Raw genomic sequence first — 54,804 nt, forward strand, 5'->3', positions numbered from 1 at the left:
GACCACGGCGTGTCGGCCAGGAACCGCTTGCCCACCAGTCGCTGCAACTGCTGCGTAGCGTCGGCCGTCGCATCGGGATGGCCGCGCGTGTCCTTGATCTTGCGAACGGCCGTCGCATAGTCGGCCAGGATGGTCGCGGCAAGGCGCGCGACCTCGTTGGCGATCAGCGTGAGGCGCCCGCGCCCTTCCTGCAGCCGGCGGTCGAAAGCCGCCTTGTCCGCCGGCAGCGGGTCGGCCAGGAAGGCACGGTCGAGGGCCACGTCGACGATCTGCTGCCGCAGTTCCTCCTGCGTGCCCAGCGGCATGAAGGCCACGGCCATCTTCTGCAGGTCGGGAATGTTCTTCTCGAGGTACTTGAGCGCGTCGCGGATCTGCAGCGCCACGAGGCGCCGCAAACCCACGCGGTGTTTCGCGGCCGCGACTTCGGGCTCGTCGAACACCTCGAGCGTGACCGCGTCGCCCTGGTCCACCAGCGCCGGAAAGCCGACGAGCGTGGTGGCGCCCTTGCGCACTTCCATCAGTTCGGGAAGCTCGCCGAAGTCCCAGGCGGTGTGGCGCTGGGCGCCGTCCACTGCCGGCGCCCTGGCTTCCGCCCGCGCGTGCGGGACGTTCGCAGGCGGGCTCTCCGAACGACGGGCGCCCCCGCCCTGCCCTCCCGCAGAGGGGGAGGCTTGAGACGGCACCTTCAGTCCCGCCAGCGCCTGGAACGCCCCGCGTGCCTTCGCACCGAGCTCCGCCTTCAAGGCGCCGAGGTTGCGACCCATGCCGAGCTGGCGGCCGTGCTCGTCGACCACGCGGAAGTTCATGAACAGGTGCGGCGGCAGCATGTCGGCCTTGAAGTCCGTCCGCTTGACGTCCAGCGAGGTCTGGTCGCGCACCAGCTTCAGCAGCGTGTCGGTGAGCGAACCGGTCGCGAATCGCTCGGGCACCGTGAGGTCCGCGGCCATGCGCGCGGCCGACTCGGGCAACGGCACGAACCGCGAACGCGGCTTCTGCGGCAGGCTCTTGAGCAGGGCCTGGATCTTGTCCTTCAGCATGCCGGGCACCAGCCACTCGGCGCGGTCCTCGGCCACCTGGTTCAAGGCGAACAGCGGCACGGTGACGGTGACGCCGTCCTTCGCGTCACCGGGCTCGTGCAGGTACGTCGCCGCGCAGTCGATGCCGCCCAGGCGGATCGCCTTCGGGAAGGCATCGGTGGTGATGCCGGCGGCCTCGTGCCGCATCAGCTCGTCGCGCGTCAGGCGCAGCAGCTCGGGGTTCTTGCGGCTCTCGGTGCGGTACCAGCCCTCGAAGGTGTGGCCGTTGTAGACGCTGGTGGGAATCTGCTGGTCGTAGAAGGCGAAGATCAGTTCTTCGTCGACCAGCACGTCCTGCCGGCGCGACTTGTGTTCCAGCTCCTCGACCTGCCTGACCAGCTTCTGGTTGGCGGCGAGGAACGGCAGCCGCGTGTCCCACTGGCCGGCCACAAGGCCCTCGCGGATGAAGATCTCGCGCGCGCCGTGCTGGTCGACCTTGGCGAACGGCACGCGGCGGCCGCTGTAGACGACCAGGCCATACAGCGTGGCGCGCTCCAGCGCCACCACCTCGGCCGCCTTCTTCTCCCAGTGCGGATCGAGCAGCTGCTTGCGCAGAAGATGGCCGGCGACCTCCTCGATCCACTGCGGCTCGATGTTGGCGATGCCGCGGCCGAACAGGCGCGTGGTCTCCACCAGCTCCGCGCAGACGATCCAGCGCCCGGGCCTTTTCTTCAGGTGCGCACCCGGGTGGCGGAAGAACTTGATGCCGCGCGCGCCCAGGTACTCCGAGTTGCCCGAGCCTTGGGGCCGGGCGCCCGTGGCGGGATTCGGGCCGCTCTCCTCGAGCTTCCAGCCGATGTTGCCCAGCAGGCCGGCCAGCATCGACTTGTGCAGCGCCTCGTACCCGGCGGGCTGCTCGTTGAGCCGCCACTTGTGCTCGGCCACCACCGTGTGCAGCTGGCTGTGGATGTCGCGCCACTCGCGCACGCGCCGGACGTTGATGAAGTTCGAGCGAAGGAGGGATTCGTACTGGCGGTTGGAGAGCTTGTGCGCCGGCGCTCCCGGCGTGGCTTCACCGCCCCGCGCCGCATGGATCCAGTCCCACAGCCGGATGTAGCCCGAGAACTCGCTCTTCTCGTCGTCGAATTTGGCGTGCTGCTGGTCGGCCTGGGCCTGCAGCTCCAGCGGGCGGTCGCGCACGTCCTGCACCGACAGCGCCGACGCGATTACCAGCACCTCGGCCAGCGCGCCGCGCGTGCGCGCCTCCAGGATCATGCGGGCCACGCGCGGATCGAGCGGCAACTTCGCCAGCTCGCGGCCGACGTCGGTGAGCTCGTTGGCATCGTCCACCGCACCGAGTTCGCCCAGCAGCTGGTAGCCGTCGGCAATCGCCCGCCGCTGCGGTGCCTCGATGAAGGGAAACTCCTCCACGTTGCCCAGGTGCAGCGACTTCATGCGCAGGATCACGCCTGCCAGCGACGAGCGCAGGATTTCCGGATCGGTGAAGCGCGGGCGCGCGAGGAAGTCCTTCTCCTCGTACAGCCGGATGCAGATGCCGTTGGCCACGCGGCCGCAGCGGCCGGCGCGCTGGTTGGCGGCGGCCTGGCTGATCGGCTCGACCAGCAGCTGCTCCACCTTGCTGCGGAAGCTGTAGCGCTTCACGCGCGCGGTGCCGGCGTCGATCACGTAGCGGATGCCGGGAACGGTGAGCGAGGTCTCGGCCACGTTGGTGGCCAGCACGATGCGGCGGCCGCCATGCGGCTCGAAGATGCGATCCTGCTCCTGCTGCGACAGGCGCGAGAACAGCGGCAGCACCTCGGCGCCGCGCGTCACCGCCCGGTGCGACAGGTGCGATCGCAGGTGGTCCGCCGCTTCGCGGATCTCGCGCTCGCCGGGCAGGAAGACGAGGATGTCGCCGCCGGCATTGCCCTGCCAGAGTTCGTCGACCGCATCGGCGATGGCTTCGTTCAGGCCTCGCTCGCGCGTCTCCTCGAACGGCCGGTAGCGCTGCTCCACCGGGTACATGCGCCCCGAGACGTAGATGACCGGCGCCTTGCCCTTCGTCGACGAGAAATGCTCGGCGAACCGCTCGGCATCGATGGTGGCCGACGTGACGACCACCTTCAGGTCGGGCCGGCGCGGCAGGATCTCGCGCAGGTAGCCCAGCAGGAAGTCGATGTTGAGGCTGCGCTCGTGGGCCTCGTCGATGATCAGCGTGTCGTACGCCTGCAGCAGCGGATCGGTCTGGGTCTCCGCGAGCAGGATGCCGTCGGTCATCAGCTTGACCGAGGCGTCGCGCGAAAGGCGATCCTGGAACCGCACCTTGTAGCCCACCACCTCGCCGAGCGGGGTCTCGAGTTCCTCGGCGATGCGCTTGGCGACGCTCGAGGCGGCGATGCGGCGCGGCTGCGTGTGGCCGATCAGGCGTGGCTTCTCGCCCGGCTTCGCGTTGAGCTTGCCGCGTCCCATCGACAGCGCGATCTTGGGCAGCTGCGTGGTCTTGCCGGAGCCTGTCTCGCCGCAGACGATGACCACCTGGTGGTCGGCCATGGCCTGCGCGATCTCCTCGCGCTTGGCGGAGACGGGCAGCGATTCGGGAAAGGTGATGCGCAGGGCGGACAAGGCGGACGGAACAGCGAAGCGGCCCGGTGCGGGGGCCGCGATGGCAAGCCGGCCAGGGTGGCCGCGCCGAACCCGCGATTATCCGATGCCGGCGGCCTACCGCGCGCCGGCTGCCGCCAGCGGCAGCTCGGTGATCTGCCGGCTGGTCTCGTCGTACCAGGCGACCCGGCTCACGTAGCTCCACGCGGTGCGTGACATGGCGCGGGCGCCGGCCACGGCCACCGGCGGACGCATGTCCGGCATCGCGATCAACACACCGACGCCGATGTCGGCCACCCACTCGGTGCGGCGGTCCTCCAGCTCCTTCATGTCGCGGCTGGTGCCCAGCGAGACCGGCCGCGCGAGCCGTTGCGCGAGCAGGTGGGCCAGGTCGCCCATCTGGTGCCCGCCGCTCGGGTTGCGCAGCAGCAGCAGGAAGGCGTCCTCGCCCAGGCGCCCCAGTTCCGCGCCGGGCGGCACGAGGCGGCGCAAGCGGCTGGCGCAGATGAACAAGGCGTGGTTGTAGGCCGAGCGGCCATGCAGCTGCTCCAGCGCCATCAGGTTGGCGATGGACACCACGACCACGCCCAGCGGCCGGTCGCGCGCGGCCTGCAGGAAGGCGTCGCCGACCATCGCATCCGTTTCAACCCGCGAGCGCAGGCGAGTGACCGGGTCGAAGGTGGGACCGTGCTTCATCGCGTCACGCAGCGCGATCAGGAACGAGTACCGCATCCACAGCGCACCGGCGATGGTGGTGACATAGGCAATGGCGGCGAGCGCCGTGGCGGCGTGCAACGGCCAGTCGACCTGCTCGGGCTCGAAGGCGTAGCGCGTGAGGCCGGCCACCGTGACCGACATGCACAGCAGCCCGCCCAGCGCCGCCCAGCCGAACTGGGCCCCGCGCAGGGCGCTGCCGAACGAGGCCGCTAGGCAGATCGCGACGACCACGGCCTCCATGCCGGTGCTGAGGGCGAGCGCGCCGGTCGGCGGCAGCGCCCAGCCGGCCACCAGCACGGTGACGAGCAGCGCGGCCATCACGGCATTGGCGTGCGCCGCGCGACGCGGGTCGCGCAACTCGCCCACCGTCCACAGCAGGAAGAGGCCCAGCACGGCCGCGCACACGGCCGCCATGTGGGCCTGCAGGCGCATCAGCACCTCGGGATCGGCGACCGGCACCCAGCCGAGGAAGACCAGCACGTAGAGCCCGGACATCAGCGCCGAGAGCGAACCGGTCGCGGCCACTCGCCGGGCCGAGCGCGAGAAGGCGATCAGCGCCACGACGAGCAGCAGGCTGACGGTGCCGAAGAACGCGCCCCAGAAGGCGACAGCCACGGTGTGCATGCGAGCCTCCTGCTTGTTCTTCGCCCCTCGTGAACGAGGCTCGCCAACCCCATGCCGGCGAGTACTTGTACCTTACACTGTTCCGTTGCCGACGCCATCACCGCGCGTCCCCTGCCGTTGTCCTTCCGCCACCCGCGATGTCCACCGTTTTCAACTTCACCTTCGTCCCCTGGTTCCGCTCGGTGGCGCCCTACATCCACACGCACCGGGGCAAGACCTTCGTCGTGGCCGTGGCCGGCGAGGCGGTCGCGGCCGGCAAGCTGCAGGCCATCGCGCAGGACCTGGCCCTGATCCAGAGCATGGGCGTGAAGGTGGTGCTGGTGCACGGCTTCCGTCCGCAGGTGAACGAGCAGCTCAAGGCCAAGGGCCATCCGGCGCGCTATTCGCACGGCATGCGCATCACCGACGAAGTGGCGCTGGACTGCGCGCAGGAGGCTGCGGGCCAGCTGCGCTACGAGATCGAGGCGGCCTTCAGCATGGGCCTGCCGAACACGCCGATGGCAGGGTCGACGATCCGCGTCATCTCGGGCAACTTCATCACCGCGCGCCCCGTGGGCATCGTCGACGGCGTCGACTTCCGCCACTCGGGCCTGGTGCGCAAGGTCGACGTCGCGGGCATCCGCCGCACCCTGGACCACGGCGCGATGGTGCTGGTCTCGCCCTTCGGTTTCTCCCCCACCGGCGAGGCCTTCAATCTCACGATGGAGGAGGTGGCGACCAGCGTCGCGATCGCCTTGCAGGCGGACAAGCTGGTGTTCCTGACGGAGATCCCCGGCATCCGCGTCGACCCCTCCGCGCCCGAGTCCGACGACAACCCGATCGACACCGAGCTGCCGCTGGACACCGCCGAGAAGCTGCTGGCCGCGCTGCCCAACCCGCAGCAGCCCACCGACACCGCCTTCTACCTGCAGCACTGCGTGAAGGCCTGCAAGGGCGGCGTGGAGCGCAGCCACATCATCCCGTTCGCCACCGACGGCGCGCTGCTGCTGGAGATCTACGTGCACGACGGCATCGGCACGATGGTCATCGACGAGAAGCTGGAGAGCCTGCGCGAGGCGACCGCGGAGGACATCGGCGGCATCCTGCAGCTGATCGAACCGTTCGAGCGCGATGGCACGCTGGTGCGCCGCGAGCGCAACGAGATCGAGCGCGACATCGCCAACTACTCGATCATCGAGCACGACGGCGTGATCTTCGCGTGCGCCGCGCTGTACCCGTATCCCGAGGCGCGCACCGGCGAGATGGCGGCGCTCACGGTGTCGCCGCAAAGCCAGGGCCAGGGCGACGGCGAGAAGATCCTCAAGCGCGTCGAACAGCGGGCCAAGGCCATGGGCCTGGACAGCATCTTCGTGCTGACCACGCGCACCATGCACTGGTTCCTCAAGCGCGGGTTCGTGCAGGTCGAACCCGACTGGCTGCCGGACGCGCGCAAGCGCAAGTACAACTGGGACCGCAAGAGCATGGTCTTCGTCAAGAAGCTCGCCTGAGGCCCGCATGCCCGCGCCCTTCCGCCTGCTGCACCTGGACCACGTGGTCCTGCGCGTGCGTGATCGCGAGGCGGTGCAACGGTTCTACTGCGACGTGCTGGGCTGCACCGTGGACAAGGTGCAGGAAGACCTGGGGCTCTGGCAGCTGCGCGCGGGCACGTCGCTCATCGACCTCGTGCCGGTCGACGGCAAGCTGGGCCGTGAAGGCGGCGCGCCGCCGGGGCAGCAAGGCCGCAACCTCGACCACCTGTGCCTGCGCGTGGACCCCTTCGATGCCGACGCGATCCGCGCCCACCTGCGCGCGCACGGCATCCAGGCCGGCGAACCGGCCTCGCGCTACGGGGCCGACGGCCAGGGCCCGTCGCTGTACGTCACCGATCCCGAAGGCAACGTGGTCGAGCTGAAGGGGCCGCCCTTCCCGCCCGGCGCCGAACTGCCGCGCTAGACATCGCCGGCAGCCGCCGTAGGCTGTCGGCATGGACACGCCCATCCCCTCCTCCACCGAGGTGCGCGTCGCGACCGGCGCGGTCCACCTCACCGGCGACCTCGTGGTGCCGCCCGACGCGCGCGGCATCGTGGTGTTCGCCCACGGCAGCGGCAGCGGTCGCCACAGCAGCCGCAATCGCGCGGTGGCCCGTGAACTGCAGGACGCGGGCCTCGCCACGCTGCTGCTGGACCTGCTGACGCCCGAGGAGGACACGGTGGACCGTCGCACGCGCCACCTGCGCTTCGACATCCCTCTCCTCAGCCGGCGCATGGAGGACACCACGGCCTGGGTCGCACGCCAGCCCGCGCTGCAGCAGCTGCCGATCGGCTATTTCGGCGCCAGCACCGGCAGCGCCGCGGCCCTGATCGCCGCGGCCCACCTGGGCTCGCGCATCAGCGCGGTGGTGTCGCGCGGCGGGCGGCCGGACCTGGTCGGGCCGGCGGTGCTGGAAGCGGTGAACGCGCCGACGCTGCTGATCGTGGGCGGCGCCGACGCCTCGGTGATCTCGCTGAACACGCAGGCGTATGACCGCCTGCGCGCGATCCGCGAACTGGTGCTGGTGCACGGCGCCACCCATTTGTTCGAAGAGCCCGGCGCGCTGGAGGACGTGGCGCGCCTGGCCCGCGACTGGTTCACGAAGCACCTGGTGCGCCAGGCGCAACCGGCATGACCCGCGACCTGCCTTTCCGCGACCGGCGGCATGCCGGGCAGGTGCTCGCGCAACGCCTGCAGCACTGGCGCGACCGGCCCGGCCTCCTGGTGCTGGCGCTGCCGCGCGGCGGCGTCCCGGTGGGCGACGAAGTCGCACGCGCGCTGGACGCGCCGCTGGACGTGCTGGTGGTGCGCAAGCTGGGCGCGCCCTGGCATCCCGAGTTCGCGATCGGTGCGCTGGCCAGCGGCGGCGTGCGCGTGCTGCAACCCGAGGCCGACACGCTGCCCGATGCCGTCCTGGAGCGCATCGTGCGCCGCGAGCAGGCGGAACTGGAGCGCCGCGAACGGCTGTATCGCGGCGAGCGGCCGCCGGTGTCCGTGCAGGGGCGCTCGGTGCTGCTGGTCGACGACGGCCTGGCGACGGGCGCGACGATGCAGGCGGCGGCCGAAGCCGTGCGGGTGCAAAAGCCCGCGGCGCTGTGCGTCGCCGTGCCGGTGGGCGCGGCCGACAGCTGCCGCGCGCTGACGGAGCTGGCCGATGAAGTGGTGTGCGCGGAGACGCCCGAGCCGTTCCGGGCCGTGAGCCTGTGGTACCGCGACTTCCCGCAGACAAGCGACGACGAGGTGCGCAGCCTGCTGGCTGCCGCGGCGCAGCGCGCTGCCGACGGCGCGCTGCATTGAAGGCGCGGGTCTACGCGCGGGCGTGCGAGGTGCGCCGCGCGGGCGACGCCAGCTGCCGCAGCAGCAGGCCCAGGAACACGAGGGCCACGACCACGAAGGCCACGAACGACCAGTTGGCGATGGAGCCGCCGAGGAAGGTCCAGTCGACCTTCGTGCAGTCGCCGCTGCCGCGGAAGATCATCGGCACGGCGCGCTTGAGCGGGAAGGTCTCGATCATCCCGTAGAAGTCGCGGCCGCACGTGGCCATCTCGGGCGGATACCACTGCAGCCAGCTCTGGCGCGCGGCCACGAAGGCGCCGAAGCCGGCGGCCACGAGGCCGAGCAGGCTGCCCGTGATCCAGGCGCCGCGGTTGCGGAAGATCGCGGCGATGCCCGCGGACAGGCCGACCAGGATCAGCGCGTAGCGCTGCACGATGCACATCGGGCAAGGCTCGAGGCCCACCACGTGCTGCAGGTAGAGCGCGAAGGCCAGGCCCGCGACGCAGGCGGCCGCGATCAGGCCCAGGGTGCGGCGCGGGACCGCGAACAACCAGTCGAACACGATTTCCTCCTGCTCTCCAGGAACGGCTCAGGCCGATCCCTCCACGAACACCCGGGCTCGGCGTGGCGTCACCACCAGCGTCTCGCCCTCCTTGAACCCCATGTCCCTGAATTGTTGCGCAGGAATCTGGGCTTCGATGACCTGCTCAGTCGCAGGGCTGGTGGATTGGGTGTCCTCGGCCGGCAGAAGTTCCAGCCGCGCGATCGGGCCGACCACGATGGCGCGCGACAACTGCACCACGATGCCCTGCGCGCCGGGCGAGTAGCGCTGCACGTCCAGGTCGTGCGGGCGCACGTAGGCGAACGCCTTGGCGTTCTGCACGTCGGCGTGCTCGGGCGAGTCCAGCTGGATGCCCTCGAGATGCACCTCGCCCTGGTGCGCGCGCCCATGGAACATGTTGACGTCGCCCAGGAAGCCGTACACGAACGGGCTGGCCGGGTGGTCCCACACGTCCTGCGGCGAGCCGACCTGCTCGATGCGGCCGGCGTTCATCAGCACCACGCGGTCGGCCACCTCCAGCGCCTCTTCCTGGTCGTGCGTCACGAAGATGCTGGTGACGTGCAGCTCGTCGTGCAGGCGGCGCAGCCAGCGGCGCAGTTCCTTGCGCACCTTCGCGTCGAGGGCGCCGAACGGCTCGTCGAGCAACAAAACCTTGGGTTCGACAGCAAGCGCACGTGCCAGTGCGATGCGCTGGCGCTGCCCGCCCGACAGCTGCGCCGGGAACCGATCGGCCAGCCAATCCAGCTGCACCAGCCCGAGCAGTTCGTGCACCTTGGCCTTGATCTGCGCCTCGCTCGGTCGCTGGCCGCGCGGCTTGACGCGCAGGCCGAAGGCGACGTTCTCGAACACGGTCATGTGCCGGAACAGCGCGTAGTGCTGGAACACGAAGCCCACCTGCCGCTCGCGCACGTGCACGTCGGTGGTGTCCTCGCCGGCGAACAGGATGTTGCCCTGGTCGGCCGTCTCCAGGCCCGCGATGATGCGCAGCAGCGTGGTCTTGCCGCAGCCCGAGGGACCCAGCAGCGCGACCAGCTCGCCGGAGTCGATGTCGAGCGAGACATTGCGCAGCGCTTGGAAGTCGCCGAACTGCTTGCTGACGTTGCGGATTTCGATGCTCATGAGAAGACCTCAAATGCGGGGGAGGAACGCAAGAGTCGCAAAAAGAGACGCGAAGACGCGAAAGAAATCCTTGATGGATTCTTCGGCCCCTTTTGCGTCTTTCGCGATCATTTCGCGTCTTTCGCGTTCGGCTGTTCCAGCGGCGCTCATACAACCACCGGACGCTCCGGCGGCAGCTCGGCGATGGCTTTCATCAGGCGCTCCTGGCGCCATTCGGCCACGCTCTTGATTGCCAGCGTCACCAGGGCCAGCAGCGCCAGCAGCGAGGCGATCGAGAACGCCGCCACCGACTGGTATTCGTTGTAGAGGATCTCGACGTGCAGCGGCATGGTGTTGGTCTGGCCACGGATATGCCCGGACACCACCGACACCGCGCCGAACTCGCCCATCGCCCGCGCGTTGCACAGGATCACGCCGTAGATCAGGCCCCACTTGATGTTGGGCAGCGTCACGTGCCAGAAGGTCTGCCAGCCCGTCGCGCCCAGCACGATCGCAGCCTGCTCCTCCTCGTTGCCCTGCGCCTGCATCAGCGGGATCAGCTCGCGGGCGATGAAGGGGAACGTGACGAACACGGTGGCCAGCACGATGCCGGGCACGGCGAAGATGATCTTGATGTTGTGCTCCGCCAGCCAAGGACCCAGCCAGCCCTGCGCGCCGAACACCAGCACGTAGATCAGTCCCGACACCACCGGCGACACCGAGAACGGCAGGTCGACCAGCGTGGTGAGGAACGCCTTGCCGCGGAACTCGTACTTGGCGATGCACCACGCGGCCGCGACGCCGAACACCAGGTTCAGGGGCACTGCGATGGCCGCGGTCAGCAGCGTCAGGCGGATGGCCGACCAGGCGTCGGGCTCCTTCAAGGCTTCCAGGTACGCGCCCAGGCCCTTGCGCAGCGCCTCGGTGAACACGGCGGCGAGCGGCAGCACCAGGAACAGCAGCAGGAACGCCAGCGCGATCCCGGTGAGCGTCCAGCGGACCCACCGCGCCTCAGTCGTGGTGACCCGCTTGGTGGCGAGGTTGCTCATGCGCCCGACCTCTTGCGCTGCCACGCCTGCAGCGCGTTGATCACCAGCAGCAGGATGAACGACAGCACCAGCATCACCGTGGCCACGGCGGTCGCGCCGGCGTAGTCGTACTGCTCCAGCTTGCCGATGATGATGAGGGGCGTGATCTCCGAGACCATGGGCATGTTGCCGGCGATGAAGATCACCGAGCCGTATTCGCCCACCGCCCGCGCGAACGCCATCGCGAAGCCGGTCAGCAGCGCGGGCAGGATCGAGGGCAGGATCACGTGACGGAAGGTCTGCCAGCGCGTGGCGCCGAGCGACATCGCGGCCTCCTCCAGTTCGCGCTCGGTGTCCTCCAGCACCGGCTGCACGGTGCGCACCACGAACGGCAGGCCGATGAAGATCAGCGCGATCACCACGCCGTTGGGATTGAAGGCCAGCTTGATGCCCAGCGGCTCCAGGTACTGGCCGATCCAGCCGTTGCCCGCCAGCAGCGCGGTCAGCGAGATGCCGGCCACCGCCGTGGGCAGCGCGAACGGCAGGTCCACCAGCGCATCGACGAACTTCTTGCCGACGAAGTCGTAGCGCACCAGCACCCAGGCGACGAGCAGCCCGAACACCACGTTGACGATCGCTGCGATGAAGGATGCGCCGAACGTGAGCCGGTACGACGCCATCACGCGCGGCGACGTGACCGCGGCCACGAACTGGTCCCAGCTGAGCGTGAAGGTCTTGAGCACCAGCGCCGACAGCGGGATGAGGACGATCAGGCCCAGGTACAGCAGCGTGTACCCGAGCGTGAGGTTGAAGCCCGGCAGCACCTTGCGGTTGCCGCCGCGGCCCGGGTTGCCTTGCGCGGGCAATGGTGCCGGGATCGCCCCGGCGGATGCGGACATCGGGTTACTTGACGGTGTAGATCTTGTCGAACTGGCCGCCGTCGTTGAAGTGCACCTTCTGTGCCTGGCTCAGCGAGCCGAACATCTCTTGCACCGAGAACAGCTTGATCGGCTTGAAGGTCTTCTCGTACTTGGCGAGGATCTTGGGATTGCTCGGGCGGATGGAGTGCTTGGCCGCGATCTCCTGCGCCTCGTCGGTGTACAGGAAGTCGAGGTAGGCCTTGGCCAGGTCGGCGTCGTGCTTCTTGGCCACGGTGCGCTCGACGATCGCGACCGGGTTCTCGGCAATGATGCTGCTCGAGGGGTACACCACGTCCACCTTGCCGGCGCCGAACTCCTTGTTGACCGACTCGACCTCCGACTCGAAGGTGATCAGCACGTCGCCGGTGTTGCGCTGCAGGAAGGCCGTGGTGGCGTCGCGGCCGCCGCGGGCCAGCACCGGAACGTTCTTGTACATCTTCGACAGGAACTCGCGCGCCTGGTCGTCGCTGCCGCCCTTCTTCTTCACCGCGCCCCACGCGGCCAGGTAGGCATAGCGGCCGTTGCCGCCGGTCTTGGGGTTCACCACGATCACCTGCACGCCCGGCTTGACCAGGTCGTCCCAGTCCTTGATGCCCTTCGGGTTGCCCTCGCGCACCAGGAACAGCATGGTGGACGTGGTGGGGGCCGCGTTGTTCGGGAAGCGCTTGGCCCAGTCCTTGGCGACGATGCCCTTGTCGGCGAGGAACTCGATGTCGGTGGTCGTGTTCATGGTCACGACATCGGCGTCGAGGCCATCGGCAACCGCGCGGGCCTGCGCGCTGGAACCGGCATGCGACTGCTCCACGCGCACGTCCTTGCCGGTGGCCTTCTTGTACGCCGGCACGAAGGCGGCGTTGATGTCCTTGTAGAACTCACGCGCGACGTCGTACGACACATTGAGCAGCGACTGCTGCTGGGCCGAGGCGAAGGTGCTGGCGGCCACGAGGGCGCCGGCCAGGAAGGTCTTGAGCTTGGTGTGCATGGTGTGGATGTCGTTCGTGGCTGCCTGCCCCTGCAGCCCGGAATAAGGGAACCCGGGATTGTCCCAGTTCAGTTATGAGTGATCAACGAATCTTCGGTTGTTTGTTTATCCGGTCACCGCATATGGGCAAACGACAGGCCGTCGATCAGAGGAGCGCCCTTGCCTGACGGGCCGCCTCCTGCAGCAGGGGCAGCGTGTCACGCAGCAGCGTGGGCGCCTGCAGCCGAGCCGGCTGGGTCACCACGTTGAGCGCGGCCACGACGCGGCCGTCCATGTTCCTCAGCGGCACGGCGAGCGCATGGACGCCCAGCTCGTGCTCCTCGCTGGCCACGCACCAGTCCTGCTGGCGCACGGTGTCGACGATGGAACGCAGCGCCTTGGGTTCGATCGTCGTGTGGGCCGTCAGCCGCGGCAGCGTCTTCCCTCGTAGCCAGGCTGCGAACTCGGCGCGAGTCTTGGCAGCCAGCAGCACGCGGCCCGTCGAGGTGGCATGGGCCGGCAGCCTGGCGCCGAGGTGCAGGCCATAGGCCAGCAGCCGCGTGGGACCGCTGCGGGCAATGATCACCACCTGGTCGCCGTCGAGCACCACGGCGGAGAAGGCCTCGCCCGAGTGGGCCGCGAGCCGGTCGAGCGTCGGCTGCACGGCACGTGGCAGTCGGGACGAAGCGAGATAGCTGCCCGAGAAGCGCAGCACCTTGGGCGCCAGCCAGTACCAGCTACCGTCGGTCTCCAGGTACCCCAGGTGCGCCAGCGTGAGCAGGTGCCGGCGCGCGGCCGCCCGGGTGAGCCCGGCGCGCTGCGCGGCCAGGGTTGCATTGAGGCGCTGGCGCTCCGTGTCGAAGCTCTCCAGCACGGCCAGGCCCTTGGCCATGCCTTCGATGTAGTCGGCGCGAGCGATCATGGATTCGACTGCTGCGCGATCATCGCGCAAGCTGGCCAATGATCGCACACGGCACATGGGGCGGCCCTGCTCTCCTCCACCCGCCCGCCTATGCTCGGCGGAGCATTCCAGGAGACATCCATGCGCACCCAGGTCGCCATCATCGGCGCCGGCCCGTCCGGCCTCCTGCTGGGCCAGCTGCTGCACAAGGCCGGCATCGACAACGTGATCCTCGAGCGGCAGAGCGGCGCCTACGTGCTGGGCCGCATCCGCGCCGGCATCCTCGAGCAGGGCACGGTGGACCTGATGGACGAGGCCGGCGTCGGCGGGCGCCTGCATCGCGACAGCATCGTCCACCACGCGATCGAGCTGGTGTTCCAGGGCGAGCGCCATCCGATCGACGTGAGCGGCCTCACGGGGGGCAAGGTGGTCACGGCGTACGGCCAGACCGAGATGACGCATGACCTGATGGACGCACGCGCGGCCGAGGGACTCACGACCGTCTACGAGGCGCGCGATGTCAGCCTGCACGACTTCGATGGCACCGCCCCCGTCGTGCGCTACACGCACGGCGGCCAGTCGCACGAGCTGCAGTGCGACTTCATCGCCGGGTGCGACGGCTTCCACGGCGTCTCGCGCGCCACCGTGAAGGACAAGGTCACCGAGTACGAGAAGGTCTATCCGTTCGGCTGGCTGGGCGTGCTGGCCGACGTGCCGCCGGTCTCGCCGCATGCGATCGTGTACGGCAACAGCGAACGCGGCTTCTCGCTCTGCTCGATGCGCAGCCTCACCCGCAGCCGCTACTACGTGCAGTGTCCCGTCGACGACAAGGTGGAGGCCTGGAGCGACCAGCGCTTCTGGGACGAGCTGCGCCGCCGCGTCGACCCGGAGCTGGCCGAGCGCATCGTCACCGGCCCGTCGATCGAGAAGAGCATCGCGCCGCTGCGCAGCTTCGTGGCCGAACCGCTTCGATTCGGCCGGCTCTTCCTCGCCGGCGACGCGGCCCACATCGTGCCGCCCACGGGGGCCAAGGGACTGAACCTCGCGGCCAGCGACGTGAAGTACCTGTCGTCGGCCTTCATCGAGCACTACCGCGAGCGCAGCGCTGCGGGCCTGGACCACTACTCGGAGCGCGCGCTGCGGCGCGTGTGGAAGGCCGAGCGCTTCTCCTGGTGGCTCACGTCGCTGATGCACCGCTTCCCCGACACCGGCGCCTTCGGCCAGCGGCTGCAGGATGCCGAGCTCGATTACCTGGTGAAGTCGCGCGCCGCGTCGACCGTCCTGGCGGAGAACTACGTCGGGTTGCCGCTGTAGCCTGACACACCCGAGGTCGCGCACGACAATGGCGCCATGACTGCTCCGCTTCGCGCGCTCGACCAGGTCCGCATCCTCAGCCTCGCTCTCAACCTGCCCGGCCCGGCGGCGCTGATGCGGTGCCGGCAGATGGGTGCGTCCTGCACCAAGCTCGAACCGCCCGCGGGCGACCCCATGCGGCACTACAACCCCGCGGCGTACGCGCAGCTGCACGAGGGCGTCACCGTGCGCACGGTGGATCTCAAGAGCGATGCCGGCCAGGCCGCGCTGCACGAGGAGCTCACGCGCACCGACGTGCTCATGACCTCCTTCCGGCCCTTGGCGCTGCGCAAGCTCGGCCTCGACTGGCCGCAGCTTCAAGCCCGGCACCCGTCGCTGTCGCAGGTCGCGATCGTCGGCGGTTCGGGCGCCGCGGCCGAAGTGCCCGGCCACGACCTCACCTACCTCGCCGAGCATGGCCTGGTCACGGGCACCGAGCTGCCGGCCACCCTCTTCGCCGACATGGCCGGCTCGCTGATGGCCAGCGAGGCTGTGCTGCAGGCGGCCTTGTTGCGCGCCGGCGATCCGCGCGCCGCGGGCCGCTACGTCGAGATCGCCCTGGCCGACGCAGCCGGCTATCTCGCCCTGCCGCGCCGCTGGGGCCTGACGCAACCGACCGGATCGGTCGGCGGCGCACATGCCGGCTACCGCGTGTATCCCTGCAAGGATGGCCGCGTGGCGGTCGCCGCCCTGGAGCCGCACTTCGCCGCGGCCCTGTGTGCCGCCGCCGGGCTCGAACGCCGCGGGATGGCGGCCATGTTCGAGCCTTCCACCCGCGAGGCGATCGCGCAGTTCCTGCGGTCACGCACCCGCGCCGAACTCGACGCACTGGCAGCGGAGAAGGACATTCCGCTGCAGACACTGGCGGACTGAGCGCGAGGTTCGCGCGCAACGCGCCTCTCCGCGGGCCCCGAGGCTGGCGTCTCCATCTCAGGCGCGCTGCACGGGAAAGAGCAGGTGCACCGCCGTGCCCCGACCGGGCCGGCTGTCGATCTCCACGTCGCCGCCCAGCTGGCGCATCAGGCCGTAGACCTGGGCCAGGTCCAGGCCGGTGCCGCTCTCGCCCTTGGTGGTGAAGAACGGCTCCAGCGCGCGGCGCCGGACGTCGTCGGGCATGCCCGGGCCGTCGTCCTCTACCGTGAGGTCCAGGAATTCCACGGTAGCCGCCGGGCGCCACCAGCCGCGTGCACCAGTGCGTGCAATGAGCGAGGTGCGCACGACGACAGTGCCTTGGTCGCCCATGGCGTGGCGTGCGTTCACCACCAGGTTGATCAGGGCGACTTCAACCTGGCTGCTGTCCGCACGGCAGTGACCGGGGTCACCCAACACCAGCTCCAGCTTCACTCCGGGACCCGCCGCCTGCTCCAGCAGCGGCAGCACGTCGCGCAGCAGCGCATGCAGGTCCAGCTCGACCACCTCCAGCGGCCGCGCCCGCGCGAACGAGAGCAGCTGGCGCGTCATGCTGGCGCCGTTGTCGAGCGCGTGCTGCGCACGGGCGACGGCCAGGGCCACGGTGCCGTCCCTGTCGGCCGCCGCGCGCCGCACGATCTCCAGGTTGCCCGCGACGATGCCCATCATGTTGGCGACGTCGTGCGCGATGCTGCCCGTGAGCTGTCCCAGCGCCTCGAGCTTCTCGCCCTGCAGCTGCCGCTCGCGCAGCCGCTGCTGGCGCTGCTGCTCGCGCAGGAACATCAGCACCGCCACCAGCATGACCGCGAGCAGGAGGGCGAGCCCTGCGGCCGACGTGATCGCGGCCCGGCGCCACGGTGCGAGCACCGCCGACGTCGCATACGACAGGCCGACCACCAGCGGCTGGCCGCTGACCTTTTCATAGCTGAAGATCCGCTCGTACGGCAGCGGCGGGCCGGCCGTGAGGTACACGCCGCGCCGCGCGCTGGGCAGGTGGTCGCGGAACAGCGGGTAGTCCGCGTAGGTCTGGCCGATGCGCGACGGGTCCATGGGATGTTGCGCGATCAGTCGCCCGTCCTCGTGGAACAGCACGATCTGGTGGCCCTCGCCCAGCCCCATGCGCTGGTACAGGTCGGAAAAGGACTGCAGCTGGATCGCCGCCACCGCGATGCCCTTGAAGACACGGCCGTCCCCGATGCGGCGGGTCGCGGCCACGAACCATCCGGTGCCGGAGCGGCTTCGCAGGGGTGACGAGATGGAGGTCACCTGGGACGGGTTGCGCCGGTGCAGGAGGAAGTAGTCGCGATCGGCCAGCGAGACGTCGGGCGTTCCGGGATAGTCGGTGTCGTGCTGGATGAAGCCGTCGGGGCCGATGACGAACAGCGCGCGCACATAGTCCATGCCCTGCAGCCGCTCGCGCATCACCTCGCGCAGCCGCGGGTCGTGCCGCCGCAGCGGCGCCTCGTCGACGCGGCGGGCCACCTCCTGCAGCGCAAGGTCGACCACCTGGAAGGTGCGAGCCGTGTGGGCTTCCATCAGCGCCGTCGTCGCCGAGGCGGCCCGCTCCGCATCCCCGATCTCGCGCTGGCGGTCGGCCCAGAGGTCCGCCGCCACGGCGGTCGCGACCAGCAGCCAGGCCAGCACCGTCAGGCCGAGGGCGACAGCGCTGTGGCGAGGGAAGCGTTCACGCGGCAAACGCCTGATGTCCATCGGGAGTCCTGGCGACGAAGTGTCGCGAGGGCATTGTAAGAACGCCCGATGAGGCAGCTGGCCTGGCGCGGGGAACGGGCCAGGGCCCGTGGCTCGCTACGCAGCGGCGGCAGCCGTCACCCGCCAGCAACAGGTGGCGATGGCGTCGGTGTCGGTGCTGGCGTAGGTGCAGGTGTCGGCGCCGCGGTCGGCGCAGGCGCAGGCGTTGGCGCCGCGGTCGGCGCAGGCGTCGGTGCCGCGGTCGGCGCAGGCGTCGGTGCCGCGGTCGGTGCAGGCGTCGGTGCCGCGGTCGGCGCAGGCGTTGGTGCCGGGGTCGGCGCAGGCGTTGGTGCCGGGGTCGGCGCAGGCGTTGGCGCCGTAGTCGGCGCAGGGGTTGGCGCTGCAGTCGGCGCAGGTGTTGGCGGCGGAGGCGCCGTGGTTGGCGGAGGCGTAGGCGCTGCGGTCGGCCGCGGCGTAGGCGCTGCGGTCGGTCGCGGAGTCGGCGCCGGCGTGGGTGCAACGGTTGGCGCCGGAGTTGGTGCAGGTGTCGCTGCTGGTGTCGGCGCAGGGCTCGGTGCTGGCCCGGAGCTGGTGCCCGACCCGGACCCCGCGGGCGGGGGCGAAGCCGTCGGTGCCGGCGTCGGCGCGGGCGGGACCGTGCCTTTCGTGCCAAAGGCGAAGAATCCGCGCTCGTTGCCCGGCACCACCGCCATCGCGGCCAGCGTGGGCGGGCTGGCGCTGGTGTCGAGCAGCACGACGCCGCTGCCGACCGCGCCGTTGCCCAGGAAACAGTCGCCAGAGAACAGCACCTTGAGATCGAAGACGTTCTTGCCGCCCGGACGCGGAACCGCGCTGCCCGAAACCGTGCAGCCGCTGTCGAGGACCGTGAACCCACCCGAGGCATCGAACGTGAGCGCGCCGTTCAGGACGGCGTCGCCGGCACGGTTGCTCAGCTGGTAGGTTCCGGCGAGTTCGGCAGACGTGGCCGGATGCTCATAGCTGGCGCGGTACGAGAACAGGACGCGGGCGCCGTTGCCGGACGTCGCGTCCAGCGAGCTGCGCGGGATCGCCGTGCCGGTGAAGTGCACCGGGAGCCGCAGGTCGGCCAGCAGGTCGTAGTCGGTGAGGTCGGAACTGAACGAGGTGCCGCTCGCGGTCGTCGTCCCGTGCAGCGCGCCATAGGCGCTCGGACCGGCGTAGTAACCCCAGGTATCGCCGTTGTCGAGGATCGCAACGACTGCCGGCGCCAGCGGCAGCGATCCGGCCCACAAGCCCTCGGCCGGGTTGCCGGCCACCGCGAGCGCGCCACTGCCCGCCGTGGGCGCCCCACCGCCGCCGCCGCCGCAGGCAACCAGAAGCGAAGCCAGCGGGACCGACCACGCCAACGTGATTCTCGACTTCATCCGACCTCCGACGACGCGATGAGGCACGGTACGCCGAGCTGCGGTCCGCTGGGCCAGTGCCTCACAAATCGATGCACACCTCACCACCGCAGGCGGCGCGGTCGCGTCGGTTGCAGGGCCGCGGAGAGCCGGACTAGCGCGGCTTGCGCGGCACGGGCTTGCCGCCCGTCACGCGCGGGGGCAGGCCCGTGTGCTGCGTGAGCAGCTTGCCGCGTTGCGGCTGTCCGCCCGGCGTGGAGTTCTTGCGGCGCGCGCTGGTGTAGCCGCCGTCGGTGGCAGGCTGGAAGGTCGGGATCAGGTGGTGCTTGCCGTTGCCGATCAGGTCGCTGCGCCCCATCGCCTTCAGGGTCTCGCGCAGCAGCGGCCAGTTGTTCGGGTCGTGGTAGCGCAGGAAGGCCTTGTGCAGGCGGCGCCGGCGCTCGCCGCGAACGATGTCCACCGTGTCCTCGGACGTCGCATCGCGCCGCACCTTGCGCAGCGTGTTGCGGCCCGAGTGGTACATCGCGGTCGCGGTGGCCATCGGGCTCGGGTAGAAGGTCTGCACCTGGTCGGCGCGGAAGCCGTTGCGCTTGAGCCAGAGCGCGAGGTTCATCATGTCCTCGTCGCTGGTGCCCGGGTGCGCGGCGATGAAGTACGGGATCAGGTACTGCTTCTTGCCCGCCTCGGCCGAGAACTTCTCGAACATCGCCTTGAAGCGGTCGTAGCTGCCGATGCCCGGCTTCATCATTTTCGTGAGCGGGCCCTGCTCCGTGTGCTCGGGCGCGATCTTCAGGTAGCCGCCCACGTGGTGCTGCACCAGCTCCTTCACGTACTCGGGCGACTGCACCGCCAGGTCGTAGCGCAGGCCGGAGCCGATCAGTATCTTCTTGACCCCCTTGAGCGCGCGGGCGCGCCGGTACATCGCCACCAGGTGCCGATGGTCGGTGTTCAGGTTCTGGCAGATGCCCGGGTACACGCAGCTGGGCTTGCGGCAGGCGGCCTCGATCTCCGGCGACTTGCAGCCGATGCGGTACATGTTGGCCGTGGGGCCGCCCAGGTCGGAGATGACGCCCGTGAAGCCGGCCACCTTGTCGCGGATCTCCTCGATCTCGCGGATCACCGAATCCTCGCTGCGGCTCTGGATGATGCGGCCCTCGTGCTCGGTGATCGAGCAGAAGGTGCAGCCGCCGAAGCAGCCCCGCATGATGTTCACGCTGAAGCGGATCATCTCCCACGCGGGGATCTTGGTCGCGCCGTCGTGCGAGCCGTTCTCGTCGGCGTACGACGGGTGCGGGCTGCGCGCATACGGCAGGCCGAACACATGGTCCATCTCCGCCGTGGTCAACGGAATGGGAGGCGGCGTGATCCACACGTCGCGGTCGCCATGCGCCTGCACCAGCGCCCGCGCGTTGCCGGGATTGGTCTCGAGGTGCAGCACGCGGTTGGCATGCGCGTAAAGCACCGGATCGGACTTCACCTGGTCGTACGACGGCAAGCGGATCACGGTGCGGTCGCGATTGAGCTTGACCCGGGGGTTCGCGACGAATGTCATCGGCTGCACGGCACCTTGCACCGGCGCTCCGCTGCCCTCTTCCTTCGCGCACGTCTCGCCCTGCGCCTTCGCCTGCTCGGAGGTCGTCATGTACGGATTGACGTGCTCCTCGACGCGGCCCGGCTGGTCGACCTCCGTGGAGTCGATCTGCATCCAGCCCTCGGGCGTCTCGCGGCGGATGAAGGCGGTGCCGCGCACGTCGGTGATCTGCTGCACCGACTCCTTGCCCGCGAGCCGGTGCGCGATCTCGACGATGGCGCGCTCGGCGTTTCCGTACAGCAGCAGGTCGGCCTTGCTGTCGACGAGGATCGAGCGGCGCACCTTGTCCGACCAGTAGTCGTAATGCGCGATGCGGCGCAGGCTGCCCTCGATGCCGCCCAGCACGATGGGCACGTCGTTGAACGCCTCGCGGCAGCGCTGCGAATACACGATGGCGGCGCGGTCCGGACGCTTGCCGCCGACGTCGCCCGGGGTGTACGCGTCGTCGCTGCGGATCTTCCGGTCGGCGGTGTACCGGTTGATCATCGAATCCATGTTGCCGGCGGTGACGCCGAAGAACAGGTTGGGCCTGCCCAGCGCCTTGAACGGATCGGCCGACTGCCAGTCCGGCTGCGCGATGATGCCGACGCGGAATCCCTGCGCTTCCAGCACCCGACCGATGACCGCCATGCCGAAGCTCGGGTGGTCGACGTACGCATCGCCGGTCACGACGATGATGTCGCAGCTGTCCCAGCCGAGCTGCTCCATCTCGGCGCGGCTCATGGGCAGGAACGGTGCCGTGCCGAAGCGCGCGGCCCAGTGCCGCCGATAGCTGGTGATCGGCTTGGCAGCGCGCGCGAACAGTGACACGTCGACAGGGGCGTTCATGGGCAAATCCGGGGGAACCCGTGATTGTCCCCGAAGACGCTTGACCGCTCGCGTGCAAGGTCACTTGGCCGTGCCTTCATCACACGGCCGCGCCAGCGGCGTGCCGGGCCTACTGCCGCTTCTTCAACTGGCCACGAATCTCGCCGGCCGGGTTGCGCGTGGTGTGCACGTTGACGTAGTACAGGCCGGCCGCCAGGTCGGCGTACTGCGCCGGCGTGAGTGTCGCCTCGCCCGTGATGGGCTGCGAGTTCATGTCGCCGGTGAACGGCACCACGACGCCGGCATTGGCCGTCGGTGCCGCGGGACCGTGGATGTGGGCCGCCGTCGCCGGCCCCGACAGGCCGCTGTGCGTCACGCGCCAGCGCACCTTGTACGTCCTGGTGTCGACCTGCACTTCGGCCTTGCCGGTGCCGCCGCTGGTGTTGGGCGGCACTTCCTGGGTGCCATTGAGCGTGGCCTCGTAGACGTCGGTGCCGGCGGCCGGCTTGCCCGACATCGACATCGAGCCGCAGCCGGCCGCGAGGACGATCACCGCGCCGGCGAGCGCCGAGCGGACCAGGGTGGAGCGTTGCATCATGGACGGTTCTCCTTCTTGCTGGGCCATGGGACCGACCCATTCTGCGCCGCGGCGTGCTCCACGCCCACCGGTGCTTGCCCGCAAATCGCCCGCCCTGCCTGGCTCTGCTATTTGTCCTTCGGCAAGTTGCCGCGCGCAGCCTCCAGCTCCCACGGACTGTCTTCCACGTTCGGCCCGTCGGGATAGCTCTGCGGTCCCTTCGCGATGCCGGGCCGCGGCCGGCTGCCCGGCACGCCCGCCGGGACTTCGGGCGCCGCCTTGTCGAGCACGTCCTCGCTGCCCGTCGGTGCCTCGTCATTGGTCGCGCCCTCGCCCAAGGTCTTGTGCGTGGGGTCGCCGTCGTGGTTCTCGTTGCCGCCATGGGCCGGGCCACGGCCGATGCTGGTGCCGCTCATGCGTGCTCTCCTGTGCCTGGGGATGCACCCACTCTAGGCGCGGCGGCGGCCGCGGCGCTGTAGGTGCGGGCCGATGGCGACCGACCGACTAGCATTCGTCATGAACTCACCCGCCACCATCGCCGAGCCTGCAGAGGTGCTGCGCTTCTGGACCGAGGCCGGCCCGAAGCGCTGGTTCCGCAAGGACGCCGGGTTCGACGCCGAATTCCGCGCGCGCTTCCTGGCCAGCCACGAGGCGGCGGCACGCGGCGATCTCGCCGCCTGGACGCACGCCGGCGACAGCTGCCTGGCCTTGCTCGTGCTGCTGGACCAGTTCCCTCGCAACGCATTCCGCGACTCCGCGCGCGCATGGTCCACCGACGCCCTCGCCCGTGTGGTGGCCCGGCAGGCACTCGCGCGCGGGCTCGACCGCCAGGCGTCCAGCGACGACCTGCGCAACTTCTTCTACCTGCCCTTCATGCATTCGGAGTGGCTGCCCGACCAGCAGCGCGCGCTCGACCTCACACGCGGGCTCGACGGCGAGCAGCCGCGCTTCGCGCAGGTGCACCACGACATCGTGAAACGGTTCGGACGCTTCCCGCACCGCAACGCGCTGCTGGGCCGGCGCACCACGCACGAGGAGCAGGCGTTCCTCGAGGGCGGCGGGTTCGCGGGCTGATCAGCCGTCCAGCTCCGGGTAGTGGCGGAAGATGCCCTCTTCGTTGAACGGCAACCGCCGCTCGCTCGCGAGGTAGGCCGCCACGCGCCGGTGCGCCGGGATGCGCTCGTGCAGCGCCGACACGAACGGGGCCCGCCTCAACACGCGCCGGGTCGCCTTGGGCAGCGCGTACAGCAGCCCGTCGACCAGCTGGAACAGCGACAGGTCGGCGTAGCTCAGGCGCGCGCCCACCAGGTGCGGCAGCTCCGCGCCGTCGTTCGGCGGATTGCGATCGAGCAGCGTCTCGAACCAGCCGATGAATTTGCCAAGGCGGTTCTTGCGGAAGTCCTCCGCGCGCCGCAAGGCCTCGGCCTTCTGGTCCTCGTAGTACAGGCTGCTTGCGACCGGATGGTGCAGGTCGTGCACTTCGGCCACCATGTCCGCGATCGTCAGCTGCACCTGGTGGATCCACAGCCGGTCCATCTCGCCGGCGGGCACCAGGCCCAGGCGCGGACCCAGGTACAGCAGGATCAGGGCGGTCTGCCCGATCACGCGACGGCCATCGACGATGAAGGGGCAGGCGAACGGCGGACGCGCCAGCACCGGGCTCTCCAGCACGCCCAGCATCGCCGGGATGCCCTGGCCCTGCTCGTGCAGGCCGCGGGCCACGTCCAGGTAGGGCGTGCCGGCCGCCTCCAGCGCGAGCCGGACGAATTCACCGCGGCCCTGGATGCCGGGCCAGTAATGCAGTTCGAGCATGGCGCACCTCCGAGCGGCCGATTGTGGCGGCACCTCGGCGGACCGCGCCGCACCGGAATTCAGTGCGGCATGTCGGCGGCCGCGCGCTGCTCCACGTCGTACGCGCCTTCCAGCCGCAGGCGTTTGATCACGCCATCGAGGCGGCTGGGATCCGTGACCCTCGCGACCAGCACGCTGGCGCCGCGCTCCAGCGCCTCCGTGATGATGTCGACGTGGTGGTAGTCGACGTTGGTCTGCACCAGGTCGGCGAACATGCGGCCGGCCGAACCGAGCACCGAGTCGTTGCCCATGCGCCGGCTGGTGCTCGCGCGCTTGAGGCGCTCGAGGTCGTGCTCGACATGCACGTCATCGCGCGGTTGGCCCGCCTTCACAAGCTGTTCGAGGGCCTGGTCCGCGGCGAAGCGTTTGTCGAAGGCGGCAAGCACGGTGGTCATGGGTCGCTCCTTGTGGTGTTGTCGGTCACGTCATTCATCGTCGATCACGTCGGCTTGCGCCGCCGGGCCGGCGCGGCCTTGCCGCCAGCCACGTCCAGCTGCACCCAGGTGGGCGCGTGGTCGCTGGCATGCGGCTGCCCGCGCACCCAGGTGTCGACGCCGGCCTGCTGCAGCCGCGGCGCCAGCGCCGGATTGAGCAACAGGTGATCGATTCGCAGGCCGGCATTGCGTTCCCAATGCTGGCGAAAGTAGTCCCAGAACGTGAAGACGGGTTCGTCGGGATGCAGGTGCCGCAGCGAATCCGTCCAGCCCTGCGCAAGCAGCCTCTGGTAGCACTCGCGGCTCTCGGGTTGCAGCAGCGCATCCTTCTTCCACGAGCGCGGGTTGTAGATGTCGAAGTCGGTCGGCACCACGTTGAAGTCGCCGGCCAGCAGCACCGGATGGTCGCTCCTGACCAGCGTCGCCGCATGCCGGATCAGCCGCTCGAACCACGCCAGCTTGTAGTCGAACTTGGGCCCGGGCTGCGGGTTGCCGTTGGGGAGGTACAGGCACGCCACCACGATGCCACCGACAGCCGCTTCCAGGTAACGGCTGTGGTCGTCGTCCGCATCGCCCGGCAGTTCGCGGCGCACTTCCAGCGGCGCCTGCCCGCGCGCGAGGATCGCGACGCCGTTCCACGAGCGCTGGCCCTTCCACAGCGCGCTGTAGCCGGCCTCGCGCAGTTCGGCCACGGGAAAGGCGCTGTCCAGTGCCTTCAGCTCCTGCAGGCAGGCCACGTCGGGCTGCTCGCGGTCCAGCCACTCGAGGAGGTTGGGCAGCCGCGTCTTGATGCCGTTGACGTTGAAGGTGGCGATCTTCATGGCTGCGTCGATCATGGCGCGCCGCACCTGGCGCATCCGTAGGACCGCGCCCCAACGCAGGCTCCGTCCTACTGCCGGTGCGCACAGCGGTTCCTACAGTGGTTCGATCGCAAGGAGACCGCATGCAGGACCAGACCAGGGACAGGCAGGACAAGGAGCAGGAGCGCACCGCGCCCGCCGCCGAGGCGGACGTGCTGGGCGAAGCGGCCCGCAACACCGGCACGATGGACGGACTCGCCCCGCAGCGCGACGACAACGCGCAGGCCGAACGTGGCCAGGCGCAGCCCGGCAAGGACGAGAACCAGGCCGGCTTCGTGAAGGATCCGGACAAGAAGTTCTCGCCGTGAGTTCCGCCGCGGCCCAGGCTTCAGCCCTTCACCCGGCTGCGACGAAAGCGCTCCGCGCCCCCGCTGCCGCCGCCATCGGGAAAGTCGTGCGGATCGAGCGGGCTGCGGCGCTTCAGCGGCGCTTCGATGATCGTGCTGGCGCTGCTCTCGCCATGGTCGGGCTTGGCGGGCACGGACGTCGTGGTGTCGGCGTCGCGTCGCAGGCGTTCGAAGTCGGAGTCGGTGGTCTCGGTCGGCATGGAAGGTTGCGGTGAACGTTGAACCCATCCTGCGCCGCGCGGCCTGCAGCCGCAGTAGGCAAGCCATGGCCCCTCGCGTAGGACCGCAGGGCAGGACCTGCCGTGGTCCGGGCGGCATGCTCATGCTGGTCGTGCTCGGCCTCGCCGCTGCCTGGCACGCGAATGCGCAGCCGCCGGCCGATCCGCTCAAGTCCGACGCGTGTGGCCGGGCGCTGGCGGCCCTGCAGGCCGCACGCACGCCCGACAGCGGTCGCACGCCTGGGCAGGTCGAAGGGCTGCGGCGCGAAGCGACGCAGGCCTGCCTGGGCGGCAGCGGTGAAGCCCGCCGGCCCTCGCCCACGGCGCAGGCCCCGATGGTGGTTCCGCCACCCACCGTGGCTCTTCCACGGTCGATCCCGCCCGCTGAAGTCGTCCTGCCTGCCCCGCCGATCGAGCGGCCCGCGGTGATCACGGCCTGCGATGCGGGCGGCTGCTGGGACAGCAACGGCAAACGGCTCAACCGGGCCGGCCCGATCCTGATCGGCCCCGGCGGCGCCTGCGTCACCACCGGCGTGCAGGTGCGCTGCCCGTGAGCCACAGACACGACATGCTGACAACGATTGCCCGAGCAGGCCTACGCCGGGGCCGTGGGCCGCATGGCGCAATGCGGGCTCGAACACGACAAGGAGCAAGCTTTCCATGGGCAACAGGATCGTCACCGAAGCCGACCGCCGCCGCAGCCCGGCGCCCGAGCGCAGTCCCACCTTCACGCCACCACGCGCCTCGATCGGGCAGAAGCTCAGCCAGGAGCGTGGCACCGCCACGCGCAACAAGAAGAACCCCGGCAAGCGGCCGCACCAGGGCGGCTGAGGCCATGACAGGAGACCGCATGCAACTCGACATCTACCGCCGTCCCGAACCCGAGCACAAGCTCTCCTTCATGGCCGTGCCCGCGGGCAAGCCGATCCCGCAGGAAGTGGACAACGTCGACTGGAAGCTGGTGGCCACGGCCACCGAGCTGGACGTGGACAGCCCGAGCCTGCGCGAGTACGCGATCGACAACGCCGCGCACCAGATCCGCGAGAAGGGCTACGCGATCACCAGCGTCACTCACCAGGTCGAGGCGAGCGACTGACCTCGCCGCGGGGCGCAGCGCCGGACGCCGCCCCGCTGTGCTACAAGTGCAGGCCCGCAGCACTGGCGCCGCGGAACGTCCGCGTCGTCCATGCGCATCCGCACCCGCCTCCTGCTGCTCTCGCTTGCCGTGCTGCTGCCCGCCATCGTTGCGGCGGCGCTGGGCATCGGCTTCGTCTACGCCGAGGAGCGCGGTATCAACCAGCGCAACCTGCAGGAGACGTCCCGCGCGATGGCGCTGGCCGTCGACCGCGAGCTCGGCACGCGCGAGATCCTGCTGAAGGCACTGGCCAGCGCGCCCTCGCTGGCTCGTGGTGACCTCGCCACCTTCCACGAGCATGCCCGGGTGATTGCCGAGGAGCGGGAGGCGTCGATCCTGCTGTCCGACGAGAACGGCCGCGTGCTGCTCAACTCGCGGCTGCCGGTCGGCACCGCGCTGCCCGCGCTGCTGCCCACCGCGGTGCAGGAACGCCGCGACGCCGGCCCCGACGTCACCATCGTCAGCAACCTGTACCGGCTGCCGAGGAACCCGGACGTGCCGCCCTCGTTTGCCCTCCAGGTGCCGGTGCCGCACACGGCCCGCCCGCATCTCTATCTCGCGATGACCACGCCGGCCAGCCAGCTGCAGGCGCTGTTCGAGCAGCAGCGGCTGCCGAGCGACTGGCACGCGACCATCGTCGATCGCCAGGGCGTGGTGGTCGCGCGCAGCAGCGACCCGGCCAAATTCGTCGGCACGCACGTGCGCCCCGAGCTGCAGGACAGCATGGCCGCCGGCGAGGGCATGCACCCGGGCATGACGCTCGCCGGCGTGGCGTCGACCGCCTTCTTCAGCCGCGTGCCGCGGTCGAACTGGTCCTTCCTCGTGAGCGTGCCGGACGCCGAACTGCGCCGCACCGGCCTGTGGGCCTCCGCGCTGCTGGGAGGCATGTCGTTGTTGCTGCTGGCCTTGGCGACCCTGGCTGCGCTGGCGGTGGCCCGGCGCACGGCGCAGCCCATGGAGGACCTGCGGCACGACGCGCAGCAGCTCGGCGACGGCGCACCGGTCCAGGCGCGGTCGAGCGGCCTGCTGGAGGTCGATGCCGTGAACGAGGCGCTGGTCGGGGCCAGCGAGCGGCTGCGGCGCGCCAGTGCCGACCTGGAGCACCGCGTGGCCGAGGCGGTGGCCAGCTTCGAGCAGTCACAGCGCGCGCTGCTGCAGGCGCAGAAGCTCGAGGCGCTGGGCCGGCTCACCGGCGGCATCGCGCACGACTTCAACAACGTCCTGCAGACACTGACCACCGGGCTGCATGCGGCGCGCCTCGGTTCGGACGACAAGGTGCGGCGGCTGCTGGCCACCTGCGAGCGCGCCGTGACGCGCGGCAGCGAGCTTGCGCGCCAGCTGATGGTGTTCGGCCGCGTCCAGGAAGTGCGCGTGGAAACCTTCGACCTCGCGCAGCGCCTGCGCGAGGTGCAGCCGTTGCTCACCGGCGCGCTGCCCACGGACATCACCTTCACGCAGGACGTGACGCCCGGCCTCTGGCCGGTGACGGCCGATCCGCTGCAGCTGGAGCTGGCGCTGCTGAACCTCGTGATGAACGCGCGCGACGCGATGCCGCACGGCGGCCGCCTGCGCCTGCGGGCAGGCAACAGCGTGGGCCAGTCGCCGGCGCAGGACCTGCCGCCCGGCGACTACGTGGCCATTTCGCTGCAGGACGAAGGCGAAGGCATGAACGAGGAGGTGCTGGCCCGCGCGCTCGATCCCTTCTTCACGACCAAGAGCGTGGGCCGCGGCTCGGGCCTCGGACTGCCGCAGGCCTACGGCTTCGCCCGCCAGAGCGGCGGCGCGCTGGTGCTTCGCAGCCAGGTCGGCGAAGGCACGACGGTGACGCTGGTCCTGCCGCGCGCGCAGGTCGCACCACAGGAACCGGCGCCGGCCGCACCGTCTGGCGGGCTGCGCGGCGCCGGCTGCGTGCTGCTGGTCGAGGACGATCCGCTGGTGCGCGACACCGTGCGCAGCGGGCTGGAGGTCTCCGGCTTCGAGGTCCAGACCGCCAACGACGCCGACGAGGCGCTGCGGATGCTGGCCGGCGGGCACTGCGTGGACGTCGTGCTGACCGACGTCGTGATGCCCGGCAGCATGAACGGCGTCGATCTCGCGCGGCTGCTGGCGCGCGAGCACCCGCGCCTGCGCGTGGTGATCGCCACCGGCTATTCGGACCGCAGCATCGACATGCCCGGCGTGCGCACGCTTGCCAAGCCCTACGCCCTGCACCAGGCGGTGGCCGCCCTCAACGAAGCGATGGCGGGCTGAGGGCGTCCACGCCGCTACCATTGGCGGCCATGCAGTACACCGTGGCCGTCCGCGCCCTGTGCGAGTTCACCGCCAAGGCCGGTGACCTGGACCTGCGGTTCACCCCCTCCCCCACCGCCCAGGAAGGCATTGCCGGCCACGCGGCGGTCACCGCCTCGCGCGCCGCGGGATACGAGCGCGAGCTGTCGCTCGTTGGCGAGTTCGAAGGCCTGCGCGTGCGCGGCCGGGCCGACGGCTACGACGCGGCGCGCAACCGGCTCGAGGAGATCAAGACGCACCGTGGCGACCTCGCGCGGCAACCGGCCAACCACCGCCACCTGCACTGGGCGCAGGCCCGTGTCTACGGATGGCTGCTGTGCGAGGCCCGCCAGCTGGAGCAGATCACGCTGGCGCTGGTGTACTTCGACATCACGACCCAGAAGGAAACGGTGCTGGAGGAAGTGGCGCAGCGCGAGGACCTGCGCCTCTTCTTCGAGGACCAGTGCCGGCGCTTCCTCGACTGGGCGCGCCAGGAAGCCGCGCACCGCGAGACGCGCGATGCGCAGCTCACGGCCCTCGCCTTCCCGCATCCGTCCTTCCGCGAGGGGCAGCGCGAGCTCGCGGAGGCCGGCTACAAGGCCGCGGCGCAGGGACGCTGCCTGCTGGCGCAGGCGCCCACCGGCATCGGCAAGACGGTGGGCACGCTGTTCCCCGTGCTCAAGGCCTGCCCGGGGCAGAAGATCGACAAGCTGTACTTCCTCGCCGCCAAAACGCCGGGGCGGCAACTGGCGCTCGACGCCCTGCAGGTGATCGGCAAGTCCGCGCCGACGCTCCCCCTGCGCGTGCTGGAATTGATCGCGCGCGACAAGGCCTGCGAGCATCCGGACAAGGCCTGCCACGGCGAGTCGTGCCCGCTGGCGCGCGGCTTCTACGACCGGCTGCCGGCCGCTCGCTCGCAGGCGCTCGCGCAGCGCGCGATGCACGGACCCGCATTGCGCGAGGTCGCGCTCGCCAACCAGGTCTGCCCCTACTACCTCACGCAGGAACTCACGCGCTGGGCCGACGTGGTCGTCGGCGACTACAACTACTTCTTCGACACCAGCGCGCTGCTGCATGCGTTCGCGCTGGACAACGGCTGGCGCGTCGCCACGCTGGTGGACGAGGCGCACAACCTCGTCGAACGCGGGCGGCAGATGTACTCGGCCGAACTGGGCCTTCCGGGCTTGCGGGCCGCGCGCACCGGCGCGCCCGCTCCGGTGCGCCGCGCGCTCGACCGGCTGCGGCGCGCCTGGAGCGAGTTGCTGCCCGAGGGCTCCGCGACCTACGCCGTGCTCGACGAGATCCCGGGCGGCTGGCTCGACGCGCTGCAACGGGCATCGGCCGCCATCGGCGACCACCTGAACGAGGCACCGCTGGAGCCGCCCGGTGCGCTGCAGGAATTCCACTTCGAGGCGCTCGCCATGCTGCGGCTGGCCGAAGCCTTCGGCAGCCACTCGGTGTTCGACGTCACCGTGCGGCCCGGCCGCCATGGACCCGAGGCCCTGCCATGCATCCGCAACCTGGTGCCCGCGCCCTTCCTGAAGCCGCGCTTCGAGGCGGCGCATGCGACGGTGCTGTTCTCCGCCACGCTCAACCCGCCGGGCTATTACCAGGACATGCTGGGGCTGCCCGAGGACACCGTCTGGATCGACGTGGCCTCGCCATTCAGGGCTGAGCAGCTGTCGGTGCGGCTGGTGCGCAGCATCTCCACGCGCTGGGCCGACCGCGATCGGTCGCTGGCGCCGATCGCGGATCTCATCGCGCGCCACTACGCCGCGACGCCGGGCAACTATCTCGCCTTCTTCAGCAGCTTCGACTACCTGCAGAGGGTCGCAACGCTGCTGCGCGAGCGGCATCCGACGCTGCCGGTGTTCGAGCAATCGCCCGGCATGCCCGAGCCGCAGCGGCGCGCCTTCATCGACCGCTTCGAACCCGGCGGCCAGGGCATCGGCTTCGCGGTCCTCGGCGGCAGCTTCGGCGAAGGCATCGACCTGCCGGGCGATCGGCTGGTGGGCGCGTTCATCGCGACGCTCGGCCTGCCGCAGGTGAACCCGGTCAACGAGGAGATGCGACGCCGCATGCAGCAGGCGTTCGGCAACGGCTACGACTACGCCTACCTCTACCCGGGTATCCGCAAGGTGGTGCAGGCGGCCGGCCGCGTGATCCGCACGCGCGAGGACCGCGGCAGCGTGGTGCTGATCGACGACCGGTTCGCGCGCCCGGAGGTGCGGGCGCTGCTGCCAGCGTGGTGGCAGGTGCAGCTCGACCCGCTGCCGTGAGGCGCAGCGGGCTGCATCCCTGACGGCAGGATTTGCAATGGCGGGCCGCAAGGCCCGCGTGGCTCAGCGCGACGAACTGCCGCTGGAGCCGCTGCCCGAATCCGACGAGGATCCGCTGGGCGATCCCTTCATCGAGCCGCTGCTGCTGCGTCCCGGATCCGTGCTGGTGGAACTGCCGGCGCTGGGCGTGCTGGTGGAGGAGCTGCTCGATCCCATCGAGCTGCCGCTGCTGGACGAGCTGCCGTAGCTGCCATAGCCCGAGTTGCCCGACGAGGTACGGGCATCGCCCGCGCACGCGCCGAGCAGCGCCGTGGCCGCGCAGAGGCTGGTGAGCGCGCCGAGGCGCAGGAAAGTGGAACGCATGTTGACTCCTTGCTTGGTGACGTTCGTGGCTCGCGATGCGAATCGCTCCAGCAAGACGGCAAGCGCCATGCCCGGCCGCTGCGCGCAGCGGGGCTGTAGTCCAGACCGCACGGGCAGCGTCGCCCTGCACTTGCTTGCGCGGCCGCGGTGCGGGACTACCTTGGGAGCATCACCACCGAAAGGAGTCTTCCATGAACACCGACCAGGCCAAGGGCAAGCTGAAGGAAATCGCGGGCAAGGCACAGGAGCACGTGGGCCGTGCCACCGACGATCGCGACCAGGAAGCGAAGGGACAGGCCAACAAGACCGAGGGCAAGGTCCAGAAGAAGGTTGGCGACGTCAAGTCCGGCGTCGACAAGATCATCCGCAAGCCCTGAGTGTCCTCAGGACCGCTGGCCGTGCAGGCGCACCAGCGCCTGCTGTGCCAGGCGGCCCAGCGCGTCGGCCAGCCGCGTGCCGGCCGCGCCATCCCCTTCCTTCGCTGAACGCGCCTGCGCCAGCAGCTCGCGCAGTTCGGACCGCTGTGCCTCGGTGACGTTGCGCACGGCGTCCTGCCAGCCGGCGTCGCTCGCGACTTCGCGGCCCGCATGGGCCACGCGCAGGTAGCGCAGCAGCGCCAGATCCACGAGGCCGAGCAGCACACGCTCGTCGAGCATCACGAGGGACGCGCCGGGTTGGCCGGCACGGTTCTTCCATGCCGCGGCCACCAGGGCCGCACCGCCTCCCACCAATGCGCCGAGGGCGCTGGCCGCGCCGAGCGTGAGGCCGCCCGTCATCAGGTCGACCGCCGCGCCCATGGCTGCACCGCTGGCTGCGCCGGCCAGGCCGCTCTGCGCCTCGTCCACCGCGTGGTGCACGCGGACCTCGCCCGGCAGCGCATGGTCGATGGCGGCCTGTCCTGCATCGACGCCATGCAGCGCCAGCAGGTGGCGATCGGTGGCCTGCTGCCGCTCGCGCACGCGGGCCACCAGGGCTGCGGTCGCGACCTGCCGCGCCGCCTCGCTGGCGTCGCGCTCGCCGCGCACCACGAGCTGCCGCACGCCCAGCGGTTGCACCTCCAGCGGCTGCGTGTCGCGCGCGCAGGCGAGCAGTTCCTCGGCCACCGCGTGCATCGCGCGCCCGAGGCGCGCGTGCGCATGCTGCGACCACAAGGCCGAGAGTCGATTCCATCCCGGCGCCATGTGGCGCGGCAGGAGCGGGCCGATCGTGTCCCGCAGCTGGGCATCCTCGTGCCAGGTGGGCAGATCGGTGAGCGGAACGATGGCGACGCGCAGGCCCGCGCCCCGCAGCGCCGTGGCCGGCCCCTCGGCTCCGCGCACCGCGGACATCCAGAGCACGGGCGTGGCCGCGGCCTTGAGAGGAGCGACGGCCGCAGCCAGTGCCGTCGCATCGCCCAGCACCAGGACCACGTCCGGCGCCTCGGCGCCATGGTCCTCCGCGCGTGCGCGGAACCGCGCCAGCCAGCCCTGCACGCCGAAGGGTGCTGCGCCCGCGGGCAGCCATGGCTCGCAGACGAGCACGTCGCCACGCGGCGTGTCCAGCACGGTCCAGCGGCCGGCGGGCGGATGCGGATTGGCCTGCGCGCCGGCCTGCGACAGCACCACCTGCAGCACCTGCGCGTCGGCGCCGGGCAGCACGTGCACGCCCAGGCGCACGCGCGCCGGCCGGATGCGCCCGAGCAGCGCGACGAAGTCCGGCGTGCGCAGGTCGATGGCGATGGCGCGCGAGAGCCGGTACTGGCCGAACGCGGCCCACAGCGCCAGCAGCGTGCGCGGCAGCACCACCAGCACGCCCAGCAGCGCAACGTACAGCCCGACCCACCGACGCGCCTCCAGGCGCCCGACATCGATGCCCGAGCCGAAATGAAGCCGCGCCAGTTCGGCCTGGCTGAACGGCTCGATGGGCAGCAGGGCCACGACCGGCGCGAACAGCGCGCGCAGCAGCGCATGCACCTGAGGCAGGTCCAGCAGCGTGCTTTCCCAGCCGACCCGGTATTCGCGCACCAGGCCACCCGCCACGATCGACAGTGCGACGCCGACGGCCCACGCCGCTGCGCAGGTATGCATGATGCGGCGCCACCGCTGGCCTTCCAGCGGACCGGCATGCCGGAACCAGGCGAGGCCGAACGCCTTCGCGACGTCGCCGCGCAGGCCGCCGGTGCGCCGCTCCAGCAACTGCGACAGCCAGGACGACGACGAGGGCGGCCGGGGCTTGCGATGCGGCCAGAACGCCATCACCAGCAGGATCAGGTAGACCGTGAGGTTCCACAGCACGAAGGCCAGCAGCGGCGGCGACAGCAGGTTGACCTGCTTGGGGTTGTCGATGCGGTCGATGAAGCCACCGAGCACCAGTGCCAGCAGCGGCAGGAGCCAGCCGGCCCAGTGCTGCCACGACGGCTGCTGCGCCAGCGCCGCCAGTCGCGGCTGGCGGTGCGACACCAGGTCCAGCAGCCGGTCGGCGCGGGCCAGCAGCCACGCGCGCGCATCGACGGCCTGGCCGCGGCCCGGATCCCCGGTGGCCGCAAGCGCGTCCTGCTCGATGCGCTCGCGCTCCGTGGTTCCGACCAGGCGGCCCTGGGTGTCGACCTGGTCGATGGCCTGCACCAGCAGCAGGCGGCGCGCGGCCGCTTCGGGCAGCAGCAGGCGGTCGGGGGTCAGGTCGTCCGTGGGCAAGCGGCCATTCTAGGAATGGCGCGGCCGTGGCGGGGCCACGAAGTCTGTCTCAGCGGTTCTTTTCTTCCGCGAGGCGCCGGGCCTCGCGCATCACGACCACGCTGGGCTGCTTTTCGAAGGGCGTGGGTGGCAGCCCGATGAGCGCCTGCAGGTAGGCGTGAGCCCGGTTCATGTCGGCGCCGATCATGGCGAGGGCCACTTCGTGGTCGGGCTCGTTCTGTGCGATCTCGAGGTAGGCCGCACGGAAACGGGCGTAGTCCGCTTCGGCGCGCGCCACACGGCGCTGCACGGCCTGCATGTTCGCGTACTCTTCACGGGTATAGCGCATGGACCCATGCTAGGCAGCGGCCCCGGGGCGAGGTGCAACGCCCGTGCAAAAGTCCGGCAACCCTGCAACCGTGTGAAACGCGTCACGCGCTTTCGCGCGCAGCAACCCTCAGCGCGCCTGCCGCAGGAACCGGCGCACGTTGTCCGGATCCGCGCCGATCGACTCGACGGCGTGCTGCAGTTCCTTCTCGCTGCAGCCCAGCCACTGCATCCAGTTGCGTTTCTCCCATTCGTGTTCCAGGCTGATCTGGATCTCTTCCCAACCGGCCGAACGGCCCTTGTCTTCCGACATGGTTGCGCCTCCTTGCTGCGTGGCCACAGCGTAGGTGCGCACGCTCGCGGTCCGCATCGGAGGACGCATCAGGCGCAGGTGAGCCGGACCCGGGCCCGACTGTAGGACCGTGCACTGCTGGCGCGTGCGTGAGCAGCGAGTGGGGCGACGCTCCACGCCGCCTCCCAGCACCGTCCTACACGCAGCGCACTGTGGGGCTCCCTAAGCTGGTCCCCGGAATGACAGAAGTGATGACCCGGTCCAAACCGACAACGAAAGGCGCGCCCAAGAAGTCGCGCGGCAGCAGGGTCCGCGCGGCAACGCCGCGCCGGGCAGCCGCAGCGGCCAGGGCTCCAGCAGCGCGCTGGCCGAGATGCTGCGCCGGCAGGCCCAGAACCCGCGTCCCGGCGCCGGCCAGCAGCAGCCGCTGCGCGACGGCGAGGACGGACGCGGACAGCGGCCCACCCTGCCTCCGCGGCCGGGCCATTGAATGCGATCAGTCGGCGCGCGCCGTGGATCGCGCGAGCACGTCTTCCAGCGCGGCGAGTTCGACGGGCTTCGTGAGGTGCGCGTCGAAGCCGGCCTCGGCGGTGCGACGGCGATCTGCCTCCGCGCCCCAGCCCGTGAGCGCGGCGATGAAGACGTCGGCGAAGGCCTCGTCCGCGCGGAGCGCGCGGGCGACCTCGAGCCCGTCCATCACCGGCAGCCCCAGATCCAGCAGCACGATGTCGGGGCGGAAGCGCCGCGCCTGCTCGAGGGCCTCCCGCCCGTCGCCGGCGCCGGCCACTTCATAGCCCAGCATGTCCAGCAGCGCGAGCAGGGTCTCGAGACCGTCCTTGTTGTCCTCGACCACCAGCACGCGGCGGCTGCCCGCGCCCGCCTCCGCACCGCCCGCGTCGTGGCGCGAAGTGGCGGAAGTGCGCTGCTCGGCGAGAGGCAGGTCGACCGTCACGCGCGTGCCCTCGTCCTGTCCATCGCTGTGGACGCGAACGCCGCCCCCGTGCATCTGCACCAGCGTGCGCACCAGGGCCAGGCCGACGCCCAGGCCACCCTTGCCGCGCGACGCCTGCGGGTCAAGCTGGCTGAACATCTGGAACAGCCGGTCCTGCTGGTCGGGCGGGATGCCGATGCCGTTGTCCACGACCTCGAGCACGGCCTTGTCACCGCTGCGGCGCGCCGCCAGTTCGATGCGGCCGCCATCCGGCGTGTACTTGGCCGCGTTGTTCAGCAGGTTGCCGATCACCTGGATGATGCGCGCAGGGTCGGCCAGCAGCATCAGGTCCTCGTCCGGCAACTGCACCACCAGCTCGTGGCGCGCCGTCTCGATGGCGGGACGCGCGGTTTCCACCGCACGCTCCAGCAGCGTGCGCAGCCGCACGGGCTCGCGCTGCAGCTGGATCAGCCCCTGGTTGATGCGCGACAGGTCCAGCAGGTCGTCGATCAGGCGCGCCATCTGGCTCACCTGCCGGTCGATCACTCCCTGCGCGCGCGCCTGCGCCTGCGGCTCGGGCGCGAGGCGCAGCATCGAGACCGCGTACTTGATCGGCGCCAGCGGGTTGCGCAGTTCATGGGCCAGCGTGGCGAGGAACTCGTCCTTGCGCCGGTCCTGCTCGCGCAGCATCGCGCTGTCGCGCACGCGCTCGATGTGCGCCCAGCTGCGCTCGACCACGTCCTGCACCAGCGAGACCTCGCGTGCCGTCCACTGGCGCGGCTGCGACTGGTGCACCGCCATCATCGCGACGAGCCGGCCATCCTTGACCAGGCCACAGCAGATGATGGCCTTGATGCCGATCGCGTTGAACATGCGGGCGCCGCCTTCGTCGCCCAGCTCGGCATCCACGTCGCCCACCACCAGGTGCTCGCCGCGGCGCAGGCTGGCGGTGGCGCGCGGCCCGAACAGCTCGAGCGAATAGACGCCGGCGCTGCTCTCGATGCCCGTCATCGACCAGTCGCTGCGGATGGTGAAGCGGTTGCTGTCGGCATCGACGTCGGCATAGGCGCAGCGGGTCGCCCCGAGCGCCTCGCCGAGCAGGCGCGCCGTGACCTCCATCACCGCGTTCGCATCGGTCTGATGCCGCGTTGCCTGGCCCAGCCGGTCGAGGAAGCGCAGGCGCTCCTCGCTGTGCCTGAGGGCGGCCTCGTCGCGCAGGCTGGCGGTGACATCGACGCAGACGCCGACCCATTCGCAGACCCGGCCGTCCTGCTGCATGGCCGCGGCGTGCGCGACCACGTCGCGCCAGGCGCCGTCGCGCCGGCGCAGCCGGTACGCAAGCTCGACGGTGCCGCACGTCTGGACGCCGGATTGCCAGGCGCGCGCCACGCGGACGCGGTCGTCCGGATGCAAGGCGTCGAGCCAGCCGTCACCGCCGTACTGGGCGAAGGACAAGCCGGTGAAATCTTCGAGGCCCGGCAGTGGGCGGCGGACCTGTCCCTGGTGGTCGGCAGACCAGACGAACGTTGCGGGGAAATGGGGAGCGGAAGCAGTCGCGTGAGTCGCGGGGCCCGCAGGCAGCCCGCTGGGCTGCACATCGGATTCCAACATAGCGGCCGATCATGCCATCGCACAAAACTCAGCAATGCCAACTCGAGGGGAGCGCGGCGCTTCACTTGTCCGGTTGTGCGCACCCCGTCACGGTTGCCGCGGCCATGAAAAAGGCCGGCAGAGCCGGCCTTCTGGTGAATGGCTGAGCCAGCAGCGATCAGCTGGCCAGGCCCACCTTGGTGTTGAAGGTGAAGCACGCGGCTTCGAACGCGCGGATCTCGTTCAGCGCCTCGCGCAGGCTCATCTCGCCGGCATCCATCAGCTTGCCTGCCAGGTGCTCGGTGAGCGGCTTCAGGCGCGACAGCAAGGCCTTGGTCTCGCCGTACAGGCGCTCGCTCTGCGCTTCCATGATGCTGCGCGTTTCCTCGTCCACGGCCTTGCTGCTGCCTTCATGCGCCAGGGCGCCGAAATTCAGGCGCGTCTTGCGGTACATGCCCATCTCGCCGACGGCGTGGTGCAGCAGCTTGGTGACGCGCGTGATGTCGTTGTGCGCGCCGTTGGTGGTGCCTTCCTCGCCGAAGAACAGCTCCTCGTTGGCCATGCCGCCCAGCAGCACGCGCACGTCGTGCTCGATGTCGCCCTTGGTCTTGAGCAGGTTGGCCCCCTGCTTGTGGAAGACGAAGCCCAGCGCGTTGTTGCGCGGGTTGGCCTTGAGCGAGATCTTGATGGTCTTCATCTCGGCCAGGATGCCTTCCCAGTTGCCACCGGCCTTCTTGCGCTCGTGCTCGAAGTCGACCAGGAAGTGGCCCCACTCGTGGATGGCGATGATGCGGCGATCGCGCTCGCGCTCCTTGGTGGTGTTGGTGTTGACGTTGCCCACCAGCACGCGCTCGGCGGCCTGCATGAGCGTGTCGGCACCGATCATCAGGCCGGCCTGCACCGCGGTGATGCCTGCCTGGTTGACGATGGTCTCCAGGTCGGCCGGGCTGCGGCCCTCGGTGATCTCCACCAGGTGGCGCAGGTCCAGGTCGGGCAGCACCTTCTCGGCGCGCTGCGACAGGTAGTGGGCGATGATCGACTGGCGCTCCTCGCGGTTGGGCAGGCGGAAGTCCACCTTCATCTGGAAGCGGCGCAGCATGGCTTCGTCCATCTGCATCTGCTCGCTGTTGAAGTTGGAGGCCACGATCCAGATGATCTCGGCGTCGTTCTTGGTGCGCACGCCGTCCAGCACCGCCAGCAGCATGTTCTGCGTGTCGTCGTCGAACTTGCGGTGGCCACCGCGCTTCATGAACAGGTCCTGCGCCTCGTCCAGGAACACGATGCAGCGCTTGCGGCGCTTGGCCATGGCCACGATGCGCGACAGCGTGTTGGCGCCGCCACCGACGTACCCGGTCTCCAGGTTCACGGCGGAGTGGAACAGGATCGGCAGGTTCAGCTCCTTGGCCAGGTAGCTGGCGAGCTTGGTCTTGCCGGTACCGGCCGGGCCGCTGAACATCACGTTGAACGGCTTGTTGATGCCGTACTCCGCGTACTCGGCACGCCGCATGTACTGGTCCTTGATCTGGGCGACCTCGCGCTTGATGTCGTCCATGCCGACCAGGTCACCGAGCGAGCCGTTCACCTGCGCCGGCTCGATGAACTTCAGCGCCTTGAACTGGCCCTTCAGCTGGAACGCCAGGAAGCCGAGCAGTCCCAGCGTGAGCGCCGCGGAGAGCACGCCGGAGACACCGGCCTTCCACGCGTCCTTCTCGGACTGCGGACGGGCGCCGGCAAAGCCCTGGTCGAGCTTCTCCAGCAGCAGCACGCTGCTGGGCGCCAGGTCGGAACGCGGCACGAACGTGAGCTTGCCGCTCCACGGCGCCGACACGGCCTTGTCCGAGAAGATCTTGGTCTCCATGTCGGACGGGTAGTAGGCGTACTGCTTGCCCTGCGCTTCCACGATCACGACGCGTTCGGAGACGTTCCACATCAGCGGCTTGTAGATCACCGTGATGCGCTCGATCGGGTGGTTCTGCAGGAAGCTCAGCAGGGAGCCGGTGCCGAACTCGACCGGCAGCTTGTCGTTGAAGGCCGCGACGCCTTCGGAGGCACCGGCCATGCTGCGCACCTGCTCGGCCACGGCAGCCTGCCGCTGCATGAGCACGAGCGAGTAGATGCCGGTGGCCGGGATCAACAGGACCACGGCCACCACCAGCAGCTTGATGGCGGTGTTCTGGATCACGAACCAGTCGGAAAGACGCGCGGCGGCTTTCTTGATCGACAGCCACAGGCTGCTGTCGGACGGCTGCTCGTCGTTGTCGAATTCGGAACGGGGTTGGGTACTGACCGATAAATCAGACATGCATGTCCTCTCTTGTCGGTGCAATCCTACAGAGCGAGCCGTTTCCGTGCGAGCGAAAAGGCCAAGCCAACCGCATTGGGCGGCGATCGCGTGACTAATTCACGCGGTCGAGTCGAGTGGTATGGCTGAGCTGTGGTAGAGGCGTACGCAACGCCCCTAAGCAACGGCTGGTTCGGGCGACGGAAGCAGCGTTCGCAACTGCTCGAGCGCGCGTTGCTGCGCTTCCTCGAGCGCATGCTGCGGATCGGCGTGCAGCCCTTCGCCGCACAGCTTCACCAGGCAGTTCGCATCCCAGTAGCTCTCGGGTCGACGACGGCAGATCTTGGCGTAGCCCAGGTAACCCTCGGTGGACGCGCCGGTCTCGCTGGCATAGCTGGCGATATAGAAGCCGTGGTGGGGACCGGTGATGCGTTCCATGACTGCCCTGCTCGTCCGTGTGCGATCGATTGTTCGGCGGCTCCGCTCGACCGGATGTAGGACAACGCCCCGGCACGCTTTTCGTTGTCGCAGGAACCCCGGCCCCGTGCCACGATCCAACGCATCGGCCGGGTTTTTTTTCAAGTTTCTTCCCCCGGCTGCTTGTCCCCGGCCCATCAAAGGTCCGGGGGCTTTTTTGACTGTGACAGCACGTAGGGCCTGTCCTACCGTGTAACAGCCTTCCCTCCCAACGGTCGCGCCTCGCGCGCTCCCTAGCATCGCGGCTCGCGTTCAAAGGTCGTTCAGGAGGCGCGCATGTCGGAAGTCGGTCTGCTGGTGCCAGGGTTGGGGATTCCGCGGCTCGACGCGCCACGCGCGGCCTTGCGGCAGCTGTTCCAGCGCACGCCGGCGCACACCGTCACGGAAGACGGCGCGCGGCTCTACGAAGGCGAAGGCCAGCCGGTGCTCGTGTTCCCGCGCGAAGGCACCGGGCCGGAAAGCACCGCGGCATTGCGGGCGCTGCTCGCGCAGGCCGGTTTCCGGCCACACGACTGGGGACAGGGCATCGACCGCGGCCCTGGAGCGATGGGCCTGAACCGCTGGCTGCGCAAGCTCGAGGAATGCGTGATCGACGTGTTCGAGGCGACGCAGGTGCCCGTGACGCTGCTGGGATGGGGCCTGTCGGGCATCTACGCCCGCGAACTGGCCAAGCGCGCCAATCCGCTGGTGCGCCAGGTGATCACGCTGGGCACGCCCTTCAACACGTCCGCGGATCCCCAGCGCCAATGTCCGCTGGTCGCGATGCTGGACAGCGGTCCCGAGCGCATGCCGCTGGCCGTGCGCCAGCGCCTGCGCCAGCGGCCGCCAGTGCCGTCGACGTCGATCTACAGCCGCGACGATGGCGTGGTGCGCTGGCAGCAGTGCGCCGACCACGACGGCGTCGACTGCGAGCACATCGAGGTGGCGGGGACCGGCACGAAGAGCTGGCCATGCATCCCCAGGTGCTGGAGATCGTCACGCACCGGCTCGCGCAGCCCGAAGACAGCTGGCAACCGTTCGCCGCCAGCGGCCGGGCCGCGCTGCACGCCTGACGTCGCGGATCTCCGATTCTTGACGCCGTCAAGCAATTGCTTGACGATGACAGGATGTCGGCAGCCCAACCGCCCGTGGCAGCCGCGCAGGTGCAGGCGCTGCGCGGCTTCAACCGCTTCTACACGCGTCGCATCGGCGTGCTCGACCCGTACCTGGGTGGCGAGCTGTCGCTCACCGAGGTGCGCGTGCTCTACGAGCTGGCGCACAACGACCAGCCCACGGCCAGCGAACTCGGGCGCGGACTGACGCTGGACGCCGGCTACCTGAGCCGCATCCTGCGGCGCTTCGAGCAGCGCGGCTGGCTCGAGCGCGCGCCCTCGCCGGCCGACGCGCGCCAGAGCCTGCTGCGGCTGACCCGCGCGGGCCGTGACGCCTTCGCGCCGCTGCAGCAACGCTCACACGATGAAGCCGAAGCCATGCTGGCGCCGTTGCCGCACGCCCAGCGCGATCGCGTCGTCGCCGCCATGCAGACCTTGCAGCGCGCCCTGGGCGATCTGGAGCCGCCCGCTGCGCGCACCGTCCTCCTGCGGGATCCGCGGCCTGGCGACCTGGGCTGGGTGGTGCAGCAGCACGGCGAGGTGTATGCGCGCGAGTACGGCTACACGACAGAGTTCGAGGCGCTGGTCGCCGAGGTCGCGGCCAGCTACCTGCGCACCTTCGACCCGGACTGGGAGAAGGGCTGGATCGCAGAACTGGATGGCGAACGCGTCGGCTCGGTGTTCGTGGTGCGCAAGTCGGCCACCGTCGCCCAGCTGCGGCTGCTGATCCTCTCGGCGCATGCGCGCGGGCTCGGACTGGGCGGGCGGCTGGTCGACGAATGCATCGCGTTCGCGCGCGGCAAGGGCTACCGGAAGATGGTGCTCTGGACCAACGGCCAGCTCGCGGCGGCCCGGGCCATCTACGCCTCGCGCGGGTTCCAGCTGGTGTCCAGCGAACCGCTGCATGCGTACGGGCAGAAGCTGGTGGGCGAGACCTGGGAACTGCGATTGCGTTGATGCGCGTTCGGAGTCCTTGACCCCGGGCGCATGGATGAGCCCTCTATGATCGACGCATGACACCGCCACCTTCGGGACCGCCGGGCGCGGGCCGGAACCAGCCGCAATCGTGCACCGACCTGTTCGTCTCGATGACGCTGCTGGCGTTGCAGGGATTCGGCGGCGTGCTGGCGGTGGTGCAGCGGGAGCTGGTGGAGCGCAAGCGCTGGATGACCCGCGACGAGTTCGTCGAGGAGTGGGCCGTGGCGCAGATCATGCCCGGGCCGAACGTGGTGAACCTCTCGCTGATGATCGGCGGCCGCTACTTCGGCCTGCGCGGCGCGATGTCCGCGCTCGCCGGCATCCTGCTGGCACCGCTGGTGGTGGTGCTCGTGCTGGCCCTGCTCTACTCGCACTTCGCCGACAACCCGCAGCTGGCCAATGCGTTGCGCGGCATGGGCGCCGTGGCCGCCGGACTGATCACGGCCACCGGGCTCAAGCTGCTGGTGGCGCTGCGCACGCACCCGCTGGGCCTGGCGGCCTGCATCGCGTTCGGCATCGCCACCTTCATCGCCATCGCGGTGCTGCGGCTGCCGCTGGCCTGGGTGCTGGCGGGCCTGGGCGGCCTGTCCTGCTGGCTCACGTGGCACAAGCTGGGGAAGCCCTGAGATGGCGCACACCATCCTGATGTCGGCGGCCGACTGGCTGTCCCTGTTCGCGCACTACATGCTGCTGTCGCTGCTGTCGATTGGCGGTGCGATCGCCACGGCACCCGACATGCACCGCTACCTGGTGGACGAGCGCCACTGGCTCACCGACCCGCAGTTCAGTGCCTCGGTCTCCATCGCGCAGGCAGCGCCCGGGCCCAATGTGCTGTTCGTCGCGCTGATGGGATGGAACGTGGGCCTCAATGCCGGCGGCTTCGGACTCGCGGCACTGGGCGTGGTGCTGGCGCTGGTGGGCATCCTGTTGCCCAGCACCACCCTCACCTACCTGGCGGCCCAGTGGGGCCATCGCAACCGCGACCTGCGCGGCGTGCGGGCGTTCAAGCAGGGCATGGCGCCCATCGTGGTGGCGCTGCTGATCGCCACCGGCTGGGTGCTGGCCACGGGCGCGACCTACAACCTGCGCGACTGGCCGCTGTGGCTGGTGACGGGGGTGACGGCGATCATCGTGTGGCGCACCAAGATCCACCTGCTGTGGCTGCTGGGCGCGGGCGCCCTGCTGGGGTGGTTCGGGCTGGTCTGAGCGCTCAGCGCGGGTTCTCGAAGAACACGTAGTTCGCGTGTTCGCCGATCTCGAAGTAGACCCGCTTCTCGCCCGGGTCCTCGGCGAAGTTCAGGTTCTCGTCGAGGACACCGTAGCCATAGCGATAGGCCCGCGGCTGCGACGCATCGTCGGTGGCCTGCGCGGTGGACAGCTTGTCGATGTGCAGGAAGCGCCGCACCAGCTTGTCGCCGGCGTACATCTCCAGCACGCCGTTGGTGCCGGTCCAGTTCTGGATGCCACGACCCAGCTTGTTCTGTTGCTCCTTGGTGCAGGAGGACAAGAGCAGCGTGGTGGCGGCGAGCGCGGCAATGGTGAGCGCCGCCATTCGATGGAGAGTGTTCATGGGTTGTCGTCCAGGAGCTGCGGCAGCAGCGTCGCGGCGGTCCCGCGCAGCACCGCCTGCGCGGCGTCGTCGAGATCGCTGGGTTCGGGATTGAGGACCACCATGCGGCCGGCCGCGGCGCGCGCCAGTCCCGCGGCGGGATGAACCACGCCGCTGGTGCCCACGACCAGCATCAGGTCGCAGGCGTGCGCGGCTGCTTCGGCCGCCGCGAGCACGGCGACCGGCAGCATCTCGCCGAACCACACCACGGCGGGGCGGCGCAGGTTGCCGCAGACGGCGCAGCGTGGCGGATGGCCTTCGACCGGTGGCTGGGCGATGCAGCAGGGCCGCGGTGCATCGAGCCACTTGTCCTCGAGGATGCTCCCGTGCAGCGGCAGCACGCCAGGGCTGCCCGCACGCTGGTGCAATCCGTCCACGTTCTGCGTGACGACGGTCAGGCGCCCTGGATGCCGCTGCTGGAAAGCGGCCACCGCGGCGTGGCCCGCGTTCGGAGCCACCTTCGCGACCATCTCGCGACGCATGGCGTACCAGTCCCAGACGTTCGCCGGATTGGCGCGGAACGCATCCTCCGTCGCGAGGTCCTCGGGCCGGAAGCGCGCCCAGAGGCCGGTCTGCGCATCGCGGAACGTCGGCACGCCGGACTCGGCGCTCATGCCCGCGCCGGAGAGCAGCGCGATGCGGCTTGCATCGCGCACCCAGCCGCGCACCGTCGCGAGCGTCATGAGCGTTGCCGCAGGGCCTCGTACAGGCAGATGCCGCTGGCCACCGAGACGTTCAGGCTCTCGACCGCACCGCGCATCGGGATCGAGACGAGCTCGTCGCAGGTCTTGCGCGTCAGTTGCCGCATGCCGGGGCCCTCGGCGCCGAGCACCAGCGCGACGGGCGCCTTGAGGTCGGCCTCGTACAGCGTGCGCGGCGCGTCGTCGCTGGTGCCGATGCACCAGATGTTGCGTTCCTTCAGCTCGCCCAGCGTGCGTGCCAGGTTGGTCACCATGAAGTAAGGCACCGTCTCGGCGGCACCGCTGGCGACCTTGGCCACCGTGGCATTCAGGCCAACGGCATGGTCCTTGGGCGCGATCACGGCATGCGCGCCGGCGCCGTCGGCCACGCGCAGGCAGGCACCCAGGTTGTGCGGATCGGTGACGCCGTCCAGCACCAGCAACAGCGGCGGCCCCTCGACGGCATCGAGCAGGTCGTCGAGCGAGCGCGCCTCGGGCAGCGGCTCCACGCGCGCGGCCACGCCCTGGTGGCCATGGCTGCCGGCCAGCTTGGCCAGCCGCAGTGCGTCGGCCTCGATCAGCCGCACGCCGGCGTCGCGCGCGCGATCGAGGAACTGGCGCATGCGCGCATCCTTGCGCGTGGACTCGTAGTAGACCTCGATGACCGATTGCGGCGCCGTCTTCAGGCGCACGCCGACGGCGTGGAAGCCGAAAAGCACTTTGGCGGACATGGGGGGATTATCGGGAATGCGGGAGCGGACTTCCGAACGCAGAAGACGCGAAAGAGCGCGAAAGGCGCAAAAGAAATGCAGGTGAATGGTGAGGGACAGTGGCGCAGAACGTGGCTGGGCGTCGTACCACCGTCATGTCTCATTCCTTTCGCGTTCTTTCGCGTCTTTCGCGTCATTCGCGTTCGGCTGTCCGCCTTCCTGCTTCCTCAAGCCACCACCCGTCCCGCCTCGATCGTGATGCGGTGCTCGCATCTCTGCGCGATCGCGCGGTCGTGGGTCACCAGGACCAGCGTCGTGCCGCGTTCGCGATTCAGCTCGAACATCAGGTCCATCACGGTTTCGCCCGTCGCGAAGTCCAGGCTGCCGGTCGGCTCGTCGGCCAGCAGCACCGCGGGCTCGACGACGAAGGCGCGCGCCAGCGCCACGCGCTGCTGCTCGCCACCCGACAGCACCTTCGGGTAGTGGCCCAGGCGCTGGCCGAGGCCCACACGTGCCAGCATCTCGCCGGCGGCGCGGCGGGCATCGCGGCGGCCGGCCAGTTCCAGCGGCAGCATGACGTTCTCCAGCGCGGTGAGATTGCCCAGCAGCTGGAAGCCCTGGAACACGAAGCCGACCTTGCAAGCGCGCAGCGCGGCGCGATCGTCCTCGTCCAGCGCGAACAGGTCCTCGCCGTCGAGGCGCACGGTGCCGCGCGTCGGCGTGTCCAGGCCCGCGATGATCGACAGCAGCGTGCTCTTGCCCGAGCCGGACGCGCCCACGATCGCGGCGGTCTCCCGCGCGACCAGCGAGAAATCGATATCACGGAGAATGTCGAGGGTGCCGGTCGAGTCGGTCACGGACTTGTGGACGTGGTCCACGGCGACGATGGGATCCGGCATCAGGCTCCGAACAAGACAAGAGGTTGAGATTGCAGCGCAGGGACTTTATCGCGGCCGCGGCCGCCCTCGGCTTCGCGGGTCATGCGCTCGCCGCCCCGCCGGCCACCATCCTCGTCGTGGGCGACTCGCTCAGCGCGGAATACGGCCTGCGCCGGGGCACCGGCTGGGTGCCGCTGCTGGAGCGCAAGCTGCACGACGAGAAGATCGACGCCCGTGTCGTCAATGCCAGCATCAGCGGCGATACCACCTCGGGCGGTCGCTCGCGCCTGTCCGCGCTGCTCAAGCAGCACCAGCCCTCGGTCGTCGTCGTCGAGCTCGGCGCCAACGACGCGCTGCGCGGGCTGCCGCTCGCGATGACGCAGGACAACCTGGCGCAGATGACGCAGGCCGCGCAGCAGGCCGGCGCGCGCGTGCTGCTGCTCGGCATGCAGATGCCGCCCAACTACGGCGCCGACTACGGCGCGAAGTTCAGCGCGATGTACGGGGACGTGGCGCGCCGGTTCAAGGCCGCGCTGGTCCCGTTCTTCCTGCGCGGCGTGGCCGACGTGCCCGACGCCGAGAAGCTGTTCCAGCCCGACCGCATCCATCCCACCGAGCAGGCACAGCCGCAGCTGCTCGCGAACGTCTGGCCCGAGCTGCGCAAGCTGCTGGCGGCGCCTGAGGCTGGCGCCAAGGCCGCGGTCGCGAAGGAACGCGCCGCAACACGGAGCACGAAGCCTTGACCGTGCGCGCGATCCCGGCCGCGGAGGCGGCGGCCCGGCTGGCCGAGTTCAGCCAGGTGATCGACGCCCGCAGCGAATCCGAATTCGCCGAGGACCGCCTGCCCGGCGCGGTGAACTGGCCTTCGCTCAACGACGAGGAACGCGCGCTCGTGGGCACCATCTACAAGCAGGTGAGCCCGTTCGAGGCGCGCAAGCGCGGCGCCGGCCTGGTGGCGGCCAACATCGCGCGCCACATCGAGCGTGAGGTGGTCGACAAGCCGCGCGAGTGGCAGCCGCTGGTGTACTGCTGGCGCGGCGGCAAGCGCTCGGGCGTGCTGGCCGACCTGCTCGACCAGATCGGTTTCAAGGTGACGTTGATCCAGGGTGGCTACAAGGCGTTCCGCGGTGCGGTGCTGGCCGACCTGCCCGTGCTGGCGCAGCGGCTGCAGTACCGCGTGATCTGCGGCCTCACGGGGTCGGGCAAGACGCGCCTGCTGCAGGCACTGGCCGCCCAGGGCGCGCAGGTGCTGGACCTCGAAGGGCTGGCGCAGCACCGCGGCTCGGTGCTGGGCCTGATGCCCGGCGACACGCAGCCGAGCCAGAAGCAGTTCGACATGCGCATCTGGGACCAGCTGCGCCACTTCGACCTGGCGCGGCCCGTGTACGTCGAGAGCGAGAGCAAGAAGGTGGGCAACGTCACCGTGCCCGAGTCGCTGATCCAGGCGATGCGTGCCAGCCCTTGCGTGTGGGTGGACCTGTCGCTGGAAGAGCGCGTGGACCTGCTGCTGGAGGACTACGCCTGGTTCGTGCGCGACCCGGACTACTTCTGCGGGCGGCTGCAGGCGCTGGCGGAATTGCGCGGCGCGTCGGTGGTGCAGGACTGGCAGGACAAGGTGGGCGCCGGGCAGTTCCGCGAGGTGTTCCGCGACCTCCTGGAGCGCCACTACGATCCGGGCTATTCGGCCTCGATCCGGCGCAACTTCCAGCAGGTGGGCACCGCACACAAGGTGGCACCGCGCGACCGCTCGATGGCGGCCATGGAGGCCGTGGCGGGTGAGTTGCTCGCCAACGACTGAGGCGAACGCGCCTTCGCGCTGAGCCTAGGGCTGGGGTGGCGCAGCTTCGGGGGCCGCGCCCTCGCCGTCCTGCGGCGGCTGGTCGTCGTCGGTGGCCGCCGGAACCAGCCCGGCCTTGCGGTCGGCCTTGGCGCGCAGCTTGTCCTCCTTCTTGCGCTTCTTCGCGAGTTCCTTCTGGCGCTTCTCGTATCCGTAGTTGGGTGTGGCCACAGCGCCTTCCGTTGGTTGAGGGGGATGCTGCCCACTGTAAGGCAAAACGCGGCGCGGTCCAGCAAGCCACTCAGCCGAGTGTGCGCAAGGCCTGCTCCAGGTCGGCGCGCAACGCGTCGGTTTCTTCCAGCCCGATGGACAGGCGCACCAGCATCCCGCGATGCGGCCAGCGGCCCGCCGGCCGCATCGCATGCACGTCGTAGGGCACGACCAGGCTCACCGGTCCGCCCCACGAGTAGCCCAGCTTGAACAGGGCCAGCGCCTCGCAGAACGCGTCGACGCGCGCGGAGGGATAGCGTTCGTGCAGCACGATCGAGAACAGGCCGGCGGCCAACCCGTCGTCGCCGCAGAGTGCCTGCCAGTGCTCGTGCCCGGGCGAACCGGGCAACGCCGGATGCAGCACCTGCGCCACCTCGGGCCGGCCCCGGAGCCAGCCCGCCAGCTGGCGGGCACTCGTGTCCTGCGCGCGGTAGCGCGCCACCAGGCTCGGCAGCGAACGCAGCACCGCCTCGACGTCGTTCGCGCCCACGCCCCAGCCCAGGCGCATGTGCGAGAGCTTGATCTGCTCGTGCAGCCTGTCGTCGCGCGTGACGACGCTGCCCATGAGCACGTCGCCGCCCCCACTGGGGTACTTGGTCAGCGCATGCACCACGATGTCGGCCCCGCTGCCCGTCGTGGAGCGCGCGCCGGTCCCGAGATCGAAGCCGTTGAAGGCCAGGCCCGCGCCCCACGTGTTGTCCAGCGCCGTCGTGATGCCGCGCTGGCGGCACAGCTGGACCAGATGCGCGAGCGGCGGGAATTCCATCGTGACCGAGCCCGGCGCCTCCACCCAGACCAGCTTCGTGCGGTCCGACAGCTTGCGCTGCAGGTCGCCCGGGTCCATCGGGTCGTACAGCTGGTGCGTGATGCCCCAGTGCGTGAGCTCGCCTTCGGCCATGGCCTTCGAGGGCCCGTAGACGTTGTCCGGCAACAGCACCTCGTCGCCGGCGCGCAGCAGCGCGAGGTTCACGCATGCGATCGAGGCCAGGCCGCTGGGTACCAGCAGGCAGTGCTTGCCGCCCTCCAGCGTGGCGATGCGTTCCTCGAGCTGGAACGTGGTGGGCGTGCCGTGCAGCCCGTACGTGTAGCCCGACTTGGTCCGCCAGTCGCGCGCACGCAGGGCCGCGACGCTGGGGAAGATGACCGTGGAAGCCTTGTAGACCCCGACCTGCGGCGCCGCGAACCCGGGCGGCGGGACGTAGGGGTGGTGAATGAGCTCGGTGGCCTTGCGCGATGTCATGCGCGCATCGTAGCCGGGGGAAAACCAAACAACCGGACGCAGAAGGCGCAGAGGTTTCGCAGAGGGCGCAGAAGGAATCCGATCCGATGCTCGTGGGTTCTTCTGCGTCCTCTGCGGAACCTTTGCGTCCTCTGCGTCCGGTTGCTTGGTGTTCAGTCGGCGATCAGCCCCGCCTCAGATCTTCCACTTCTCCAGCAGCTTCTCCGGACCCATGCTGTCGTAGGTCTCGAAGGGCTGGTGGATCCACGGGTTCGTCGGCAGGAACTCCACGGAGTAGTCGGCCTGGAAGGTGGACAGGCCCTTGGTCCAGATCACCGCGGTGCGCAGCTCGGTGATCGGCTTGTAGTTGTTGCGCAGCATGTCGACCACCTTGTGCAGCGTGACGCCCGAGTCGGCCAGGTCATCGACCAGCAGCACCTTGCCCGCGATCTCGCCCCGCGGCGTGGTGATGTAGCGCGCGATGTCCAGGTGGCCCTGGATCGTGCCGGCATCGGCGCGGTACGAGCTGGTGGACATGATGGCCAGCGGCTTGTCGAAGATGCGCGAGAGGATGTCGCCCGGACGCATGCCGCCGCGGACCAGGCAGAGGATGGTGTCGAACTTCCATCCCGACTGGTACACCTTGATCGCGAGCTTCTCGATCTGGTTGTGGTACTCGTCGTAGCTCACGTACAGGTGCTTGCCGTCTTCCGTCAACATGTCTGGTGTCCTCTGTGTCCGCTCACGCCAGGTACGGGTGGCGCATCATGATCGTATGGTCGCGATCGGGGCTGGTCGAGATGATGTCGATGGGCACCCCGGTCACCTGCTCGATGCGCTGCAGGTACAGGCGCGCGTTGACCGGCAGGTCGTCGTACTGCGTGACGCCGACGGTGCTGTCGGTCCAGCCGGGCAGCGTCTCGTACACCGGCTTGCAGCGCGCGATCTCGTCGGCCCCCATCGGCAGGATGTCGATGTGCTCGCCATCGAGCTCGTAGCCGGTGCACAGCTGCAGCTCCTTGATGTTGTCCAGCACGTCCAGCTTGGTGATGCACAGGCCCGAGAGGCCGTTGACCTGCGCGCTGCGCTTGAGCAGCGCGGCATCGAACCAGCCGCAGCGGCGCGAACGTCCGGTGGTCACGCCCTTCTCCGCGCCCACGGTGGACAGGTGGTAGCCCACCGTGCCGGGCGTCGCCCAATCGAGCTCGGTCGGGAACGGCCCGCCACCGACGCGCGTGCAGTACGCCTTCGTGATGCCCAGGATGTAGTGCAGCATGCCCGGCCCCACGCCCGCGCCCGCGGCGGCGTTGCCGGCCACGCAGTTGCTGGACGTCACATAGGGATACGTGCCGTGGTCGACGTCGAGCAGCGTGCCCTGCGCGCCCTCGAACAGCAGGTTGTCGCCGTGCTTGTTGGCCTCGTTCAGCTCGCGCGACACGTCGGCCATCATCGGCCGCAGGCGCTCGCCCAGCTTCAGCGCTTCGTCCAGCGTCTGCTGGTAGTCGATGGCAGGCGCGTGCAAGTACTGCGTCAGCACGAAGTTGTGCAGGTCGAGCAGCACCTTCAGCTTCTCGGCGAAGCGCGCGGGGTGCTTCAGGTCCTGCACGCGCAGCGCACGGCGCGCGATCTTGTCCTCGTACGCCGGGCCGATGCCGCGCCCGGTGGTGCCGATCTTCTCGTCACCACCCTTCTCGCGCTGCGTCTCGCGCGCGACGTCCAGCGCCGCGTGGAACGGCAGGATCAGCGGGCAGGCTTCGCTGATGCGAAGGCGCGAGCGCACCTCGACGCCGGCCTTCTCCAGCCCTTCGATCTCCTCGAACAGCTTCTGCACCGACAGCACCACGCCGTTGCCGATGTAGCACTTCACGCCGGGCCGCATGATGCCGCTGGGGATGAGGTGCAGCGCCGTCTTGACGCCGTTGATGACCAGCGTATGGCCCGCGTTGTGGCCGCCCTGGAAGCGCACCACGCCCTGCGCCATCTCGGTCAGCCAGTCCACCAGCTTGCCCTTGCCTTCGTCGCCCCACTGGGTGCCGACCACGACGACGTTGCGACCGGTTGTCTTGTTCATGGAAAAGAGAGGAAAAGAGAAAAGTTCAGAGGGAACGCACGACCCACTGGCCGCGGTCGGCGACCAGCTGGCGATCGCAGTGGAACTCGTCCACTTCGTTGCCATGGCCGGGCAGCATGCAGACGACGGTGTCGCCCGCAGCGCGCAGCCGCGCGATGGCCTCGCGCAGCGCGGGCTGGTCGCCCCACGGCGCGCGCACGGCGGCCTTCAGCGGCCGCTTGGCCACCACGCCCACCAGTTGCTTGACGTCGAGCGAGAAGCCGACGGCAGGACGGTTGCGGCCGAACACCGCGCCGACCTCGTCATAGCGGCCACCGCGCACCAGCGCGTCACCGGCGCCGGGCGTGTAGATCGAAAAGCGCATGCCGCTGTAGTAAGCGTAGCCGCGCAGGTCGGCCAGGTCGTAGCTCACGGTGGCGCCCGCCAGCTGTTGCCCCAGCCAGTCGAGTTGCTCCAGCGCCTGCGCAATCGCCGGCGTCGACCGCAGCACCTTGCGCGCCTCGGCCAGCACTTCAGGGCCGCCGTACAGCTGCACGAGCGCCGCGAGGCCCTCGCGAGAAGGCGCGGGGAAGTTGCGCGTGAGCTGCGCCAACGCGGGCGCATCCTTGGTCGCCAGGGCCGCATGCACCTGCCGCAGCACATCGGGGTCGACGGCGACACCTTGCAGCAGCGAGCGCACGATGCGCGCATCGGCGAGATCCACGGTGAAGGTGCTCACCTGCGACGCACGCAGGCAGTCCAGCGCGAGCAGCAGCACCTCGAGGTCGGCCTCGAGGCCGGCATGGCCGTAGATCTCGGCGCCGAACTGCAGCGGCTCGCGGCTGGCATGCGGGCGGTCGGGGCGCGTGTGCAGCACCGGGCCGCAGTAGCAAAGGCGGGTGACGCCTTCGCGATTGAGCAGGTGGGCGTCGATGCGGGCCACCTGCGGCGTGGTGTCGGCCCGCAGGCCGAGCGTGCGGCCCGAGAGCTGGTCGACCAGCTTGAACGTCTGCAGGCCCAGGGCCTCGCCGGTGCCCGTGAGCAGCGACTCCAGGTGTTCCAGGAGCGGCGGCATCACCAGTTCGCAGCCGTAGCCGCGCGCCGTGTCGAGCAACTGGCGCCGCAGCTCCTCGATGTGCCGGGCCTCGGAGGGCAGGACGTCGGCGATGTGATCCGGCAGCAGCCAGGCGGACATGGACAGAGGACGCTGTTAAAAGCGGCATTCTACCGGCGCGAACTCAGCGGGACGCGAGGGGGAGCGGGAGCGGACTCCCAAACGCAGAAGACGCAGAGGGTTCGCAGAAGACGCGTTTGGCGACCGCGTCAGCCGCCACGCCGCCCACGCACGCGCTTTCTTCCTTCGGCCGAGCTACGTTCAAGCCCGGCGCGGCGTCGGATGGATCGACGCCAAGCTGTAGGTGCCCGCCTACGGAATGTGGGCGGAGGTTCCTTCATGCTGATGGGGCCAGCCGCCCCAGAATTTTCCTCACGCAAGTTACGACATGACGCCTGCTTCCCCGTTTTCTGCCGACGCATTGCACACCGCTGCCCCAGCTGCGTCCGCACAACAGCGGCAGGCGCCACGGCCGAGCCACCACTTCCGCCAGTTCGAGCTGATGGGTGCACACCTCGACGGCAACGGCACGCGCTTCACCGTCTGGGCCCCCAACGCGCGCAGCGTCTGCGTGGCCGGCAGCTTCAACGGCTGGCATGGCGAGCCGATGCAGAAGATCGAGGACGGCAGCGGCCTCTGGCACGGCCGCGTCGAAGGCGCGCGCGCCGGCGACTTCTACAAGTACCGCATCCACGGCGCGCACGGCGGCTGGATGGACAAGGCCGACCCGTACGCATTCCGCTGCGAGCATCCGCCCGGCACCGCGTCGCAGATCTGGGACCTGTCGCACACGTGGGGCGACCGCGAGTGGATGTCGCAGCGCGGCCAGCGCCAGTCGCACCGCGAGCCGATGTCGATCTACGAGGTGCACCTGGGTTCCTGGCAGCGCGAGGAAGACGGCCGGGTCCTGAACTACCGCGACCTCGCGGTGCGCCTGGCCTCGCACTGCCGCACCATGGGCTTCACGCACGTGGAGCTGATGCCGGTCGCCGAGCACCCGTTCTACGGTTCCTGGGGCTACCAGACCACCGGTTACTTCGCGCCCACCGCGCGCTACGGCACACCGCAGGACCTGATGGTGCTGGTGGACACGCTGCACCAGCACGGCATCGGCGTCCTGCTGGATTGGGTGGGCTCGCACTTCCCGTCGGACCCGCACGCGCTGGCCGACTTCGACGGCACCGCGCTGTACGAGCATGCGGACCCGCGCCTCGGCTTCCACCCGCAGTGGAACAGCCTGATCTTCAATTACGGCCGCTACGAGGTGCGCGACTTCCTGATCAGCAATGCGCTGTTCTGGCTGGAGAAGTACCACTTCGACGGCCTGCGCGTCGACGCCGTGGCCTCGATGCTGTACCTGGACTTCGCGCGCGAGCCGGGCCAGTGGATCCCCAACCAGTACGGCGGCAACCAGAACCTGGAGGCGGTGCGCTTCCTGCAGGACCTGAACAGCGCCGTCTACGCGCAGTTCCCCGACGTCCACATGATCGCCGAGGAGTCCACCGCGTGGGCCGGCGTTTCGCGCCCCGTGCACCACGGTGGCCTGGGCTTCGGCATGAAATGGAACATGGGGTGGATGAACGACACGCTGCGCTACATGGCGCGGCCGCACTTCTACCGCCACTGGCACGCCGACGACATCCGCTTCTCCTCGGTCTACGCCTTCAACGAGAACTTCGTGCTGCCGCTGTCGCACGACGAGGTGGTCTACGGCAAGGGCAGCCTGCTGGGCAAGCAGCCCGGCGACGACTGGCAGCGCTTCGCGGGCCTGCGCAACCTGTACGGCTACATGTGGGCCCACCCGGGCAAGAAGCTGCTGTTCATGGGCGGCGAATTCGGCCAGTTGCAGGAATGGCACCACGAGCGGACGCTCGACTGGCACCTGTGGGCGCGGCCCCTGCACGCCGGCCTGGCGCGCTGGGTGTGCGACCTGAACGCCGCCTACAGGAGCGTGCCGGCGCTGCACGTGAACGACTTCAACCCCGAAGGCTTCTACTGGCTGCCGGTCGAGACCGGCGAGCCGCAGACGGTGCTGGCGTTCGTGCGCCGCGCCGACCCGGGCGACGCACTGACCGTCGCCATCATCAACATGACGCCCGAGCC

Annotated in this window: 54 protein-coding genes (2 of these 54 running past the window's edge); 21 read left to right on the plus strand and 33 right to left on the minus strand. The window is 69.9% G+C overall.

Annotated features, from left to right (window positions below):
- Both hrpA and ACPWT1_RS16890 read right to left on the minus strand, forming a co-directional pair.
- Window positions 1–3,629: the 5' portion of an ATP-dependent RNA helicase HrpA gene (gene hrpA / locus ACPWT1_RS16885; protein WP_427915579.1), read on the minus strand. 286 nt of this gene lie to the left of the window's left edge; the window shows 3,629 of its 3,915 coding nt (coding positions 1–3,629); its start codon is at window positions 3,627–3,629; its stop codon lies off the left edge, out of view.
- 105 nt (window positions 3,630–3,734) lie between these two features.
- On the minus strand, window positions 3,735–4,958 hold the full coding sequence (locus tag ACPWT1_RS16890) for a GGDEF domain-containing protein (protein ID WP_427912301.1): 1,224 nt from the start codon (window positions 4,956–4,958) through the stop codon (window positions 3,735–3,737).
- Window positions 4,959–5,095: 137 nt separating this feature from the next.
- Here ACPWT1_RS16890 and argA point away from each other — a divergent pair, with 137 nt between their 5' ends.
- Genes argA through ACPWT1_RS16910 form a run of 4 tightly spaced genes read left to right on the plus strand, consistent with a single transcriptional unit; the run spans window position 5,096 to window position 8,264 of the window.
- Window positions 5,096–6,445, plus strand: coding sequence for an amino-acid N-acetyltransferase (gene argA / locus ACPWT1_RS16895; protein ID WP_427912302.1), 1,350 nt, complete (start codon window positions 5,096–5,098; stop codon window positions 6,443–6,445).
- Between the two features lie 7 nt (window positions 6,446–6,452).
- Window positions 6,453–6,890 carry a VOC family protein gene (locus tag ACPWT1_RS16900; RefSeq protein ID WP_427912303.1) on the plus strand — a complete coding sequence of 146 codons (438 nt, stop codon included), beginning with the start codon at window positions 6,453–6,455 and terminating at the stop codon, window positions 6,888–6,890.
- 31 nt (window positions 6,891–6,921) lie between these two features.
- Window positions 6,922–7,602 carry a dienelactone hydrolase family protein gene (locus tag ACPWT1_RS16905; RefSeq protein ID WP_427912304.1) on the plus strand — a complete coding sequence of 227 codons (681 nt, stop codon included), beginning with the start codon at window positions 6,922–6,924 and terminating at the stop codon, window positions 7,600–7,602.
- Window positions 7,599–8,264 carry a phosphoribosyltransferase gene (locus tag ACPWT1_RS16910; protein ID WP_427912305.1) on the plus strand — a complete coding sequence of 222 codons (666 nt, stop codon included), beginning with the start codon at window positions 7,599–7,601 and terminating at the stop codon, window positions 8,262–8,264. Before ACPWT1_RS16905 ends, ACPWT1_RS16910 begins: the two co-directional genes overlap by 4 nt.
- Before the next feature lie 10 nt (window positions 8,265–8,274).
- On the opposite strand, the gene ACPWT1_RS16915 is transcribed toward ACPWT1_RS16910, so the two are convergent.
- The 6 genes from ACPWT1_RS16915 to ACPWT1_RS16940 form a co-directional block, all read right to left on the minus strand.
- On the minus strand, window positions 8,275–8,808 hold the full coding sequence (locus tag ACPWT1_RS16915) for a disulfide bond formation protein B (RefSeq protein WP_427915580.1): 534 nt from the start codon (window positions 8,806–8,808) through the stop codon (window positions 8,275–8,277).
- Window positions 8,809–8,832: 24 nt separating this feature from the next.
- A complete protein-coding gene (locus tag ACPWT1_RS16920; protein ID WP_427912306.1) occupies window positions 8,833–9,924 on the minus strand; it encodes a sulfate/molybdate ABC transporter ATP-binding protein in 1,092 nt (363 codons plus the stop codon).
- A 146-nt stretch (window positions 9,925–10,070) separates the two neighbouring features.
- Window positions 10,071–10,952 carry a sulfate ABC transporter permease subunit CysW gene (gene cysW / locus ACPWT1_RS16925; protein ID WP_427912307.1) on the minus strand — a complete coding sequence of 294 codons (882 nt, stop codon included), beginning with the start codon at window positions 10,950–10,952 and terminating at the stop codon, window positions 10,071–10,073.
- Entirely contained in the window at window positions 10,949–11,830 is an 882-nt protein-coding gene (gene cysT / locus ACPWT1_RS16930) for a sulfate ABC transporter permease subunit CysT (protein ID WP_427912308.1), read from the minus strand. The genes cysW and cysT overlap by 4 nt, the downstream gene beginning before the upstream one ends.
- Window positions 11,831–11,834: 4 nt before the next feature.
- A complete protein-coding gene (locus ACPWT1_RS16935) occupies window positions 11,835–12,833 on the minus strand; it encodes a sulfate ABC transporter substrate-binding protein (RefSeq protein ID WP_427912309.1) in 999 nt (332 codons plus the stop codon).
- A 145-nt stretch (window positions 12,834–12,978) separates the two neighbouring features.
- A complete protein-coding gene (locus tag ACPWT1_RS16940; RefSeq protein ID WP_427912310.1) occupies window positions 12,979–13,734 on the minus strand; it encodes an IclR family transcriptional regulator domain-containing protein in 756 nt (251 codons plus the stop codon).
- Between the two features lie 120 nt (window positions 13,735–13,854).
- Between ACPWT1_RS16940 and pobA the strand changes: the two genes are divergently transcribed.
- Both pobA and ACPWT1_RS16950 read left to right on the plus strand, forming a co-directional pair.
- Window positions 13,855–15,027 (plus strand): 4-hydroxybenzoate 3-monooxygenase, encoded by a 1,173-nt coding sequence (pobA, locus tag ACPWT1_RS16945; RefSeq protein WP_427912311.1) that lies wholly within the window; start codon window positions 13,855–13,857, stop codon window positions 15,025–15,027.
- A 36-nt stretch (window positions 15,028–15,063) separates the two neighbouring features.
- Window positions 15,064–15,939, plus strand: coding sequence for a CoA transferase (locus ACPWT1_RS16950; protein ID WP_427912312.1), 876 nt, complete (start codon window positions 15,064–15,066; stop codon window positions 15,937–15,939).
- A 57-nt stretch (window positions 15,940–15,996) separates the two neighbouring features.
- Here ACPWT1_RS16950 and ACPWT1_RS16955 read toward each other — a convergent pair whose 3' ends face one another.
- The 5 genes from ACPWT1_RS16955 to ACPWT1_RS16975 all read right to left on the minus strand — a co-directional run bounded on the left by ACPWT1_RS16955 (window position 15,997) and on the right by ACPWT1_RS16975 (window position 22,437).
- On the minus strand, window positions 15,997–17,685 hold the full coding sequence (locus ACPWT1_RS16955; RefSeq protein WP_427912313.1) for an ATP-binding protein: 1,689 nt from the start codon (window positions 17,683–17,685) through the stop codon (window positions 15,997–15,999).
- Between the two features lie 116 nt (window positions 17,686–17,801).
- The gene (locus tag ACPWT1_RS16960) at window positions 17,802–19,067 is read right to left on the minus strand and encodes a hypothetical protein (protein WP_427912314.1); all 1,266 of its coding nucleotides are present in this window, start codon (window positions 19,065–19,067) and stop codon (window positions 17,802–17,804) included.
- A 133-nt stretch (window positions 19,068–19,200) separates the two neighbouring features.
- Window positions 19,201–21,465 carry a YgiQ family radical SAM protein gene (locus ACPWT1_RS16965; RefSeq protein ID WP_427912315.1) on the minus strand — a complete coding sequence of 755 codons (2,265 nt, stop codon included), beginning with the start codon at window positions 21,463–21,465 and terminating at the stop codon, window positions 19,201–19,203.
- 109 nt (window positions 21,466–21,574) lie between these two features.
- The gene (locus ACPWT1_RS16970) at window positions 21,575–22,042 is read right to left on the minus strand and encodes a CHRD domain-containing protein (protein WP_427912316.1); all 468 of its coding nucleotides are present in this window, start codon (window positions 22,040–22,042) and stop codon (window positions 21,575–21,577) included.
- Between the two features lie 107 nt (window positions 22,043–22,149).
- Window positions 22,150–22,437 carry a hypothetical protein gene (locus ACPWT1_RS16975; protein WP_427912317.1) on the minus strand — a complete coding sequence of 96 codons (288 nt, stop codon included), beginning with the start codon at window positions 22,435–22,437 and terminating at the stop codon, window positions 22,150–22,152.
- Window positions 22,438–22,537: 100 nt separating this feature from the next.
- On the opposite strand from ACPWT1_RS16975, the gene ACPWT1_RS16980 reads away from it, so the two are divergent.
- Window positions 22,538–23,095, plus strand: coding sequence for a DUF924 family protein (locus ACPWT1_RS16980; RefSeq protein WP_427912318.1), 558 nt, complete (start codon window positions 22,538–22,540; stop codon window positions 23,093–23,095).
- On the opposite strand, the gene ACPWT1_RS16985 is transcribed toward ACPWT1_RS16980, so the two are convergent.
- Genes ACPWT1_RS16985 through ACPWT1_RS16995 form a run of 3 tightly spaced genes read right to left on the minus strand, consistent with a single transcriptional unit; the run spans window position 23,096 to window position 25,142 of the window.
- Window positions 23,096–23,833: a glutathione S-transferase gene (locus ACPWT1_RS16985; protein WP_427912319.1), complete on the minus strand. Its 738-nt coding sequence runs from the start codon at window positions 23,831–23,833 to the stop codon at window positions 23,096–23,098.
- Between the two features lie 59 nt (window positions 23,834–23,892).
- Window positions 23,893–24,267: a hypothetical protein gene (locus tag ACPWT1_RS16990; RefSeq protein ID WP_427912320.1), complete on the minus strand. Its 375-nt coding sequence runs from the start codon at window positions 24,265–24,267 to the stop codon at window positions 23,893–23,895.
- A gap of 44 nt (window positions 24,268–24,311) precedes the next feature.
- A complete protein-coding gene (locus ACPWT1_RS16995) occupies window positions 24,312–25,142 on the minus strand; it encodes an exodeoxyribonuclease III (RefSeq protein ID WP_427912321.1) in 831 nt (276 codons plus the stop codon).
- A 107-nt stretch (window positions 25,143–25,249) separates the two neighbouring features.
- Between ACPWT1_RS16995 and ACPWT1_RS17000 the strand changes: the two genes are divergently transcribed.
- Entirely contained in the window at window positions 25,250–25,474 is a 225-nt protein-coding gene (locus tag ACPWT1_RS17000) for a hypothetical protein (protein WP_427912322.1), read from the plus strand.
- A 20-nt stretch (window positions 25,475–25,494) separates the two neighbouring features.
- Here the strand turns inward: ACPWT1_RS17000 and ACPWT1_RS17005 are convergent, their stop codons facing one another.
- On the minus strand, window positions 25,495–25,713 hold the full coding sequence (locus ACPWT1_RS17005; RefSeq protein ID WP_427912323.1) for a hypothetical protein: 219 nt from the start codon (window positions 25,711–25,713) through the stop codon (window positions 25,495–25,497).
- A gap of 116 nt (window positions 25,714–25,829) precedes the next feature.
- Here ACPWT1_RS17005 and ACPWT1_RS17010 point away from each other — a divergent pair, with 116 nt between their 5' ends.
- The 7 genes from ACPWT1_RS17010 to ACPWT1_RS17040 all read left to right on the plus strand — a co-directional run bounded on the left by ACPWT1_RS17010 (window position 25,830) and on the right by ACPWT1_RS17040 (window position 32,153).
- Entirely contained in the window at window positions 25,830–26,285 is a 456-nt protein-coding gene (locus ACPWT1_RS17010; RefSeq protein ID WP_427912324.1) for a hypothetical protein, read from the plus strand.
- Between the two features lie 106 nt (window positions 26,286–26,391).
- Entirely contained in the window at window positions 26,392–26,562 is a 171-nt protein-coding gene (locus ACPWT1_RS17015; RefSeq protein WP_427912325.1) for a hypothetical protein, read from the plus strand.
- Window positions 26,563–26,581: 19 nt separating this feature from the next.
- Entirely contained in the window at window positions 26,582–26,827 is a 246-nt protein-coding gene (locus ACPWT1_RS17020) for a DUF6139 family protein (RefSeq protein ID WP_427912326.1), read from the plus strand.
- 90 nt (window positions 26,828–26,917) lie between these two features.
- Window positions 26,918–29,116, plus strand: coding sequence for a response regulator (locus ACPWT1_RS17025; RefSeq protein WP_427912327.1), 2,199 nt, complete (start codon window positions 26,918–26,920; stop codon window positions 29,114–29,116).
- Between the two features lie 29 nt (window positions 29,117–29,145).
- Entirely contained in the window at window positions 29,146–31,413 is a 2,268-nt protein-coding gene (locus ACPWT1_RS17030; RefSeq protein ID WP_427912328.1) for an ATP-dependent DNA helicase, read from the plus strand.
- Between the two features lie 37 nt (window positions 31,414–31,450).
- The gene (locus tag ACPWT1_RS17035) at window positions 31,451–31,660 is read left to right on the plus strand and encodes a hypothetical protein (RefSeq protein WP_427912329.1); all 210 of its coding nucleotides are present in this window, start codon (window positions 31,451–31,453) and stop codon (window positions 31,658–31,660) included.
- Between the two features lie 307 nt (window positions 31,661–31,967).
- Entirely contained in the window at window positions 31,968–32,153 is a 186-nt protein-coding gene (locus ACPWT1_RS17040) for a CsbD family protein (protein WP_427912330.1), read from the plus strand.
- A gap of 6 nt (window positions 32,154–32,159) precedes the next feature.
- Here the strand turns inward: ACPWT1_RS17040 and ACPWT1_RS17045 are convergent, their stop codons facing one another.
- The 7 genes from ACPWT1_RS17045 to ACPWT1_RS17075 all read right to left on the minus strand — a co-directional run bounded on the left by ACPWT1_RS17045 (window position 32,160) and on the right by ACPWT1_RS17075 (window position 41,240).
- Entirely contained in the window at window positions 32,160–34,448 is a 2,289-nt protein-coding gene (locus ACPWT1_RS17045) for a DUF3482 domain-containing protein (protein WP_427912331.1), read from the minus strand.
- A 49-nt stretch (window positions 34,449–34,497) separates the two neighbouring features.
- Window positions 34,498–34,776 (minus strand): hypothetical protein, encoded by a 279-nt coding sequence (locus tag ACPWT1_RS17050; protein WP_427912332.1) that lies wholly within the window; start codon window positions 34,774–34,776, stop codon window positions 34,498–34,500.
- 108 nt (window positions 34,777–34,884) lie between these two features.
- On the minus strand, window positions 34,885–35,067 hold the full coding sequence (locus tag ACPWT1_RS17055; RefSeq protein WP_427912333.1) for a DUF3606 domain-containing protein: 183 nt from the start codon (window positions 35,065–35,067) through the stop codon (window positions 34,885–34,887).
- Between the two features lie 475 nt (window positions 35,068–35,542).
- Window positions 35,543–37,588 carry an ATP-binding protein gene (locus ACPWT1_RS17060; protein WP_427912334.1) on the minus strand — a complete coding sequence of 682 codons (2,046 nt, stop codon included), beginning with the start codon at window positions 37,586–37,588 and terminating at the stop codon, window positions 35,543–35,545.
- A 157-nt stretch (window positions 37,589–37,745) separates the two neighbouring features.
- Window positions 37,746–39,869, minus strand: a complete 2,124-nt coding sequence (locus tag ACPWT1_RS17065) for an AAA family ATPase (protein ID WP_427912335.1) — start codon at window positions 39,867–39,869, stop codon at window positions 37,746–37,748.
- Between the two features lie 156 nt (window positions 39,870–40,025).
- Entirely contained in the window at window positions 40,026–40,286 is a 261-nt protein-coding gene (locus ACPWT1_RS17070) for a hypothetical protein (protein WP_427912336.1), read from the minus strand.
- Window positions 40,287–40,577: 291 nt separating this feature from the next.
- On the minus strand, window positions 40,578–41,240 hold the full coding sequence (locus tag ACPWT1_RS17075; protein WP_427912337.1) for a hypothetical protein: 663 nt from the start codon (window positions 41,238–41,240) through the stop codon (window positions 40,578–40,580).
- Window positions 41,241–41,431: 191 nt separating this feature from the next.
- Here ACPWT1_RS17075 and ACPWT1_RS17080 point away from each other — a divergent pair, with 191 nt between their 5' ends.
- Genes ACPWT1_RS17080 through ACPWT1_RS17090 form a run of 3 tightly spaced genes read left to right on the plus strand, consistent with a single transcriptional unit; the run spans window position 41,432 to window position 43,600 of the window.
- Window positions 41,432–42,373, plus strand: a complete 942-nt coding sequence (locus ACPWT1_RS17080) for a bifunctional helix-turn-helix transcriptional regulator/GNAT family N-acetyltransferase (RefSeq protein WP_427912338.1) — start codon at window positions 41,432–41,434, stop codon at window positions 42,371–42,373.
- A 56-nt stretch (window positions 42,374–42,429) separates the two neighbouring features.
- Complete coding sequence (locus ACPWT1_RS17085) at window positions 42,430–43,020, plus strand: chromate transporter (protein WP_427912339.1); 591 nt, start codon at window positions 42,430–42,432, stop codon at window positions 43,018–43,020.
- A gap of 1 nt (window position 43,021) precedes the next feature.
- A complete protein-coding gene (locus tag ACPWT1_RS17090) occupies window positions 43,022–43,600 on the plus strand; it encodes a chromate transporter (protein WP_427912340.1) in 579 nt (192 codons plus the stop codon).
- Between the two features lie 4 nt (window positions 43,601–43,604).
- Here the strand turns inward: ACPWT1_RS17090 and ACPWT1_RS17095 are convergent, their stop codons facing one another.
- From ACPWT1_RS17095 to ACPWT1_RS17110, 4 genes are all read right to left on the minus strand, one after another.
- Window positions 43,605–43,964, minus strand: coding sequence for a hypothetical protein (locus ACPWT1_RS17095; protein ID WP_427912341.1), 360 nt, complete (start codon window positions 43,962–43,964; stop codon window positions 43,605–43,607).
- A complete protein-coding gene (locus ACPWT1_RS17100; RefSeq protein WP_427912342.1) occupies window positions 43,961–44,686 on the minus strand; it encodes an NAD-dependent protein deacylase in 726 nt (241 codons plus the stop codon). The genes ACPWT1_RS17095 and ACPWT1_RS17100 overlap by 4 nt, the downstream gene beginning before the upstream one ends.
- On the minus strand, window positions 44,683–45,414 hold the full coding sequence (rlmB, locus tag ACPWT1_RS17105; protein ID WP_427912343.1) for a 23S rRNA (guanosine(2251)-2'-O)-methyltransferase RlmB: 732 nt from the start codon (window positions 45,412–45,414) through the stop codon (window positions 44,683–44,685). The genes ACPWT1_RS17100 and rlmB overlap by 4 nt, the downstream gene beginning before the upstream one ends.
- A gap of 206 nt (window positions 45,415–45,620) precedes the next feature.
- Window positions 45,621–46,292, minus strand: coding sequence for an ABC transporter ATP-binding protein (locus tag ACPWT1_RS17110; RefSeq protein WP_427912344.1), 672 nt, complete (start codon window positions 46,290–46,292; stop codon window positions 45,621–45,623).
- Window positions 46,293–46,321: 29 nt separating this feature from the next.
- On the opposite strand from ACPWT1_RS17110, the gene ACPWT1_RS17115 reads away from it, so the two are divergent.
- A complete protein-coding gene (locus tag ACPWT1_RS17115) occupies window positions 46,322–47,014 on the plus strand; it encodes an arylesterase (protein WP_427912345.1) in 693 nt (230 codons plus the stop codon).
- Window positions 47,011–48,069, plus strand: a complete 1,059-nt coding sequence (gene mnmH, locus ACPWT1_RS17120) for a tRNA 2-selenouridine(34) synthase MnmH (protein WP_427912346.1) — start codon at window positions 47,011–47,013, stop codon at window positions 48,067–48,069. The genes ACPWT1_RS17115 and mnmH overlap by 4 nt, the downstream gene beginning before the upstream one ends.
- A 24-nt stretch (window positions 48,070–48,093) precedes the next feature.
- On the opposite strand, the gene ACPWT1_RS17125 is transcribed toward mnmH, so the two are convergent.
- The 5 genes from ACPWT1_RS17125 to ACPWT1_RS17145 form a co-directional block, all read right to left on the minus strand.
- Window positions 48,094–48,279: a hypothetical protein gene (locus ACPWT1_RS17125; protein WP_427912347.1), complete on the minus strand. Its 186-nt coding sequence runs from the start codon at window positions 48,277–48,279 to the stop codon at window positions 48,094–48,096.
- 70 nt (window positions 48,280–48,349) lie between these two features.
- Window positions 48,350–49,558 carry an aminotransferase class I/II-fold pyridoxal phosphate-dependent enzyme gene (locus tag ACPWT1_RS17130; protein ID WP_427912348.1) on the minus strand — a complete coding sequence of 403 codons (1,209 nt, stop codon included), beginning with the start codon at window positions 49,556–49,558 and terminating at the stop codon, window positions 48,350–48,352.
- 174 nt (window positions 49,559–49,732) lie between these two features.
- Window positions 49,733–50,257 carry a phosphoribosyltransferase gene (locus ACPWT1_RS17135; RefSeq protein ID WP_427912349.1) on the minus strand — a complete coding sequence of 175 codons (525 nt, stop codon included), beginning with the start codon at window positions 50,255–50,257 and terminating at the stop codon, window positions 49,733–49,735.
- Between the two features lie 22 nt (window positions 50,258–50,279).
- Window positions 50,280–51,608 (minus strand): adenylosuccinate synthase, encoded by a 1,329-nt coding sequence (locus ACPWT1_RS17140; protein WP_427912350.1) that lies wholly within the window; start codon window positions 51,606–51,608, stop codon window positions 50,280–50,282.
- Between the two features lie 25 nt (window positions 51,609–51,633).
- Window positions 51,634–52,782 carry an ATP phosphoribosyltransferase regulatory subunit gene (locus ACPWT1_RS17145; protein ID WP_427912351.1) on the minus strand — a complete coding sequence of 383 codons (1,149 nt, stop codon included), beginning with the start codon at window positions 52,780–52,782 and terminating at the stop codon, window positions 51,634–51,636.
- Window positions 52,783–53,089: 307 nt separating this feature from the next.
- Between ACPWT1_RS17145 and glgB the strand changes: the two genes are divergently transcribed.
- On the plus strand, window positions 53,090–54,804 hold the 5' portion of the coding sequence (gene glgB / locus ACPWT1_RS17150; RefSeq protein ID WP_427912352.1) for a 1,4-alpha-glucan branching protein GlgB. The gene runs 244 nt beyond the window's last position; only the first 1,715 of its 1,959 coding nucleotides appear in the window; it begins with the start codon at window positions 53,090–53,092; the stop codon falls past the right edge of the window.

Source organism: Ramlibacter sp. MMS24-I3-19, assembly GCF_050320135.1.
GTDB lineage: Bacteria > Pseudomonadota > Gammaproteobacteria > Burkholderiales > Burkholderiaceae_C > Ramlibacter.

What these genes read in the sequence shown, in the direction of transcription:
- ACPWT1_RS16890 (WP_427912301.1), bottom strand. Translation starts at nt 4,958, where the DNA reads ATGCACACCGTGGCTGTCGCCTTCTGGGGCGCGTTCTTCGGCACCGTC.
- argA (WP_427912302.1), top strand. Translation starts at nt 5,096, where the DNA reads ATGTCCACCGTTTTCAACTTCACCTTCGTCCCCTGGTTCCGCTCGGTG.
- ACPWT1_RS16900 (WP_427912303.1), top strand. Translation starts at nt 6,453, where the DNA reads ATGCCCGCGCCCTTCCGCCTGCTGCACCTGGACCACGTGGTCCTGCGC.
- ACPWT1_RS16905 (WP_427912304.1), top strand. Translation starts at nt 6,922, where the DNA reads ATGGACACGCCCATCCCCTCCTCCACCGAGGTGCGCGTCGCGACCGGC.
- ACPWT1_RS16910 (WP_427912305.1), top strand. Translation starts at nt 7,599, where the DNA reads ATGACCCGCGACCTGCCTTTCCGCGACCGGCGGCATGCCGGGCAGGTG.
- ACPWT1_RS16920 (WP_427912306.1), bottom strand. Translation starts at nt 9,924, where the DNA reads ATGAGCATCGAAATCCGCAACGTCAGCAAGCAGTTCGGCGACTTCCAA.
- cysW (WP_427912307.1), bottom strand. Translation starts at nt 10,952, where the DNA reads ATGAGCAACCTCGCCACCAAGCGGGTCACCACGACTGAGGCGCGGTGG.
- cysT (WP_427912308.1), bottom strand. Translation starts at nt 11,830, where the DNA reads ATGTCCGCATCCGCCGGGGCGATCCCGGCACCATTGCCCGCGCAAGGC.
- ACPWT1_RS16935 (WP_427912309.1), bottom strand. Translation starts at nt 12,833, where the DNA reads ATGCACACCAAGCTCAAGACCTTCCTGGCCGGCGCCCTCGTGGCCGCC.
- ACPWT1_RS16940 (WP_427912310.1), bottom strand. Translation starts at nt 13,734, where the DNA reads ATGATCGCTCGCGCCGACTACATCGAAGGCATGGCCAAGGGCCTGGCC.
- pobA (WP_427912311.1), top strand. Translation starts at nt 13,855, where the DNA reads ATGCGCACCCAGGTCGCCATCATCGGCGCCGGCCCGTCCGGCCTCCTG.
- ACPWT1_RS16950 (WP_427912312.1), top strand. Translation starts at nt 15,064, where the DNA reads ATGACTGCTCCGCTTCGCGCGCTCGACCAGGTCCGCATCCTCAGCCTC.
- ACPWT1_RS16955 (WP_427912313.1), bottom strand. Translation starts at nt 17,685, where the DNA reads ATGGACATCAGGCGTTTGCCGCGTGAACGCTTCCCTCGCCACAGCGCT.
- ACPWT1_RS16960 (WP_427912314.1), bottom strand. Translation starts at nt 19,067, where the DNA reads ATGAAGTCGAGAATCACGTTGGCGTGGTCGGTCCCGCTGGCTTCGCTT.
- ACPWT1_RS16965 (WP_427912315.1), bottom strand. Translation starts at nt 21,465, where the DNA reads ATGAACGCCCCTGTCGACGTGTCACTGTTCGCGCGCGCTGCCAAGCCG.
- ACPWT1_RS16970 (WP_427912316.1), bottom strand. Translation starts at nt 22,042, where the DNA reads ATGATGCAACGCTCCACCCTGGTCCGCTCGGCGCTCGCCGGCGCGGTG.
- ACPWT1_RS16975 (WP_427912317.1), bottom strand. Translation starts at nt 22,437, where the DNA reads ATGAGCGGCACCAGCATCGGCCGTGGCCCGGCCCATGGCGGCAACGAG.
- ACPWT1_RS16980 (WP_427912318.1), top strand. Translation starts at nt 22,538, where the DNA reads ATGAACTCACCCGCCACCATCGCCGAGCCTGCAGAGGTGCTGCGCTTC.
- ACPWT1_RS16985 (WP_427912319.1), bottom strand. Translation starts at nt 23,833, where the DNA reads ATGCTCGAACTGCATTACTGGCCCGGCATCCAGGGCCGCGGTGAATTC.
- ACPWT1_RS16990 (WP_427912320.1), bottom strand. Translation starts at nt 24,267, where the DNA reads ATGACCACCGTGCTTGCCGCCTTCGACAAACGCTTCGCCGCGGACCAG.
- ACPWT1_RS16995 (WP_427912321.1), bottom strand. Translation starts at nt 25,142, where the DNA reads ATGATCGACGCAGCCATGAAGATCGCCACCTTCAACGTCAACGGCATC.
- ACPWT1_RS17000 (WP_427912322.1), top strand. Translation starts at nt 25,250, where the DNA reads ATGCAGGACCAGACCAGGGACAGGCAGGACAAGGAGCAGGAGCGCACC.
- ACPWT1_RS17005 (WP_427912323.1), bottom strand. Translation starts at nt 25,713, where the DNA reads ATGCCGACCGAGACCACCGACTCCGACTTCGAACGCCTGCGACGCGAC.
- ACPWT1_RS17010 (WP_427912324.1), top strand. Translation starts at nt 25,830, where the DNA reads ATGCTCATGCTGGTCGTGCTCGGCCTCGCCGCTGCCTGGCACGCGAAT.
- ACPWT1_RS17015 (WP_427912325.1), top strand. Translation starts at nt 26,392, where the DNA reads ATGGGCAACAGGATCGTCACCGAAGCCGACCGCCGCCGCAGCCCGGCG.
- ACPWT1_RS17020 (WP_427912326.1), top strand. Translation starts at nt 26,582, where the DNA reads ATGCAACTCGACATCTACCGCCGTCCCGAACCCGAGCACAAGCTCTCC.
- ACPWT1_RS17025 (WP_427912327.1), top strand. Translation starts at nt 26,918, where the DNA reads ATGCGCATCCGCACCCGCCTCCTGCTGCTCTCGCTTGCCGTGCTGCTG.
- ACPWT1_RS17030 (WP_427912328.1), top strand. Translation starts at nt 29,146, where the DNA reads ATGCAGTACACCGTGGCCGTCCGCGCCCTGTGCGAGTTCACCGCCAAG.
- ACPWT1_RS17035 (WP_427912329.1), top strand. Translation starts at nt 31,451, where the DNA reads ATGGCGGGCCGCAAGGCCCGCGTGGCTCAGCGCGACGAACTGCCGCTG.
- ACPWT1_RS17040 (WP_427912330.1), top strand. Translation starts at nt 31,968, where the DNA reads ATGAACACCGACCAGGCCAAGGGCAAGCTGAAGGAAATCGCGGGCAAG.
- ACPWT1_RS17050 (WP_427912332.1), bottom strand. Translation starts at nt 34,776, where the DNA reads ATGCGCTATACCCGTGAAGAGTACGCGAACATGCAGGCCGTGCAGCGC.
- ACPWT1_RS17055 (WP_427912333.1), bottom strand. Translation starts at nt 35,067, where the DNA reads ATGTCGGAAGACAAGGGCCGTTCGGCCGGTTGGGAAGAGATCCAGATC.
- ACPWT1_RS17060 (WP_427912334.1), bottom strand. Translation starts at nt 37,588, where the DNA reads ATGTTGGAATCCGATGTGCAGCCCAGCGGGCTGCCTGCGGGCCCCGCG.
- ACPWT1_RS17065 (WP_427912335.1), bottom strand. Translation starts at nt 39,869, where the DNA reads ATGTCTGATTTATCGGTCAGTACCCAACCCCGTTCCGAATTCGACAAC.
- ACPWT1_RS17070 (WP_427912336.1), bottom strand. Translation starts at nt 40,286, where the DNA reads ATGGAACGCATCACCGGTCCCCACCACGGCTTCTATATCGCCAGCTAT.
- ACPWT1_RS17080 (WP_427912338.1), top strand. Translation starts at nt 41,432, where the DNA reads ATGTCGGCAGCCCAACCGCCCGTGGCAGCCGCGCAGGTGCAGGCGCTG.
- ACPWT1_RS17085 (WP_427912339.1), top strand. Translation starts at nt 42,430, where the DNA reads ATGACACCGCCACCTTCGGGACCGCCGGGCGCGGGCCGGAACCAGCCG.
- ACPWT1_RS17090 (WP_427912340.1), top strand. Translation starts at nt 43,022, where the DNA reads ATGGCGCACACCATCCTGATGTCGGCGGCCGACTGGCTGTCCCTGTTC.
- ACPWT1_RS17095 (WP_427912341.1), bottom strand. Translation starts at nt 43,964, where the DNA reads ATGAACACTCTCCATCGAATGGCGGCGCTCACCATTGCCGCGCTCGCC.
- ACPWT1_RS17100 (WP_427912342.1), bottom strand. Translation starts at nt 44,686, where the DNA reads ATGACGCTCGCGACGGTGCGCGGCTGGGTGCGCGATGCAAGCCGCATC.
- rlmB (WP_427912343.1), bottom strand. Translation starts at nt 45,414, where the DNA reads ATGTCCGCCAAAGTGCTTTTCGGCTTCCACGCCGTCGGCGTGCGCCTG.
- ACPWT1_RS17110 (WP_427912344.1), bottom strand. Translation starts at nt 46,292, where the DNA reads ATGCCGGATCCCATCGTCGCCGTGGACCACGTCCACAAGTCCGTGACC.
- ACPWT1_RS17130 (WP_427912348.1), bottom strand. Translation starts at nt 49,558, where the DNA reads ATGACATCGCGCAAGGCCACCGAGCTCATTCACCACCCCTACGTCCCG.
- ACPWT1_RS17135 (WP_427912349.1), bottom strand. Translation starts at nt 50,257, where the DNA reads ATGTTGACGGAAGACGGCAAGCACCTGTACGTGAGCTACGACGAGTAC.
- ACPWT1_RS17140 (WP_427912350.1), bottom strand. Translation starts at nt 51,608, where the DNA reads ATGAACAAGACAACCGGTCGCAACGTCGTCGTGGTCGGCACCCAGTGG.
- ACPWT1_RS17145 (WP_427912351.1), bottom strand. Translation starts at nt 52,782, where the DNA reads ATGTCCGCCTGGCTGCTGCCGGATCACATCGCCGACGTCCTGCCCTCC.